62 protein-coding genes and 1 pseudogene (2 of these 63 cut by a window edge) are annotated in these 55,030 nt (G+C 61.6%); 45 read left to right on the top strand and 18 right to left on the bottom strand.

The features are described 5' to 3' along the window. The 7 genes from RFER_RS02195 to RFER_RS02165 all read left to right on the top strand — a co-directional run. Positions 1-790, top strand: partial view of a tartrate dehydrogenase gene (locus RFER_RS02195; protein ID WP_011462765.1) — the 3' portion only. Its footprint begins 278 nt before the window's first position; only the last 790 of its 1,068 coding nucleotides appear in the window; its start codon lies beyond the left edge, outside the window; the stop codon is at positions 788-790. A 355-nt stretch (positions 791-1,145) separates the two neighbouring features. Continuing rightward, positions 1,146-2,060 (top strand): ABC transporter permease, encoded by a 915-nt coding sequence (locus RFER_RS02190; RefSeq protein WP_084795418.1) that lies wholly within the window; start codon positions 1,146-1,148, stop codon positions 2,058-2,060. Between the two features lie 92 nt (positions 2,061-2,152). Beyond that, positions 2,153-3,100: a sugar-binding protein gene (locus RFER_RS02185; RefSeq protein ID WP_041790041.1), complete on the top strand. Its 948-nt coding sequence runs from the start codon at positions 2,153-2,155 to the stop codon at positions 3,098-3,100. 50 nt (positions 3,101-3,150) lie between these two features. Then, positions 3,151-4,656, top strand: coding sequence for a sugar ABC transporter ATP-binding protein (locus RFER_RS02180; protein ID WP_011462762.1), 1,506 nt, complete (start codon positions 3,151-3,153; stop codon positions 4,654-4,656). 30 nt (positions 4,657-4,686) lie between these two features. Beyond that, positions 4,687-5,346, top strand: coding sequence for an aspartate/glutamate racemase family protein (locus RFER_RS02175; RefSeq protein ID WP_011462761.1), 660 nt, complete (start codon positions 4,687-4,689; stop codon positions 5,344-5,346). A 60-nt stretch (positions 5,347-5,406) separates the two neighbouring features. Then, positions 5,407-6,297, top strand: a complete 891-nt coding sequence (locus RFER_RS02170; RefSeq protein ID WP_011462760.1) for an NAD-dependent epimerase/dehydratase family protein — start codon at positions 5,407-5,409, stop codon at positions 6,295-6,297. Positions 6,298-6,409: 112 nt separating this feature from the next. Continuing rightward, on the top strand, positions 6,410-7,627 hold the full coding sequence (locus RFER_RS02165; RefSeq protein ID WP_244095784.1) for an MFS transporter: 1,218 nt from the start codon (positions 6,410-6,412) through the stop codon (positions 7,625-7,627). 119 nt (positions 7,628-7,746) lie between these two features. Here the strand turns inward: RFER_RS02165 and RFER_RS02160 are convergent, their stop codons facing one another. Next, positions 7,747-8,511: an SDR family NAD(P)-dependent oxidoreductase gene (locus RFER_RS02160; protein ID WP_011462758.1), complete on the bottom strand. Its 765-nt coding sequence runs from the start codon at positions 8,509-8,511 to the stop codon at positions 7,747-7,749. A 151-nt stretch (positions 8,512-8,662) separates the two neighbouring features. Here RFER_RS02160 and RFER_RS02155 point away from each other — a divergent pair, with 151 nt between their 5' ends. From RFER_RS02155 to RFER_RS24815, 4 genes and pseudogenes are all read left to right on the top strand, one after another. Continuing rightward, positions 8,663-8,917, top strand: a complete 255-nt coding sequence (locus RFER_RS02155) for a GntR family transcriptional regulator (protein WP_041790039.1) — start codon at positions 8,663-8,665, stop codon at positions 8,915-8,917. Further along, positions 8,910-9,128, top strand: a complete 219-nt coding sequence (locus RFER_RS23870) for a hypothetical protein (RefSeq protein WP_166485635.1) — start codon at positions 8,910-8,912, stop codon at positions 9,126-9,128. The genes RFER_RS02155 and RFER_RS23870 overlap by 8 nt, the downstream gene beginning before the upstream one ends. Before the next feature lie 30 nt (positions 9,129-9,158). Continuing rightward, positions 9,159-9,683: pseudogene (locus tag RFER_RS24820) on the top strand (NAD(P)-dependent oxidoreductase); the annotation flags it as partial. Further along, positions 9,657-10,091, top strand: coding sequence for an NAD-binding protein (locus RFER_RS24815; RefSeq protein ID WP_279587715.1), 435 nt, complete (start codon positions 9,657-9,659; stop codon positions 10,089-10,091). The pseudogene RFER_RS24820 and the gene RFER_RS24815, both read left to right, overlap by 27 nt. Positions 10,092-10,119: 28 nt before the next feature. Here RFER_RS24815 and RFER_RS02145 read toward each other — a convergent pair whose 3' ends face one another. From RFER_RS02145 to RFER_RS25060, 3 genes are all read right to left on the bottom strand, one after another. Continuing rightward, entirely contained in the window at positions 10,120-10,455 is a 336-nt protein-coding gene (locus RFER_RS02145; protein WP_011462756.1) for a J domain-containing protein, read from the bottom strand. Between the two features lie 111 nt (positions 10,456-10,566). Further along, the gene (locus RFER_RS02140; protein ID WP_166485634.1) at positions 10,567-11,577 is read right to left on the bottom strand and encodes an AarF/UbiB family protein; all 1,011 of its coding nucleotides are present in this window, start codon (positions 11,575-11,577) and stop codon (positions 10,567-10,569) included. After that, a complete protein-coding gene (locus tag RFER_RS25060) occupies positions 11,493-11,672 on the bottom strand; it encodes an AarF/UbiB family protein (protein ID WP_425057096.1) in 180 nt (59 codons plus the stop codon). Before RFER_RS25060 ends, RFER_RS02140 begins: the two co-directional genes overlap by 85 nt. Between RFER_RS25060 and RFER_RS24420 the strand changes: the two genes are divergently transcribed. Then, entirely contained in the window at positions 11,595-11,840 is a 246-nt protein-coding gene (locus tag RFER_RS24420; RefSeq protein WP_244095783.1) for a hypothetical protein, read from the top strand. The genes RFER_RS25060 and RFER_RS24420 overlap by 78 nt on opposite strands. 15 nt (positions 11,841-11,855) lie before the next feature. On the opposite strand, the gene RFER_RS24810 is transcribed toward RFER_RS24420, so the two are convergent. Further along, complete coding sequence (locus RFER_RS24810) at positions 11,856-11,978, bottom strand: hypothetical protein (RefSeq protein ID WP_279587694.1); 123 nt, start codon at positions 11,976-11,978, stop codon at positions 11,856-11,858. A 267-nt stretch (positions 11,979-12,245) separates the two neighbouring features. Next, entirely contained in the window at positions 12,246-12,704 is a 459-nt protein-coding gene (locus RFER_RS02130) for a hypothetical protein (RefSeq protein ID WP_011462753.1), read from the bottom strand. 190 nt (positions 12,705-12,894) lie between these two features. Between RFER_RS02130 and RFER_RS02125 the strand changes: the two genes are divergently transcribed. Beyond that, positions 12,895-13,377, top strand: coding sequence for a hypothetical protein (locus tag RFER_RS02125; RefSeq protein WP_011462752.1), 483 nt, complete (start codon positions 12,895-12,897; stop codon positions 13,375-13,377). A 111-nt stretch (positions 13,378-13,488) separates the two neighbouring features. Here the strand turns inward: RFER_RS02125 and RFER_RS02120 are convergent, their stop codons facing one another. The 3 genes from RFER_RS02120 to RFER_RS02110 form a co-directional block, all read right to left on the bottom strand. Beyond that, positions 13,489-13,953 (bottom strand): DUF4148 domain-containing protein, encoded by a 465-nt coding sequence (locus tag RFER_RS02120; RefSeq protein WP_011462751.1) that lies wholly within the window; start codon positions 13,951-13,953, stop codon positions 13,489-13,491. Between the two features lie 163 nt (positions 13,954-14,116). Beyond that, positions 14,117-15,511, bottom strand: coding sequence for a heavy metal sensor histidine kinase (locus RFER_RS02115; protein WP_041790033.1), 1,395 nt, complete (start codon positions 15,509-15,511; stop codon positions 14,117-14,119). Next, on the bottom strand, positions 15,502-16,185 hold the full coding sequence (locus RFER_RS02110; RefSeq protein ID WP_011462749.1) for a heavy metal response regulator transcription factor: 684 nt from the start codon (positions 16,183-16,185) through the stop codon (positions 15,502-15,504). The genes RFER_RS02115 and RFER_RS02110 overlap by 10 nt, the downstream gene beginning before the upstream one ends. Positions 16,186-16,408: 223 nt before the next feature. Here RFER_RS02110 and RFER_RS02105 point away from each other — a divergent pair, with 223 nt between their 5' ends. The 5 genes from RFER_RS02105 to RFER_RS02085 all read left to right on the top strand — a co-directional run bounded on the left by RFER_RS02105 (position 16,409) and on the right by RFER_RS02085 (position 20,587). Next, complete coding sequence (locus RFER_RS02105) at positions 16,409-16,612, top strand: hypothetical protein (protein ID WP_041790031.1); 204 nt, start codon at positions 16,409-16,411, stop codon at positions 16,610-16,612. A gap of 76 nt (positions 16,613-16,688) precedes the next feature. After that, complete coding sequence (locus RFER_RS02100) at positions 16,689-17,114, top strand: hypothetical protein (protein ID WP_041791273.1); 426 nt, start codon at positions 16,689-16,691, stop codon at positions 17,112-17,114. A gap of 57 nt (positions 17,115-17,171) precedes the next feature. Next, entirely contained in the window at positions 17,172-17,453 is a 282-nt protein-coding gene (locus tag RFER_RS23275) for a DUF2933 domain-containing protein (RefSeq protein ID WP_011462747.1), read from the top strand. After that, positions 17,450-18,094 (top strand): methyltransferase family protein, encoded by a 645-nt coding sequence (locus RFER_RS02090; RefSeq protein ID WP_011462746.1) that lies wholly within the window; start codon positions 17,450-17,452, stop codon positions 18,092-18,094. Before RFER_RS23275 ends, RFER_RS02090 begins: the two co-directional genes overlap by 4 nt. 42 nt (positions 18,095-18,136) lie before the next feature. Beyond that, the gene (locus RFER_RS02085) at positions 18,137-20,587 is read left to right on the top strand and encodes a heavy metal translocating P-type ATPase (protein WP_011462745.1); all 2,451 of its coding nucleotides are present in this window, start codon (positions 18,137-18,139) and stop codon (positions 20,585-20,587) included. 107 nt (positions 20,588-20,694) lie between these two features. On the opposite strand, the gene RFER_RS02080 is transcribed toward RFER_RS02085, so the two are convergent. After that, the gene (locus RFER_RS02080; protein ID WP_011462744.1) at positions 20,695-20,976 is read right to left on the bottom strand and encodes a CopK family periplasmic copper-binding protein; all 282 of its coding nucleotides are present in this window, start codon (positions 20,974-20,976) and stop codon (positions 20,695-20,697) included. A gap of 431 nt (positions 20,977-21,407) precedes the next feature. Here RFER_RS02080 and RFER_RS02075 point away from each other — a divergent pair, with 431 nt between their 5' ends. Genes RFER_RS02075 through RFER_RS02050 form a run of 6 tightly spaced genes read left to right on the top strand, consistent with a single transcriptional unit; the run spans position 21,408 to position 28,889 of the window. Then, positions 21,408-21,758, top strand: coding sequence for a copper-binding protein (locus RFER_RS02075; RefSeq protein WP_011462743.1), 351 nt, complete (start codon positions 21,408-21,410; stop codon positions 21,756-21,758). Positions 21,759-21,786: 28 nt separating this feature from the next. Continuing rightward, on the top strand, positions 21,787-22,206 hold the full coding sequence (locus RFER_RS02070) for a disulfide bond formation protein B (RefSeq protein WP_011462742.1): 420 nt from the start codon (positions 21,787-21,789) through the stop codon (positions 22,204-22,206). Further along, positions 22,203-22,859 carry a DsbA family protein gene (locus tag RFER_RS02065; protein WP_011462741.1) on the top strand — a complete coding sequence of 219 codons (657 nt, stop codon included), beginning with the start codon at positions 22,203-22,205 and terminating at the stop codon, positions 22,857-22,859. Before RFER_RS02070 ends, RFER_RS02065 begins: the two co-directional genes overlap by 4 nt. A gap of 4 nt (positions 22,860-22,863) precedes the next feature. Further along, positions 22,864-24,135, top strand: coding sequence for a TolC family protein (locus RFER_RS02060; RefSeq protein ID WP_011462740.1), 1,272 nt, complete (start codon positions 22,864-22,866; stop codon positions 24,133-24,135). Beyond that, a complete protein-coding gene (locus RFER_RS02055; RefSeq protein ID WP_011462739.1) occupies positions 24,132-25,745 on the top strand; it encodes an efflux RND transporter periplasmic adaptor subunit in 1,614 nt (537 codons plus the stop codon). The genes RFER_RS02060 and RFER_RS02055 overlap by 4 nt, the downstream gene beginning before the upstream one ends. A 12-nt stretch (positions 25,746-25,757) precedes the next feature. Beyond that, complete coding sequence (locus RFER_RS02050) at positions 25,758-28,889, top strand: efflux RND transporter permease subunit (protein WP_011462738.1); 3,132 nt, start codon at positions 25,758-25,760, stop codon at positions 28,887-28,889. Positions 28,890-29,134: 245 nt separating this feature from the next. On the opposite strand, the gene RFER_RS02045 is transcribed toward RFER_RS02050, so the two are convergent. After that, complete coding sequence (locus RFER_RS02045; RefSeq protein WP_011462737.1) at positions 29,135-30,076, bottom strand: DMT family transporter; 942 nt, start codon at positions 30,074-30,076, stop codon at positions 29,135-29,137. 103 nt (positions 30,077-30,179) lie between these two features. On the opposite strand from RFER_RS02045, the gene RFER_RS02040 reads away from it, so the two are divergent. Further along, positions 30,180-31,001, top strand: coding sequence for an AraC family transcriptional regulator (locus RFER_RS02040; protein WP_011462736.1), 822 nt, complete (start codon positions 30,180-30,182; stop codon positions 30,999-31,001). Positions 31,002-31,066: 65 nt separating this feature from the next. Here the strand turns inward: RFER_RS02040 and RFER_RS02035 are convergent, their stop codons facing one another. Next, positions 31,067-31,390 (bottom strand): hypothetical protein, encoded by a 324-nt coding sequence (locus RFER_RS02035; protein WP_011462735.1) that lies wholly within the window; start codon positions 31,388-31,390, stop codon positions 31,067-31,069. A gap of 246 nt (positions 31,391-31,636) precedes the next feature. Here RFER_RS02035 and RFER_RS02030 point away from each other — a divergent pair, with 246 nt between their 5' ends. The 7 genes from RFER_RS02030 (at position 31,637) to RFER_RS02000 (ending at position 39,564) form a co-directional block, all read left to right on the top strand. Continuing rightward, positions 31,637-33,598, top strand: coding sequence for a RecQ family ATP-dependent DNA helicase (locus tag RFER_RS02030; RefSeq protein WP_011462734.1), 1,962 nt, complete (start codon positions 31,637-31,639; stop codon positions 33,596-33,598). A gap of 53 nt (positions 33,599-33,651) precedes the next feature. Continuing rightward, positions 33,652-34,794 carry a homoserine O-succinyltransferase MetX gene (gene metX, locus RFER_RS02025; protein WP_011462733.1) on the top strand — a complete coding sequence of 381 codons (1,143 nt, stop codon included), beginning with the start codon at positions 33,652-33,654 and terminating at the stop codon, positions 34,792-34,794. Next, positions 34,791-35,372, top strand: coding sequence for a methionine biosynthesis protein MetW (gene metW / locus RFER_RS02020; RefSeq protein ID WP_011462732.1), 582 nt, complete (start codon positions 34,791-34,793; stop codon positions 35,370-35,372). Before metX ends, metW begins: the two co-directional genes overlap by 4 nt. A gap of 80 nt (positions 35,373-35,452) precedes the next feature. Continuing rightward, the gene (locus RFER_RS02015) at positions 35,453-36,574 is read left to right on the top strand and encodes an alkene reductase (protein WP_011462731.1); all 1,122 of its coding nucleotides are present in this window, start codon (positions 35,453-35,455) and stop codon (positions 36,572-36,574) included. Between the two features lie 139 nt (positions 36,575-36,713). Then, the gene (locus RFER_RS02010) at positions 36,714-38,189 is read left to right on the top strand and encodes a M20 family metallopeptidase (protein WP_041791266.1); all 1,476 of its coding nucleotides are present in this window, start codon (positions 36,714-36,716) and stop codon (positions 38,187-38,189) included. After that, positions 38,189-39,028, top strand: coding sequence for an alpha/beta hydrolase (locus RFER_RS02005; RefSeq protein ID WP_011462729.1), 840 nt, complete (start codon positions 38,189-38,191; stop codon positions 39,026-39,028). The genes RFER_RS02010 and RFER_RS02005 overlap by 1 nt, the downstream gene beginning before the upstream one ends. 113 nt (positions 39,029-39,141) lie before the next feature. Further along, positions 39,142-39,564: a universal stress protein gene (locus RFER_RS02000; RefSeq protein ID WP_011462728.1), complete on the top strand. Its 423-nt coding sequence runs from the start codon at positions 39,142-39,144 to the stop codon at positions 39,562-39,564. 64 nt (positions 39,565-39,628) lie between these two features. Here RFER_RS02000 and RFER_RS01995 read toward each other — a convergent pair whose 3' ends face one another. Further along, complete coding sequence (locus RFER_RS01995; protein ID WP_011462727.1) at positions 39,629-40,246, bottom strand: TetR/AcrR family transcriptional regulator; 618 nt, start codon at positions 40,244-40,246, stop codon at positions 39,629-39,631. Positions 40,247-40,268: 22 nt separating this feature from the next. Beyond that, positions 40,269-41,177, bottom strand: coding sequence for a LysR family transcriptional regulator ArgP (locus RFER_RS01990; protein WP_011462726.1), 909 nt, complete (start codon positions 41,175-41,177; stop codon positions 40,269-40,271). A gap of 139 nt (positions 41,178-41,316) precedes the next feature. Here RFER_RS01990 and amrB point away from each other — a divergent pair, with 139 nt between their 5' ends. The 4 genes from amrB to RFER_RS01970 are packed head-to-tail and all read left to right on the top strand — an operon-like array spanning position 41,317 to position 44,506. Continuing rightward, complete coding sequence (gene amrB, locus RFER_RS01985; protein ID WP_011462725.1) at positions 41,317-42,141, top strand: AmmeMemoRadiSam system protein B; 825 nt, start codon at positions 41,317-41,319, stop codon at positions 42,139-42,141. After that, positions 42,122-42,763, top strand: coding sequence for an AmmeMemoRadiSam system protein A (gene amrA / locus RFER_RS01980; protein WP_011462724.1), 642 nt, complete (start codon positions 42,122-42,124; stop codon positions 42,761-42,763). Before amrB ends, amrA begins: the two co-directional genes overlap by 20 nt. After that, the gene (gene amrS / locus RFER_RS01975; RefSeq protein WP_011462723.1) at positions 42,763-43,839 is read left to right on the top strand and encodes an AmmeMemoRadiSam system radical SAM enzyme; all 1,077 of its coding nucleotides are present in this window, start codon (positions 42,763-42,765) and stop codon (positions 43,837-43,839) included. Before amrA ends, amrS begins: the two co-directional genes overlap by 1 nt. Positions 43,840-43,858: 19 nt before the next feature. Next, a complete protein-coding gene (locus tag RFER_RS01970) occupies positions 43,859-44,506 on the top strand; it encodes a dienelactone hydrolase family protein (protein ID WP_011462722.1) in 648 nt (215 codons plus the stop codon). Positions 44,507-44,538: 32 nt separating this feature from the next. On the opposite strand, the gene RFER_RS01965 is transcribed toward RFER_RS01970, so the two are convergent. Together RFER_RS01965 and RFER_RS01960 are read right to left on the bottom strand one after the other, a co-directional pair. Further along, positions 44,539-45,162 (bottom strand): phosphoribosyltransferase, encoded by a 624-nt coding sequence (locus RFER_RS01965; RefSeq protein ID WP_011462721.1) that lies wholly within the window; start codon positions 45,160-45,162, stop codon positions 44,539-44,541. Positions 45,163-45,180: 18 nt separating this feature from the next. Then, positions 45,181-45,591 carry a c-type cytochrome gene (locus RFER_RS01960; protein ID WP_011462720.1) on the bottom strand — a complete coding sequence of 137 codons (411 nt, stop codon included), beginning with the start codon at positions 45,589-45,591 and terminating at the stop codon, positions 45,181-45,183. A gap of 164 nt (positions 45,592-45,755) precedes the next feature. Here RFER_RS01960 and RFER_RS01955 point away from each other — a divergent pair, with 164 nt between their 5' ends. After that, positions 45,756-46,742, top strand: coding sequence for a ribose-phosphate diphosphokinase (locus RFER_RS01955; RefSeq protein ID WP_011462719.1), 987 nt, complete (start codon positions 45,756-45,758; stop codon positions 46,740-46,742). On the opposite strand, the gene RFER_RS01950 is transcribed toward RFER_RS01955, so the two are convergent. Beyond that, positions 46,711-47,748, bottom strand: a complete 1,038-nt coding sequence (locus tag RFER_RS01950; RefSeq protein ID WP_011462718.1) for a hypothetical protein — start codon at positions 47,746-47,748, stop codon at positions 46,711-46,713. The two genes, RFER_RS01955 and RFER_RS01950, sit on opposite strands and share 32 nt — an antisense overlap. 164 nt (positions 47,749-47,912) lie before the next feature. Here RFER_RS01950 and RFER_RS01945 point away from each other — a divergent pair, with 164 nt between their 5' ends. From RFER_RS01945 to RFER_RS01910, 8 genes are read left to right on the top strand one after another with little or no spacing between them, the layout of a single operon-like run. After that, positions 47,913-48,566 (top strand): BON domain-containing protein, encoded by a 654-nt coding sequence (locus RFER_RS01945; protein ID WP_011462717.1) that lies wholly within the window; start codon positions 47,913-47,915, stop codon positions 48,564-48,566. Positions 48,567-48,573: 7 nt separating this feature from the next. Continuing rightward, on the top strand, positions 48,574-49,026 hold the full coding sequence (locus RFER_RS01940) for a CBS domain-containing protein (protein ID WP_011462716.1): 453 nt from the start codon (positions 48,574-48,576) through the stop codon (positions 49,024-49,026). Between the two features lie 41 nt (positions 49,027-49,067). Beyond that, positions 49,068-50,855, top strand: a complete 1,788-nt coding sequence (gene acsA, locus RFER_RS01935) for an acetate--CoA ligase (protein WP_041791256.1) — start codon at positions 49,068-49,070, stop codon at positions 50,853-50,855. Further along, a complete protein-coding gene (gene pdhA, locus RFER_RS01930) occupies positions 50,852-51,856 on the top strand; it encodes a pyruvate dehydrogenase (acetyl-transferring) E1 component subunit alpha (RefSeq protein ID WP_011462714.1) in 1,005 nt (334 codons plus the stop codon). The genes acsA and pdhA overlap by 4 nt, the downstream gene beginning before the upstream one ends. Beyond that, on the top strand, positions 51,856-52,845 hold the full coding sequence (locus RFER_RS01925; protein ID WP_011462713.1) for an alpha-ketoacid dehydrogenase subunit beta: 990 nt from the start codon (positions 51,856-51,858) through the stop codon (positions 52,843-52,845). Before pdhA ends, RFER_RS01925 begins: the two co-directional genes overlap by 1 nt. Further along, positions 52,842-54,095 (top strand): dihydrolipoamide acetyltransferase family protein, encoded by a 1,254-nt coding sequence (locus RFER_RS01920; RefSeq protein ID WP_011462712.1) that lies wholly within the window; start codon positions 52,842-52,844, stop codon positions 54,093-54,095. The genes RFER_RS01925 and RFER_RS01920 overlap by 4 nt, the downstream gene beginning before the upstream one ends. Then, positions 54,092-54,343: an acyl carrier protein gene (locus tag RFER_RS01915; RefSeq protein WP_011462711.1), complete on the top strand. Its 252-nt coding sequence runs from the start codon at positions 54,092-54,094 to the stop codon at positions 54,341-54,343. Before RFER_RS01920 ends, RFER_RS01915 begins: the two co-directional genes overlap by 4 nt. A 10-nt stretch (positions 54,344-54,353) precedes the next feature. Beyond that, a complete protein-coding gene (locus tag RFER_RS01910) occupies positions 54,354-54,734 on the top strand; it encodes a VOC family protein (RefSeq protein ID WP_011462710.1) in 381 nt (126 codons plus the stop codon). Here RFER_RS01910 and RFER_RS01905 read toward each other — a convergent pair whose 3' ends face one another. After that, positions 54,735-55,030, bottom strand: partial view of a nitroreductase family protein gene (locus RFER_RS01905; RefSeq protein WP_011462709.1) — the final stretch only. It continues 364 nt past the right edge of the window; the window shows 296 of its 660 coding nt (coding positions 365-660); the start codon falls outside the window, past its right edge; it ends in the stop codon at positions 54,735-54,737.

Genomic DNA, 55,030 nt, shown 5'->3' with positions numbered 1-55,030 from the left:
AATTTGCCAGGGATTTGACCAGTACGCCAACGTGCGCCCAACCCGCATCTTGCCCGGCATCGACGCGCCGCTCAAGCGCTGCACGCCTGAAGACCTGAACTGGGTCATCGTGCGCGAGAACTCCGAGGGCGAATATGCTGGCGTCGGCGGCCGCGTCCACCAGGGACACCCGCTTGAAGTGGCCACCGACTTGTCGGTGATGACCCGCGCCGGTGTCGAGCGCATCATGCGCTACGCCTTCAAGCTGGCTCAGTCCCGTCCGCGCAAGCTGCTGACGGTGGTGACCAAGTCCAACGCCCAACGCCATGCGATGGTGATGTGGGACGAGATCGCGGCGCAAATTTCGAAAGAGTTCCCTGATGTGAAATGGGATAAAGAGCTGGTGGACGCCGCCACAGCGCGCATGGTCAACCGCCCGGCGACGCTTGACACCCTGGTTGCGACCAATTTGCATGCCGACATCCTGAGCGACTTGGCAGCTGCGCTGGCGGGTAGCTTGGGCATCGCACCGACCGGCAACATCGACCCCGAGCGCCGCTATCCCAGCATGTTTGAACCGATCCATGGCTCGGCCTTCGACATCATGGGCAAAGGCCTGGCGAATCCTGTAGGCACGTTCTGGAGCTGCGTGATGCTGCTGGAGCATCTGGGTGAGGAGGCTGCAGCGGCACAGCTGATGGCTGTCATTGAACAAGTGACCGCTGACCCTGCACTGCACACGCGCGACCTGGGCGGCAGTGCCACGACGGCCGAAGTGACGCAGGCCGTCTGTGCCCGCATCGCGGCCTGAGCGTCGCTCCAGTTCGCAGCGGCCATGCGTACTCAATGGAACAATTTCCGGGTAAACACCTATGTTTGGTTTACACCGCATTTGTATGATGACAATATTACTTTAAGAACAGATCTGGCACTCAATAAATTGAGTCGATCAAGAAATGCGATCAAAAACTGTTGTTGAACTCAGGGCAGAAGTCCTTTGACTTTTCGAGTGTGCGTTGCCGTTCACGAGAACGCTACATTGCGAAAAATCTAATGCCTTGCACAAACCATTAGGAGACAAAGTGGACGTTGGATTAACTCAGCCGAACCGAAGGACGGCGCCCTCGCTGGGGCGAACCTTGCTCGACTTATTCCGGGCCAAGGAGATGAGCGTACTTCTTGCTGTCATTTTGGTGGGTGGCGGCATCGCCATGGTGACGCCCTACTTCCTGACAACGGACAATCTGATGGGCGTCTTCCGTTCGTTCTCGCTGACGGCCATCATGTCCATCGGAATGGTCATGGTGATTATCACCGGCGGCATTGACCTCTCCGTCGGCTCCGTGATGGGATTGTCCGGGCTCGTCACCGCCCTGGCCTTTCAGAATGGGTTTTCAACCGTGGTTAGTGTGTCGTGCGGGCTGGGCGTCGGTTTCCTTTTTGGCTTGACGAACGGTTTGCTTGTGACCGCAGGGCGGCTACCCCCGTTCATCGCGACGCTAGGCACGTTGAGCATTGGTCGGGGGCTGATGTACATCGTGACCAAGGGCGTTCCGGCAACCCCCGAGACGCCCGAGGCCTTTAGCGTGATCGGCCAGGGGTATATCGGCAGCGTGCCAGCGCCAGTGATCATCATGCTGGTGCTCGCGCTGATCTTTTCGGTGATCATGACATTCACCACCTTTGGCCGCCATGTTTATGCGACCGGCGGCAACGAGCAGGCTGCGTGGCTGAGCGGCGTCAACACCTCGCGCATCAAGCTCACGGTTTACACGCTGTCAGGCACGATCTCCGCACTGGCCGGCATTGTGGCCTTCTCACGCTATCTATCGGCCGAGCCCGCGTCCGGGTTTGGCGTGGAACTCGACGTTATCGCCGCAGCAGCTATCGGCGGCGCGAGCCTGGCGGGTGGTGTGGGCAGCGTGATGGGCGCCATCCTCGGTGCAGCGCTCACTGGAATCATCGCCAACGGCGTGGTCCTTATGAACATTAATACCTATGCACAGCAGGCCATCACGGGTGCCGTCATCCTGATTGCCGTAAGTATCGACGTGTGGCGTAACGCCAGAAAGGAGCGGTAATTCGGCAAAACGAACCGAAACCTCGCCCAAGCGAACGTGAATTCATGCTTCAAAAAGCATTTATCTTTAACTTGCATACGAAAAGAGACATCATGAAAAAGCTACCACCACTGTTCCAGTTTGCGCTGTTGGCAATACCCCTGACCCTGGCCGTTCAAATGAACGCCACTGCGAAGGACGTCAAAGATCTGAGGATCGCGGTCATCCCGAAGGTTGCTGTGCCATTCTTCGACGACTGCAACAATGGCGCCAAGGCCGCTGCCGATAAGCTCGGCGTGCAGTATCAATGGGTTGTGCCACAGAATACGCAGGGTTCAACTCAAGTTCGCATCCTCGAAGACCTGATCTCCAAGAAGGTGGATGGCATCGCCATCTCGGTCAACGAACCGAAGTCGGTCGAGGCTGCGATCAAGAAGGCTGTCGCCAGCGGCATCAAGGTCGTGACGTTCGACTCGGATTCGGCCAACAGCGGTCGTTCGATGTACATCGGCACCATCAATTCGGCCGCAGGCGAGACGATGGGCGAGTCGATGGCCAAGGCCATCGATGGCGAAGGTGAGGTGGCCATTCTCACCGGTCAGCTTGGCGCTGCGAACCTCAACGAGCGTATCACCGGCATCAAGAAGTCGCTGTCCAAGTACCCGAAGATCAAGGTCGTGGCGACCGAGGGCACGGAGGATGATTTGGCCAAGGCGGTTTCAACGACCGAATCCCTCTTCCGCGGACATCCAGCACTCAAGGGCATCTTCGGTGTGAGCCAGGTCGGCGGACCCGCAGTGTCCAAGGTCATGGCTACCAAAGAGTTTGGCAGCAAGAAAGGTGCTGTGAAAGTCTTTGCATTCGACGACCTGCCTGACACGGTCAAGGGTGTGAAGGAAGGCTACATCCAGGGGATCATGGTTCAGCGCCCCGTCACGATGGGCAAGCTTGCTGTCGAGCACCTGGTCGATCAGATCACCGGCAAAGAGCCAGCACCGAAGGACGTCGATACGGGGGTGAACGTGGTCACCAGCCAAAACCTCGGCTCCTATACCAAGTAACACAATTTGAACCGGGCCTGTGATCGGGCCCGCCTCTTACGGAGCCGCGTGTGGTGCCTTATCTGCAAGTCAAGAACATCTCAAAAACCTTCGCTGGTGTGAAGGCATTGAATCGGGTAAGCCTGCACGTTGCCAGCGGCGAGGTGCTCGCCATTGCGGGGGAAAACGGCGCCGGAAAGAGCACTCTCATGAAAATCATGACGGGTGTCTACCAGCCCGACCCGGGAGGAGAGATATGGATTAACGGCGTCCTAGTGCCGCACTTGACGGGCACGGCCCACGCGCGGCAACTCGGCGTGTGCATCATTTACCAGGAACTTTCGGTCGTCGACAACCTGACCATCGCCGAGAACATCTTCCTCAGCAAGGAGATATCGAACCGGCTGGGGTTCCTCGACAGGCGAGCCATGCATGCCGCCACGCGGCAGCTGCTGGATTCGCTCGACATGCAACTCGACGCCGGCACGCGCGTCGGTGATCTCAGCATCGGTCAAAAGCAGATGGTCGAAATCGCCAAAGCGATTTCGAATCAGTCGAAGATTGTCATCATGGACGAGCCGACGGCGTCCCTCAGCCATCACGAGGCTATGGTGCTGAAAGAGATCATCCGCAAGCTCAGGTCCGAAGGCATCGGCATTATCTACATCACACACCGGCTCGAGGAGATCTTCGATCTCGCCGACCGTGTCACGGTCCTGCGCGACGGCGCCTGCGTCGCCACCTTGCCGGTCGAGCAGCTTGACCGCGCGCGGCTGGTCAAAATGATGGTAGACCGTGAACAAAGTGATCTCTATGGCGACTATCAGTGCCATGCGACGCAAAAGGTCGCGCTGGAGGCCAAGGGCCTGACGCTCAAACACAGGACGGCGCACACAGTATCTGTGCGTGACTGCAGTTTTCGGGTTCATGAAGGTGAAATCCTCGGCTTCTTCGGCTTGGTCGGTGCGGGACGGACCGAACTCATGGAGATGGTCTTCGGACTGCGGCCGTACCATGGCACCATCGAGCTTGGCGGCCAGCCGGTCGCCATCCACAGCCCGCGAGCGGCCATCGACCACGGACTCGGCTTCGTCACCGAGGACCGCAAGTCCGGTGGGCTGGTGCTGGGAATGAACATCCGTGAGAATTTCAGCCTGACGCACCTGGACACCTACTCTACGCTGAGCTTCATCAGCCGCCTGGCAGAGACCTTCGGATGCCAGAAATTCGTATTGCGCCTAGGCATCAAGACGCCGTCGGTTGAGCAGACGGTTGGCAACCTCAGCGGCGGCAACCAGCAGAAAGTCGTCATTGCCAAATGGGTAGCACGCTCGCCGAAGGTGCTTATTGTGGACGAGCCCACGCGCGGCATCGATATTGCGGCAAAAGCCGATGTGCACCGGCTCCTGCAGGAGCTGGCGTCACGCGGTATGGCCGTCATCGTGGTGTCGTCAGACTTGCCGGAAGTCCTCGCGATCAGCGACCGCGTGATCGTCTTGCGCGAGGGCGCCATCACTGCCAAGCTGTCGCGGCAACAAGCCACCCAGCACGTGGTCATGGAAGCCGCGGCCGCTTGATTTTTTTATTTCATTTACAAGGATTTTTCAATGAGAACCGTCGTCGTCGTTCACACCGGACCCGCCACCATACAGCCGATCAAGCAGCAGTTTCAGCAGATATTGCCCGACGTGCGCGTCATCAATATCATGGATGACAGCCTACTCAACGATGTCATGGCGGCAGGCCATCTCACCGAGGCTGTTACAGGGCGCATCTTCTCCTATATGCAACTGGGGCAGCAAATGGGCGCCGTCGCGCTGCTCAATGCCTGCTCGTCGGTGGGCGAGGCGGCCAGCGCTGCCCGTGCGGCCATCTCGATCCCCATCATCAAAATCGACGATACCATGGCCGAGCGCGCCGTCGCGTCGGGGCCGAGGATTGGCGTCGTCGCGACCGTCAAGACGACGCTCGAACCGACGGTTCGCTTGATCAAGGCGAAGGCCGAGGCTGCGGGGAAATCCGTCGCGGTTACGGAGGCATTGGCCGAAGGGGGCTTCCAGGCGCTACTGGACGGTAAGTCCGAGTTGCATGACGAGATCGTCAAGCGCACGATTCAGTCCCTGGCCGGCAAAGTTGATGTCATCGTACTGGCACAGGTGTCGATGGCACGACTGGTCCCCTCACTCACCGACATGAAGGTGCCCGTCCTGTCCTCGCCGCAAAGCGGCGTCGAGGCAGTGCGTGACGCCTTGGCCAGTCGGCACTGAGACGGCTGCAGAATAAATTCAATTCACATAACAAACACACTCACCATCAAAGGAAATGCAATGAAAAAGAACATCATCGTCACCGGCGGCAGCGGCATGGCCGGCAAATGGGTTGTCAAGGACCTGCTCGACCATGGGCACCAGGTCATGAACCTGGACCGCACTGTTCTGCCCAACTCCGCGGCCCGAACCATGATTACCGATCTGACCGATGCCGGCCAGGTCTTCAACGCGCTCTGCAGTACAACGGTACGGCACGAATTCAGCGAATCCATCAAACCGGCGCCCATCGATGCGATCATTCACTTCGCGGCAATTCCGCGGATCATGACGCACCCGGACAACGAGGTTTTTCGCATCAACGTCATGAGCACCTACAACGTACTGGATGCGGCGTCGAAGTACGGGATCAAGAAAGTCATCATCGCCTCCAGCGAAACGACGTACGGCATTGTCTTCGCCGACACCTACCGCATGCCCGAGTACCTGCCGCTAGATGAAGAATACCCTGTTGATCCGATGGACAGCTACGCGATGTCCAAGGTGATCAACGAGGCCACGGCCAAGGCATTCCATGCCCGAACCGGGTCGGATATCTACTGCCTGCGCATCGGCAATGTGATCGACCCGGTGGACTACGCGAAGTTTCCCGAGTATTTCAAGGATCCGGGCTTCCGCCGCCGCATCACCTGGAGCTACATCGACGCCCGCGACCTGGCCACCGCAGCGCGCTTGGGTGTTGACAAGGACGGCCTGGGCTTCCAGGTGATGAACGTTGCGGCCGACGATGTTTCGTCCGACCTGCCGACGGCCGAACTGCTCAAGCGCTTCTATCCGACGGTACCGGTCAAGAAAACCCTCGGCGAGTTCGAGACCCTGCTGAGCAATGAAAAGATCAAGCGCTTGCTGGGCTTCAAGCAACAGTACAACTGGCGCAGTCACGTCAAATGACCGGTTGCCGCTTTCAGTGAGCGCAAGCCCGGCAGATGGGGGGAACGACGCTAGTGGGCAGTCGCATGTGCGAATACACGTCGGCCTTCGGGGCGGCCACGTAATCCAGCCCGTGCTCTCGCTTCCCCGATCAGCCCGGCTGGCAACCAATGTCCACTTTTTCCTGAACGGGCTGGCGTTTGCGACCTGGGGCGTGCATGTACCGACATTCAAGCACCTGCACGGCCTGAGCGAGGCCGAAGTGGCGCTGGCGATGCTTGCGGCCGGGGTGGGCGCACTCGTCGCCGTTCTTTGGGCCGGTGCGCTCGTCGGCCGCTTCGGCGCCCGAGCCGTCTGCGCTGTTTCCGGTCTCATGACCGCCGCAGCGGTCGGCGCACTGCTGCAGCTGCCCAGCTACTGGACGGGCGTCATGGGTCTGTTCGTGTTTGGTGTGGCGAACAGTCTGTTCGATGTCGCCATGAATGCGCATGCGGTAGAGGTCGAGGCCGCCTATGGGCGGCCGATTATGTCGAGCTGTCATGGTTTTTTCAGCTTGGGTGGACTCGGCGGCGCGGCGCTGGCGAGCTTGCTCGCGGTCGCAGGCGTCGCAGCAACCACGCACACTCTATGGGTGGCCATCGGTGCGGCCGCCTTGACCATTGCCGTCGTTCCCGCGATGCTGCCGGACCGCGCGCAGACAAGCGACGAAACGGGCTACAGTTTCATGCGCCCACGCGGTGTCATCGTCCTGCTAGGCGCCATGGCCGCCCTAGGCTTGGTCGCCGAGGGCGCTATGTACGACTGGAGTGTGCTCTACCTGCGCGAGAGCCTGGCGTCGCCGCAAGCCTTGGCGGCACTGGCCTATGCGTCGTTCTCGGTGGCGATGGCCATCGGCCGCTTCGCGGGTGACCGTGCTCGTGCGCGATTGGGTGCCTTAACCCTGCTGAGTGTCGGTGGCACGCTGGCTGCAAGCGCAATGCTGGCGGTTTTGCTAATCGGCCATCCTGTGGCGGCGCTGGCGGGTTTCGCGCTGGTGGGCCTTGGCATCTCGAACGTTGTGCCGGTGCTTTTTTCATGTGCCTCACGGGTGCCCGGTATCTCGCCCGCACACGGCATCTCCGGCGTCGCCAGTTTGGGCTATCTTGGCTTTCTGTCGGGCCCCCCCATCATCGGTGCAGTGGCGCAGGTCGCCACCTTGCCGGTGGCGCTGTGCCTTGTCGCCTTGTTTGCGGCGGCCCTCGCCGTACTTGCACGCCGCGTTTTGCCTATCATGGGTGAACTCGGAACCAGCACAGACGATAAAGCCAGTCGCTCAGTTCCGGTAGGACAGGAACCAAGACAGCACGGCTGAGGTGGCCGCGTCGGGCCGAGGCCTGTACTCGCAACCAACGTTCTCCGCGTCGCGCGCCGAGCCAAGCGAATAGCGGCCCTTGCTCGATTCAACGTTTGCGGCAGCGAGGCTTTGCTCGGTCACACCCAGCCGCCATCGACCACAAAATTCTGTGCCGTACACATGGCGCTGTCGTCTGCCGCCAGAAAAAGCGCCATCCTGGCAATGTGCTCTGCCAATACCGGCTGGTTGATGCACTGGCCACGCGCGATATCAGCGCGAGCTGCGTCATCAACCCAGAGGCGCAGCTGTTTTTCGGTCATCACCCAACCCGGTACCAGTGTGTTGACCCGGATGTTGAATGGACCGAAATCGCGCGCGAGGCTGCGCGTCAGTCCCTGCACGGCAGATTTGGATGTTGTGTAGACTGGCATGCCCCCCTGCTTGAGCATCCAGCTAAGGGAACCGAAATTCACGATGCTGCCGCCACCGGCCTTGCGCATGTCTGGTGCGACGTTGCGAGCAGCAAAGAACTGGTGCTTCAGGTTCACGGCGATGCCTGCATCCCACGTCTCCGAGGTGGTCTCCTCAATGGTGTGGCGGCGATCGTTGGCAGCGTTGTTCAGCAGTGCGTTGATGGGACCAAAGTGCTGGCGCACCTTTTCGATGGCACTCTCCAACGCAGCGATGTCTGTCAGGTCAGCATGAACAAATAGCGGGGCGTGCCGCGCTCCGGCCAGTGCGCTCGCCAGCGTCGATCCTGCCGCGGTGTCGATATCGATAAAGCCGACCTTCGCGCCTTGGGCGGTGAATTGCTCGACAAGGCAGGCACCAATGCTGGTGGCACCTCCTGTAATGAGCACGGTCCGGTCAGTCAGGCTGGGATATTGGGCAAAAACTGTCATGGGGAATTCCTTTGCTGTCGAAAGGCCATCCATAAACGCGCTGGGAATGCGGCTGGACGGGCTTATATAGTTCATCTAGTACGACGAACAGTCAAATTTTAGTTGAATTCAATAGAATGTTCGTCAATAACGGCACAAGCATGCGATTGATTTGTATGACGAATTCTTCACTTTTATGCGAGACCTCTTCAAGTCCATCGCACCCTGTCCTTGCTTCTCAGATGAAGTGGCGGATGTGCGCAAGGACGATATCCGGGACGGGCGGCTGGTGGCGGGGGACAAGTTGCCGACGGAGGTGTCGCTGATAGGGCGGCTTGGGATAAGCCGCTCGCTGACGACCCATCGACAGGTGTTGGCGTTCATCCAAACCGGGCATTCCGCACTGGCGGGTGACCCCCTTGCATGACACCTCCCAGGAAGCGACCATCGGCCATGTGGTCGCCAGAGCCTTGGCCCGGGTCGAACCTTTGTCAAAGCAGGTCCTGGACGGATTAAACTGCGCCGGCTGGGTCGGTTGTGAGTACCCGCCGCAGGTCGGCATGAAGCCGGCGGCGCATCGGCTGGACTGGGCTGGCTCAAGCCCTACCTGTGACGAGCTTGCGTTGCGACCCATGTGAAATTTTCGCCAGTCCACCCAAAATACCAGTCAAGTCAACACAAAGAAAGAAATGATGAACGATTCGACATCCAGCCTGAAGGTCGGCTTTATCGGCGTCGGCATGATGGGCTGCGGCATGGCCAAACATGTGCTGGCCAAGGGCCATCCGGTGGCCTTGCTGATCCGCAAGAAGGCGGATGAGGAGCGCTGCGCCGACCTGCTGACGCACGGCGCACAGCCGCTCAAAACCGCCGCCGAGGTCGCGGCAACAGCCGATGTCATCATCATCTGTGTCACCGGTTCGCCGCAGGTTGAAGAGGTGGTATTTGGCGACACCGGCATCCTGCAGACCCTCAAGCCCGGCTGCGTGGTGGTGGACTGCTCGACCTCGCTGCCCGACTCCACCCGGCGCGTGGCCCAGGCCATTGCGGCCAAAGGGGGCCAATTCCTGGATGCGGCCATGACCGGTACGCCCAAGCATGCCGATGAAGGCAAGCTCAACCTGCTGGTGGGGGGCGACCCGGAGGTGCTGACGAGCGTTCGCCCGGTGTTTGCCTTGTTTGCAGAGAACATCTTTTACTGCGGGGCCGTCAGCGCCGGGCATACCACCAAGCTGCTGCACCAGTTCGTGGTGCTGGGCAACGCCGCCATTTTGGCCGAGGCTTTTTCCTGCGCCAGCAAGACCGGCGTCAATCTGGAGGTGCTGTGCGATGTGATCGCCTCCGGCGGCGCCAACAGCACGGCGTTCCAGCGTTTTCGCCCTTACGTGCTGGAGGGCAACGATCAGCTGTTCCGCTTCTCGCTGGCCAACGCGCACAAAGACATGCACTACTACGCCCAGATGACCGGAGAGGCCCAAGCCGTGTCGCTCATCGGCGACACCGTCCACAATGTGTACACCATGGCGGGCAACCTGGGCTACAAGACAGCGTTCGTGCCGCATTTGCTGAGTAGCTTCAACCGGCTCAACGGATCCAGTTGAGCCGAAACAGCAAGCGTTTGCCCGAGTCTTATTTGAACGGCCGAAAGACAAAGGCCCGCGACACCGGCGGTGTGTCGTTCATGGCCTTCGGGTGTGCCGGCATCGCCTGGTCGCTGCCGCGACGCTCAATGTCTGACTCCTGCTGCGCCCCCATGCGCTGGTCATCGCGCCGACGCTTGCCCGGGTCCGACAAGACGCCATAGGCGAAGTTGATCTGCGCCTGGCGTTCGCTGGCGGCCGCGCTGCCCGGGTTTTTATCAGGGTGATTGCATTGGGCCAAGCAACGGTAAGCGGCCCTGATGACCTGGGCGCTGGCGTGTGGACTGACTTCCAATATCTCGTACAGTGTAGCTTCACATTCCATGGGCGTTCCTGAGCGATACAGGTGCGAACCTGGCTCATCGTCGCACGTGTCGGCGCGACGCATTTGCGTCTTATCAAAAACGCAGAGGCTATCGCTCAATTCAAACGAGCGTTAGCGTTGGTCAAGATCGCGACGCAAGGCACGAAGATAGATGATGACAATGCCGACAAACCCGCTGATGATCAGCGTGTTGCCCAGCGTGTCATGCCAGCCGCCCATCGGAGTCATCAACAGCATGGAGCCGCCGATCACGAGCGCCGCGAAAGCGATGGCACCCGTGAGCCGCTCGAGATTGCGGTTGAAGCGACGTCCCACGGCCTCCAAACCTGGCAGCCGGCCCAGATTGCCTTCGGCGAAGCGCCGCAGGACGCGTCGCGTGTCGCCAGGTGCCTCGGTGACCAGGCGCTCCATTTCGCGTGCCAGCTTCGTGGTCTTATCCTTTATCCGCTCCGGCGAGAAGTGCTGCGCAGTCAGGCGCGAGATCTCCTCGCGAAACGATTCCATGTGGTTGTAGCCCGGGGCGAGCAGGCCGATCATCGACTCCAGGATGGCGAACGCACGCGTCAGCAGGACAAACTCGCCGGGCTTGTGGACTCCGTTGCGGCTACCGGCACGCAGCAGTGCTTCGAACGCACTCCCGATTGAAACATCCTCCAGATTGGTCCTGCGGATTTCATAAAGCACGGCCTTGATGTCCACCAGCAGCGCCACATGATTGACTTTTTCGCTCGCCGGTGCCATTTCCAGATAAGCCTCGGTGGCGGCCCGCGCGTCGCCTTTGACGACGGCTTCGAGAAGAAGTGTCAGCGACTCGCGCATCGGCTCGTCAAGATCGCCGGTATTCCCGAAGTCGAGCAGGGAGAGCCGCCCGTCCGGCAGAACGAAGACATTGCCGGGATGGGGGTCGGCGTGAAACAGCCCCTCTTCGAAGATCGAATGCAGCATCAGCTTGACCAGGGTGTTGACTACCCGCGGCAACGCTTGCGGGTGGGACTTGGCGTAGAGATCGACCCGTTCGCCGGGCGAGTACTCCATCGTCAGCACGGTTTCTCCCGAGCACGAAGCGATGACATCCGGTATCCAGAGATCGGGGACATCTGCCAGCGCGGCGCGAATGAGCACTTCAGTAGCGTCGCCACATGCACCTGGGCGATGGTGGCAGCGGCAAGCGGCGTCTCTCCGAACGCGGAGAAAAACTTGGTCAACGGGGCGCCCAGTTCGGCCTCGACCGTCGCGCGCACCATGTCAATATCCATCGCCGGCAACTGGTCGTGCAGCAACTCCAACTCTTCAATGTAGGCCGTCGGCAGCAGGTCACGCCGCAACGCGAGCACCTGTCCGAATTTGAGAAAGACCAGCCCGAGCTCCTCGAAGGTTTCCCGTAGCTCCTTCGGCGTCGGCTAGTGTCCCCTGCCGAACAGGGCTCCCAGAAACTTGTGCCGGGCGAACACGCGCATGATTTGCATCAGCCGCGGTGCTGCTCGCAACACCTTGCATTTCTTCACGTCGATCAGTGCAGCCATGCGATCCTCCTGACAGTTCTACGCAAAATAGTAATATTCACAGTCGACTTCTTCACAGGGCAGCTGGCGGTGCCATGCAATCGATCATCGTGGGCGCGATGGCCAGTGCGGCGTGACGAAGGTGAGACATGGTGAACTCCAATTGCGAAAGTTAAGGCAACAAGAAAGAAGCGTTCCGGTGTGGCCCAAAACGGCCATCCGAAAGAAGATGCAGGCACACTGCCAAACGGATCAATCCGCGCAGCAGAGGGCCTGCTTAAGAGGGGGTCAAATAGTGAACCGCAAATAGCGGATGGAGACGGGGGGCTCCGACCAGGTCAGACTACCGAATGCCTCCGGCTGAGGGATTGGATCTAGCGCCGGCATCAGCAACCAGGTCAAAAACAGCACTGGGACGATATCCTGGGCGACAAGCGTGTCTGCGTGGTCCTTGACCAGGGTGTCTTGTTCTGCCGCGCAGAAATTCAGGCACGCCAATTTTTCGGGCAACTTGTCGTTCTCGCCAGCTTGAACGTGAGCCTTGGCAAAGTTGTCCAACGCCCGCTCGCGCTCGATAGTCGCCTTGGACATATACCCGGAACGGGTGTGGCCTAAAAACTCGTCCTTTGCAGGGTTGTGCTGCACAAGACAAGCATTCGCAACACCTATTCCCAATGACATCAGCCAGACGAACAACATCACGGCAGCGGTGTACCGTGTTCGTCGCGAGCTGAAGAAATATTTCATGGTCAACAATTTACGGCCTCATCTTGCCGCCGTCCGTGCGCTGGCGCACAGCCGGAGGATTGCATAATGAAACGGCTGAGAAGATCCATGGATCGGGCAAGATGGATTTATAGAATGACAGACCCTGTTTTCTGACACCAATCACAGGGGCGAAAAATCTCTGCCAACATCGCCAAAGACTGAACTGGAAATGTCTGCCATAAATTCGCCAGCATGGCTTGGTACGCTGAGGACTTACGTGGTTTTGGTCACGCTGCTCAATCTTGGCTGGGAAATTTTGCAGTTGCCTCTTTACACGATCTGGTCCACGGGCAGTCATCGCGATATTGTTTTCGCCTTGCTGCATTGCACGGCGGGTGATGTGCTGATTGCTGTGTGTAGTCTGGTCTTTTCCTTGCTCATGGCGGGAAGGCAGGAGTGGCCAGACAGTCGATTCAAGACAATTGCGTTGATCACTATTCAGCTTGGCCTGGGCTATACCGTTTACAGCGAATGGCACAACACGACGGTCACACAAAGTTGGGCCTACTCTGCGGCGATGCCGCGTCTATTGGGCATCGGTTTGGCGCCTGTCGCGCAGTGGCTATTTGTTCCAGGCTTTGTTTTTTGGTGGATATATCGTCGATTGCCTGTTGGACCATCGACACTAATGGATAGTCACTCGTTAAAGTAGAAAATCCCGCCACCAGGGCGGGATTTCAGGTTGGTCACAACAAGCCATCGCGGTTGACTGCATAGCTTAGCTGGCGTATTGCCGCGTGTTCAGCGTGGCACCCATCCAAATTCACACAGACGGATGCATGCTGGGGTGTGCCTCGTTGCACTTTTGACCATTGTCCGAGATCATGAAGTTACCGGTGCGAATGGCTTCAGCCAGCTCGGCTTTCACCTGTTCGCGACTGAGGGTCGCCTGTACCTGTTTGGCGGGATAACGACTCGGGTACAGCTCATTAAGCTTTCGGCTTTGCTCTCCACTAGCAAGCATATCCCCGGTGCGAATGGCTTGGGCCAGCTCGGCTTTCACTTGTTCACGCGTGAGGCTCGCCTGCACCTGTTTGGCGGGATAACGACTCGGGTACAACTCATTCAGCTTCAAGCCACGATTACCGGGGGCCAGCATGTCGCCGGTGCGAATGGCTTCGGCCAACTCGGTTTTCACTTGTGCGCGAGTGACATCGGCGAGGGCCGGGGTGCCAGCGATCAGGCCGGAGGCGAGGACCAGGGTGATGGCTGCAAATTTGGTTTTCATGATGATTCCTTTCAAAGCTTGTTAAACATCTCCGGGCAGGTCGGTCGTCATCGTGTACCGTCTTGTCCACCTTCTATCGCCACATCGCGATATGAGTGAACTATAGAAAGTGGACCCCGACAGGGAGATGACCGGCAAATTACAAACTGGTCAGCAATTCGTCTCAGGGTACGCGCGGCAGTCTGATCGTGAACGTGGTCACTTTGCCGATGGAGGCGACAGTGATCGTGCCGCCATGGGCGACGACGATTGACTTGGTGATGGCCAGGCCCAGGCCGGTGCCTTCAGTGCTGCGCTGTCGCGAGGGATCGACCCGGAAGAAGCGGTCGAAAACACGCTCCAGATGCTCTTGCGCAATGCCGTCGCCCGTGTTTTCCATGCCAATCGAGACCGCGTCCTGATCGGTATGAACACGAACGCGCACCGTGGTGTGGGCGGTCGAATGCCGCACTGCGTTGGACAGCAGGTTGCCCAGTGCGCGGCGCAACATCAACCGGTCTGCGCTCACCTCGCCATCGCCTTCGACCGAGAGCCCCAGCCCCCTTTCTTCGGCCCCCGCATCGTAATAGTCAAACAATGCCAAGACCTCTGCGGCCACATGGAGTGTTTCCCGGCTGGGCACCACCAGACCGTTGTCGGCCTTGGCCAGCAGCAGCATGTCCGAGATCATGCGGGCCATGCGCTCAAACTCCTCGGCGTTGGATTCAAGAATGCTGCGGTACTCGTCTGCGTCGCGTGCCCGTGACAAGACAACCTGGGTTTGCGTCATCAGGTTGCTCACCGGGGTGCGCAACTCGTGCGCAATGTCCGAAGAAAAATCGGAAATCCGATGGAAGGCATCCTCCAGCCGCGCCAGCATATCGTTCAAGGACTGTGCCAGTTCGGCCAGCTCAACCGGCACGGTCTCCACCTGCAATCGATGACTGAGTTGTTGGGCTGTGACCACTTGTGCCTGTTCGCGCATGGCGCGCAGTGGCGCCAGGCCGCGCCGGGCAATTAGCCAGCCCAGCAGGCCCGTCAGAAGCGCAGCGCCGGCGACAAAAAACCACAGTGTCTGCTGGAAAGAGCGCATGAATGCCTGATGATGGGCGATGTCGAGGGCGACCGCCACGACGACCCGCGAGCGTTCGCTGATGCCGGTTGGCAATTCAGCAGCGATACCGCGATAAGTCTGGTCGCCCAGTAGCCAGGTCATGGGGCGATGCGGACTCTGGGCCGCACGGGCGGCCATCATGTCGAACGGGAAATTGGCGTTTGGTGTGGCGTAAAGCAGCGCGTGATTGGGGCCGAAGACGATGAGTTCAAGCCCATGGTGTCCCACCAGCGAGTTGTCCAGCAATTGCGAAATGCGATCCAGGTCGTCCTGCGACTTGAATGTCTTGAGTGCATGGCGGGCCAACTCCATCTTGCCGCTCAGAACTTCCATGTCCTGTTGCTCGAAGTGTTTCTCCACCGAGGTGGCGATGACAAAGCCCAGCGCCAGCAAGACCGCCGACGAAGCGGTCACAAACAGCAGCGCCAGACGTCGGGTGATGGATGTTCTGCCAATCAAGCGCAAGCGGGACTCTCCAGCACGTAGCCCATGCCGCGCACGGTACGAATCAGTTTGGGTTCAAAATTGTCGTCCACCTTGGCGCGCAGGCGTCGCATGGCAACCTCGATCACATTGGTGTCGGAATCGAAATTCATGTCCCACACCTGGGACGCGATCAGTGAGCGAGGCAGCACTTCGTCCTGGCGGCGCAGCAACAACTCCAGCAGGGCAAATTCTTTGGAAGTCAGATCAATGCGTTTGCCGGCGCGGGTGACCCGGCGGCGCAGCAAGTCAAGCTCCAGGTCGGCAGCGCGCAAAAACTCCGTGGACGAACCTTTGCCGCCCCGGCGCAAGAGCGTGCGCACGCGGGCCAGTAATTCAGAAAAGGCAAATGGTTTGACCAGGTAGTCGTCCGCGCCCAGCTCCAGGCCCTTGACGCGGTCATCAACATGGTCGCGCGCGCTCAGAAACAGCACCGGCATGTCCTTGCCCGCTTTGCGGATACCGGCCAGAACCGCCCAACCGTCCATGCCAGGCAGCATCACATCGAGAATCGCCAGATCGTAGTCTTCTGTGAGCGCGTGATGCAGGCCGTCGGTGCCATCTCGCAGCAAATCCACCACAAAGCCAGCCTCGCCCAAACCTTGTTTGAGGTAGTCGCCCGTTTTTGGTTCGTCTTCGACGATGAGAATTTTCATGTCGCCATTTTGCGCTGCCTGCGCGCCAGCGCGCGTCAGATAACAGGAATGTAATCTGGCTGTCAGCTCGCTGATGGGAACGAGCTTGCACACTGCCACAAGTGAAACGCGCTGGAGAAGACCCCCCTCGTCTTTGTTGACGCCCTGTTGCGTGTGCTGCCGCACAGACATCTGCAGGATGCCAACTTAGATTGAACGCTCCATGTTTTACAGGAGAAGATTGATGAAGACCTTGCTTGCTTTGGCAGTTGGTGCACTGGCCCTGTTCACCACCGGTGTCACGTTGGCGCAGAACGGCAACATGATGAATGGTGGCACGTGGGGCACCGGGTGGATGGGTGGCTACGGTGGCATAGGGATGCCAATCCTGCTGCTTGTCGTCATTGTCGCGCTTGTGGTATGGGTCGTCAGGCGGGGCGGCAAGTGACGCCATTGCAGGACTGCCTATGTATCGAATCTCCCTCGCCATTCGCGGTGTCAATCAACCTAACCAGGAGTCTGTCATGACCCATTTCCGATTTATCCCATTGGCCGCTGTCCTCACCAGCGCCGTCTTGCTGGCGGCCTGCAACACAGCGCCGACGACGCCCATGGGCGCATCTGCCAGCAGCATGGCCACCCCCGACCACATGGCCAGGATGGACACGCAGATGAAGACCATGCAGGCCATGCACGACAGAATGATCAATGCCAAGACGCCGCAAGAACGCAGCAAGCTGATGGCCGAGCACATGAAAGCCATGCAGGACGGCATGGCCATGATGGGCGACATGTCCAGCGCTGGCATGGGCGACATGAAAGGCATGCCGGGCATGACTGGCGACATGGGTGCGCACCACAAGATGATGGCCAAACGCATGGAGATGATGCAGATGATGATGCAAATGATGATGGATCGGCAGTCTGCTGACATGCCAATGGCCAAGTAGCTTGACGGGGCAGCTTGATGTGGTGTAAATGTTCAGCAATCACCCGAAGCAATCGCCATGAACCATCTACATAAAGAACATGAGGCCCCGCACAGTTTTTGGGCTTCCCGCTACGCTATCGGATTGATCGTCTTCGGAGCCGTTGCGGGCTACTTTCTGCTGACAGAGCACTTGGCGCACACCGTTGGTGCCTTGCCATACCTGCTGCTGCTGGCCTGCCCGTTGATGCATATCTTCATGCACCATGGTCATGGCAATCATGGTGGTCATGATTCTCGCCCTGGCGACAACAACGCTGAAGCTGGGCCAGTCCAGCCCAAGCCAGGAGAGCCATCATGAACCAAGACCCGGCAGCCTACGGGCTGTGGTCGCTGGTGGTTTTTAACTCGGCGATCTTCATCATGTTTGCCTACAGCTTTTTCAAACCGGCAACGGCACGAGACTGGCGAACTTTTAGCGCATTTTCCGCCTTTATCGTGGCGCTGTTTGTGGAGATGTACGGCTTTCCGTTGACCATCTATCTGTTCTCGGGATGGCTGCAAACCCGGTATCCGGGTTTGGACCTGCTTTCCCACAACACGGGTCACCTGTGGTCAACGCTGCTGGGTGAAAAGGGCGATCCGCACTTTGGCCCTCTGCACATCGCCAGTTATGTCTTTCTTGGCTTCGGTTTTTATCTGCTGTCCAGCGCATGGAAAGTCCTTTACGAGGCGCAGCGTCAAAACGTCCTGGCCGTGACCGGCCCCTATGCGCGGATTCGCCACCCTCAATATGTCGCCTTCGTGCTCATCATGCTGGGCTTCCTGCTGCAATGGCCAACGCTGCTCACCTTGGCCATGTTCCCCATTCTGCTGCTCATGTATGCGCGGCTGGCGATAACGGAAGAGGCCCAGATGCGCAAGCAGTTCGGTGCGGAATTCGAAACTTACGCGGCGCACACGCCGCGCTTTTTGCCATCATGGCGCAGACGGTCCGCCTGACAACCGTGGCCCGGAGTCCTTATCCAGCATTCGAGGCGCAACATGAACCACCCCGTGCACCCTGCCGCTTCGCCCGAGCATCCGCTTGCAGAATCCGGACCAGGCGCGGGTGCTGCGCCGCCACTGAAGGACCCGGTCTGTGGCATGACGGTGACCGCGCAATCACCGCACCAGTTGGTGCACGATGGGCGCATGTTCTATTTCTGCAGCGCAAAGTGCCAGGGCAAGTTCGCTGCTGATCCGCTGCGCTACCTGTCACCTGCTTCCCCCATGGCCGCATCGCCATCGCCGGAGTTGTTGGCGTCGAGGTCACCTTCACCGGCCGACGCGACGATTTACACCTGCCCGATGCATCCGGAGGTGCGCCAGGACCATCCTGGCAACTGCCCCAAGTGCGGCATGACGCTGGAGCCGGAGTTGCCCACTCTTGAGGATGACGAGAACCCTGAGCTGCACGACTTTCAGCGCCGCTTCTGGTGGACCTTGCCGCTGACGGCCATCGTCTTTGTGCTCGCCATGTTGGGCCACCGCCTGCAGTGGATGGACATGGCCGTTCAGAGCTGGGTTGAACTGCTTATCGCCACGCCCATCGTCCTGTGGGCCGGTTGGCCCTTCTTCGTTCGCGGCTGGCAGTCGGTGGTGAAGCGCAGCCCGAACATGTGGACCTTGATCGGGCTGGGCACCGGCGCTGCTTTTGTCTACAGCGTGGTGGCGACGGTGGCGCCGCAGGTGTTTCCGGCCTCGTTCATCTCGATGGGACGCGTCGCCGTCTATTTTGAAGCGGCGGCCGTGATTATCTCGCTCACCTTGCTGGGTCAGGTGCTGGAGCTCAAAGCCCGTTCCCAAACGTCGGCGGCGATCAAATCCCTGCTCGGCCTGGCCCCCAAGACAGCGCGGCGCATCCGGGCCGATGGCAGCGAAGAAGACGTACCCTTAAGCCACGTGCATGTGGGCGACGTGTTGCGCATCCGTCCTGGGGAAAAAGTGCCGGTGGACGGTACGGTTACCGAAGGTAGCAGTTCCGTTGATGAATCCATGCTGACCGGTGAACCCCTTCCGGTAAGCAAGCGCGTCGGGGACAAAGTGATAGGCGCGACACTCAACACCAGTGGCGCGCTGGTGATGCGATCAGAGCGGGTCGGGTCCAGCACGGTACTCGCACAGATCGTGCAGATGGTCGCGCAAGCCCAGCGCTCCAAAGCGCCGATGCAGCGCATGGCCGACCTGGTCGCGGGCTACTTTGTCATGACTGTCGTGGCCATTGCCGCGCTGACTTTCTTTGCCTGGGGATTTTTTGGCCCCGAGCCCAGTTGGGTTTTCGGCCTGATCAACGCGGTGGCGGTGCTCATCATCGCCTGCCCCTGCGCCCTGGGCTTGGCCACGCCGATGTCCATCATGGTGGCAACCGGTCGCGGCGCGACACAGGGCGTGTTGTTTCGCGATGCCGCCGCCATAGAAAACCTGCGCAAAATCGACACGCTCATCATTGACAAGACGGGTACCCTGACCGAAGGCCACCCGGCCTTTGACCGTGCGGTGCCGGCGCCGGGCTTTGCGGCCGACGAGGTGTTGCGCCTGGCTGCCAGCCTGGACCAGGGCAGTGAGCATCCGCTGGCCGAAACGATCGTACGCGCCGCCCGCGAGCGCGGCATGACGCTGGACAAGCCGGAAGGCTTTGACTCCGTTTCCGGCATCGGCGTGCGCGGACGGGTCGCAGGCCATCAATTGGCGCTGGGCAATAGCACGCTGATGGAACAAACAGGCGTCCCGCTCGCGCCCCTGGTATCACAGGCCGAGGCCCTGCGCGCCGAGGGCGCCAGCGTGATGCATCTGGCGGTCGATGGTCAACTGGCCGGCCTGCTGGCGGTGTCTGATCCGATCAAGTCCAGCACGCCCGAGGCCTTGGCGACGCTCAAGGCCGCCGGCTTGCGTATTGTGATGGCCACCGGCGATGGTCTGACCACAGCCAGGGCCGTGGCGGCACGCCTGGGCCTTGACGAGGTGTATGGCGAGGTCAAACCGGCGGACAAGCTGATTCTGGTCGAGCGCCTGCAAAAGGAAGGACGTGTGGTGGCGATGGCCGGTGACGGCATCAACGACGCGCCCGCGCTGGCCCAAGCCAATGTCGGCATCGCCATGGGCACCGGCACGGACGTGGCGATGAACAGCGCGCAGGTCACCCTGGTCAAGGGCGATTTGCGTGGCATCGCAATTGCAAGGGCGCTGTCCAATGCGACGGTGGCCAACATGAAACAGAACCTGTTGTTCGCCCTCCTCTATAACGCGTTGGGTATTCCAATTGCTGCCGGTGTGCTGTACCCGCTGACCGGCTGGCTGCTGTCGCCACTGATCGCGGCCCTGGCCATGAGCTTCAGCTCGGTCTCGGTGATTGGCAACGCGCTGCGCTTGAAGCGCGCCAGGTTGGGCGGCCTCCTTGAACCCGGCAAGGCAAAGGCACCTGCAACGCCGTCTGACATTGAGCGCTCCACGTGAAGGGCAACAACCGGGCACTTCACCCGGTTGCCCGGCACCGCCCCGCTAGCAGTCTGACATCGTCACAGGCTGTTTGATTGTCGAAGAACCGCTAGTCAGGCAAGGCACTACTTCTTGTTTTCCAGTTTCTTTTGCATGTAGAGCCGTGCGACTTCGTTACCGGACATGGTGATTGTTTTGCCGTCCGTGGTTTCCATGGTCATGCCTTCTTTCATAAAAACGATATTGCCGTTTTTGCCCTCCATGGACATCTTGCCATCTTTGTAGTGATGCATGGTGGTTCCGTCCTTGAGTTGAACGGACTGCACGATGTCACTATCGCCAGCGGCGGCAGCCGACAGCGCGGTCGCAACAAGACTCAAGGCGATCAATGATTTGCGAATAGACATGGTAGAACTCCCAGTGAATGATTTGCGATGCACGACGGACCTTTGTCGAAGTGCCGGTGACGCAAATGCTGCATCACCGACACCAATGTAAAAACATGAGCCCGTCGGACTCATGACCGGAACATTACAAGTGCGACAGCTTTCGGGTTTGAACCAGTTATTGAAGGCAAATTTTGTGGACGCAGAATGGATGCCAGCACTAATGGAATTCCTGCCAACACCCAGATGTCACACTCATCACCGGGTTTTCATCGCGGCAAAAAAAGGCCGAATTGTTGCGTTAATCGGCGATACGCCTCCTTAAGGAGCGTCTACGCCGTCATCGGATCCATGGCAGGCGCGAAAATAACAAAAATGTAATGTTGATGACAGCTTGCTGTCGGCGCCAGTTGACGACAATGCGCTCATTCCATTCACCAAAGGATCTCTTCATGACAACCCGATTTCATTCCGTTTTGCTCCTGGCGCTTGCCACCACAGGTTTCGCCCTGCCCGCCGTCGCCCAAACAGACCACAACATGCATGGCATGCCAGTGGCGATGCCCGCCGCAAAGACCGCTGAGGCCGCCCTGGGTGAAGGCCTGGTGAAGAAAATCGACAAAACCAAAGGAACCGTCACCTTGGCGCATGGTGCGCTGCCCAACGGCATGCCGCCCATGACCATGGCCTACAAGGTCAAAGACGCGGCCTGGCTCGACAAAATGACGGTCGGGCAGAAGATTCGCTTTGCCACCGACCCGGCAGACGGCATGACCGTGTCGCGCTTTGAGCCGGCCAAGTAAGACCTTGCGTCAGCGCTGACCCTTCAGCATGAAAACCTCCCCCTGGACGCTTGTTTTTGGCGCCTGGCTGATCGCCGCCATGGCGACACTGGGCGCCTTGTTCATGAGCGAAATCATGGGCTTTGCGCCTTGCGTGCTGTGCTGGTATCAGCGCATCTTCATGTTCCCGCTGGTTTTCATTCTCGCGGCAGGGCTCTTTCCGTTCGACCCGAAAGTGCTGCGTTACGCCTTGCCGTTGGCCGCCGTCGGCTTGTTGGTGGCGGGCTTTCACCTGCTGCTGGTCGCGGGCTACATCCCGGAAAATCTGGCCCCTTGCCGGCAAGGCATTCCCTGTTCGACCGTGCAGGTGCAATGGCTGGGGTTTATCACCATCCCGTTGCTTTCTTTTTTCGCATTTCTGGTGGTTAACGCGTTGCTGATCACCACTTACCTGAAAACACCCAAATGAAACAGAAAAGTATTTTCACCCTGGCTGCGGTGCTGCTCATTGCCGCGTTCATCGTTGGCGCATTCTTTTACAAGAACCAGAAAACCGAACAGGCGGCACAACTGGCGGCGAAAAACCAGACCGCACTGGTGCGTGCTGATGCGCCCAGTTTTGGCAACGCCGACGCGCCCGTGCACATCGTCGAGTTTTTCGACCCCGCTTGCGGCACCTGCCGCGAGTTCTACCCGCTGGTGAAAAATCTGATGGCGGCCCATCCTGGCAAGATCCGGCTCACGATGCGCTATGCACCCTTTCATCCCGGCTCGGATCAGGTGGTGAAAGTGATGGAGGCGGCGCGCAAGCAAGGTCAGTTCCAGCAAACGCTGGAGGCGCTGTTTGCGTCCCAGACGGTGTGGGTGCAAAACCATACGGCGCACGTCGATTTGATCTGGTCACCGCTGGGCACCCTGGGCTTGGACATGGAGCGGGTCAAAAGCGACATGAATTCACCGGAAATTGCCCGCACGATTGCGCAAGACCTGGCCGACGCGAAAACCATGAACGTCACCATGACGCCCGAATACTTTGTCAATGGCAAGCCGCTGCCCAGCTTTGGCTTTGAGCAATTGCAGACACTCGTTGACGAAGCGCTGGTCAATACCAACACAAAGTAGACCTATGCAACACGTATTACGCGCCGGCGCTATCGCTGCGGTGCTGGTCATGGCTGTGCCTGCTGGCGTGCTCGCCGGCGAAGCGCTGCCCGGTGCCAGTCTGCAAACCCTGCTTGAACTGGCCCAAGCGAGCAATCCGGAGTACACCAGCATGCGTTTCGAGGCGCAGGCCGCGGCTGAACGTGTCAAGCCTGCGGGCGCTTTGATGGACCCGAAATTTCGCATCGAGTGGATGGACATCACGAAAATGGGTGAGCAGAACCCAACGCTGTGGCCCAGTGATGTCGGCAGCACCAAATACACACTGATGCAGGATATTCCGTGGTTTGGCAAACGTGACTTGAAACGCGACATTGCTCACTTTGACGCTGAAGGCAGCCAGGGCAAGGCGCTGGGCACCTGGCTTGAGCTGGCAGCCAGGGTCAAGACCTTGCAGGCGCAGCGCTACTACCTGCGCGGCAATAAGGAATTGACGCAAGAAATTCTTGACCTGATGGCGCGCCTGGAGCAGGTCGCCCAAAGCCGTTATGCCGGTGGTCTGGCTGCACAACAAGATGTCATCCGGGCCCAGGTGGAGCAAACCAACATGAGGAATGAGTTGGTGATGATCGAGAGCGAAAGCCTGCAGGTTGATGCGCGCTTGAATGCCTTGTTGGCGCGCCCTGCGATGGCAGCGCTGGCCGCACCCGAGAGCCTGCGCCCCCTGCCTGCACAGTCACTGCTGGACGCGGCAAAGCTGGAAGAGCGTGTGCGCAACCGCAACCCGCAGTTGTTTGTTGAGGAAGCCCGCATCCAGGCGGCCCAGAAGAGCCGGGACTTGACCTACAAGAACCGCTATCCCGATTTCACGCTCAGTATTTCGCCCACCCAGACTCAAACGAACGTCAAGGAATGGGGCTTGATGCTGGAGGTCAACATTCCGCTGCAGCAGTCCTCCCGGCGCGCCATGGAGCGTGAAGCGGAAGCCATGCTCTCGGCCGCGCGCGCGCGCAAGGAAGCCGCTGCCAACCAGGTGCTGGCTGAACTGGCGCAGAACCTGGCCGCGATCGAAGCGGCACGCCGCACGGAACTGCTGGCCAGCAGCAGCTTGCTGCCGCAGGCGGATCTGACGTTCAGTTCCGCGATGGCCAGCTACGAGAACGGCAAGCTGGACTTTGCCACCCTGCTCGACGCCCAGCGCCAGATCCGCCAGGCCAAGCAAAGCCGAATCAAAGCCCAGTTTGAAGGGCAAATGCGTTTGGCCGAAATCGAAAAACTATTGGGAGAAGATTTATGAAACAAGGCACAGGGATCGCGGTTGCCGTCATGGCCGCGGTGATTGCTGCGGGCGCTGGCTACTGGCTAGGCCACAAAGGCCCGGCGTCCCAAGCTCAGGGAACCGTGTCAGCGACGGCCGCCGCCGTTGACACCGGCGCTGGCAGCACTTCGAGAAAACTGCTGTACTACCGCAACCCCATGGGCTTGCCCGACACCTCTCCCACGCCGAAAAAAGACCCGATGGGCATGGACTACATCGCCGTCTATGCCGGTGGGGCGGACGAAGAACCAGCCGCTGCCAATCAGGTCAGGATCAGCACCGAGAAAGTGCAAAAGCTCGGCGTTCGCGTGGAAGCCGCGCAACTGCGTGCGCTCGACAAATCCGTGCGAGCGTCGGGCCGCATTGAGCCCGACGAGCGGCGTGTGTATGCCATCTCACCCAAGTTTGAGGGCTATGTGGAGCGCTTGCATGTCAACGTCACGGGCCAGGCGGTTGGCAAAGGCCAGCCGCTGTTTGAGGTCTATAGCCCGGAGCTGGTCTCGGCCCAGCGCGAATATGCAATTGCGGCGCAGGGCGTGGCCACGCTCAAGGATGCGGGCGGCCAGGCGCAGTCGGGCATGCAGCAACTGGCCGGCGCCAGCTTGCAGCGGCTGCGCAACTGGGATATTTCAGAAGCGCAGATCAAGGCGCTGACGCAGTCCGGTGCGACCACCCGCACGCTCACCTTTCGCTCGCCCGTCAGCGGTATCGTGATGGAAAAAAAGGCCGTGCAAGGCATGCGTTTCATGCCCGGCGAGGCGCTCTATCAGATCGCAGACTTGTCGACGGTGTGGGTCATTGCCGACGTGTTTGAGCAGGACATTGGTCTGGTCAAAAACGGCGCCAAGGCCACGGTAAGCATCAACGCCTACCCGGACAAGGCGTTTGCGGGCCGGGTCACTTATGTTTATCCCACCCTCAAGGCCGAGACGCGAACGGTGGCCGTGCGCGTGGAACTCGCCAACCCCGGTCTGTTGCTCAAACCCGGCATGTTTGCCCAGGTTGAATTGCCGGTAACGGCCAAAGGCCAGGTCATCACGGTGCCGGTGTCGGCTGTGATTGACAGTGGCACCCGCCAGATTGTCTTGATCCAGCAAGCGCCCGGTCGTTTTGAACCGCGTGAAGTCAAGCTGGGTGCACGCAGCGACACCCATGTGGAAGTGCGTGAGGGCGTCAAGGAAGGCGAGCAAGTGGTGGTGGCTGCCAACTTCTTGATTGATGCCGAGAGCAACCTCAAGGCCGCGCTAGGTGGCCTTGGCAGCGCTGCTCCAGCACCGGCTACAGCAGCCAGCGCCACAGCAGTGGCTGCGCCGGCCACGCAGGCGGCAGCACCCGCCAAGGCCGTGGGCCACCAGGCGACAGGCACGGTGGACGGCGTTGATTTGAAGGCGGGCACGGTCTCCTTGAGCCACGGCCCCATCGCCAGCCTCAAATGGCCCGCCATGACGATGGAGTTCAAGACCGCCAACGCCGCGCTGCTGCAAGCGCTCAAACCCGGCGCCAAAGTCACGGTCGAGTTTATTGAGCGCCAACCCGGCGAATGGGTCATCACCAGCGCCAAGCCGGCTGACCCGCACGCCGGTCAGTGACGGGAACTCACCATGCTCTCCAGAATCATTGACTGGTCAGGCCGCAACCGCTTTCTGGTGCTGCTGGCCACGCTGTTCATCGTCGTTGGCGGCATCTTTGCCGTGCTGCGCACGCCCATCGATGCGCTGCCGGACTTGTCGGACGTGCAGGTCATCGTCTACACCGAGTACCCCGGCCAGGCGCCGCAGGTGGTGGAAGACCAGGTCACCTACCCGCTCACCACGTCGATGTTGTCGGTACCCAAATCCAAGGTGGTCCGCGGTTTCTCGTTCTTCGGCGCCTCCTTCGTCTACATCATTTTTGAAGATGGAACCGACATCTACTGGGCCCGCTCGCGGGTGCTGGAGTACCTCAATTTCGCCTCCGGGCGCATGCCCAAAGGCATCACGCCGCAGATCGGGCCTGATGCTACGGGCGTGGGTTGGGTCTATCAGTACGCACTGCTGGCCAAGGACAAGACATTGGCCGAGTTGCGCAGCATTCAGGACTGGTATGTGCGCTACCAGTTGACCAAGGCGCACGGTGTGGCGGAAGTGGCCTCGGTCGGTGGCTTTGTGCAAACCTACCAGGTGACGGTGGACCCGGTGAAGCTGCGTGCCTACGGCATCCCGCTGATGAAAGTGGCGCAGGTCATTCGCGACTCGAACCGCGACGTGGGTGGGCGCGCCGTCGAGATGGCCGAGACCGAGTACATGGTGCGCGGCAAAGGCTACCTCAGGGGCAAGGGCGACATCGAGCTGCTGGTCGTCAAAAGCGACAAAGGCACGCCGGTGCTGATCCGCGACATCGCACGGGTCGAGCTGACACCGGACGAGCGGCGCGGTTTGACGGAGCTCAACGGCGAAGGTGAGGTGGTCTCGGGTATCGCCATGTCCCGCTACGGGCAGAACGCGCTGGAGGTGATCTCCAACCTGAAGGCCAAGATCGCCGAGATTGGCCCCGGCTTGCCCGCGGGTGTGACGGTGCAAACCGTCTATGACCGCTCCGAGCTGATCAACCGCGCCATCGACACGCTCAAACGCACGCTGCTGGAAGAGTCGCTGATCGTGGCTGTTGTGTGCGTCGTTTTTCTGATGCACGTGCGCAGTGCGCTGGTCGCCATCCTGATGCTGCCGGTGGGCATCTTGATGGCCTTCATCGCCATGCGATTGCTGGGCATGAGCTCCAATCTGATGAGCCTGGGCGGCATTGCGATTGCCATCGGCGCCATGATCGACGCGGCCATCGTGATGATCGAAAACGCCCACAAGCACCTGGAGCGCCTGCCTGAGGACCACACCAAGCTACAGCGCTTTGAGGCCATGCTGGAAGCGTGCAAAGAGGTGGGCCCGGCGCTGTTTTTCTCGCTGCTGATCATCACGGTGTCGTTTTTGCCCGTGTTTGCGCTGGAAGGGCAAGAAGGGCGCCTGTTCTCACCCCTGGCCTACACCAAGACCTTCTCCATGGCCAGCGCCGCTCTGCTGTCCATCACCCTGGTGCCGGTGCTGATGCTGCTGTTCATTCGTGGCAAGGTCATGCCGGAGGCCAGGAACCCGGTCAACCGCGCATTGATTTGGGCCTACCGCCCCATCATCGCGGGCGTGATGCGCTGGAAGAAATTGACGATATTTCTGGCGCTGGTGGCCCTGGCTGTCTCCTACTACCCGGCCTCCAAATTGGGCTCCGAGTTCATGCCCACGCTCAACGAGGGCAGCTTGCTCTACATGCCGGCCTCGCTGCCGGGCATGTCGATCACCAAGGCCGCCGAGCTGCTGCAAACACAAGACAAGATCATCAAGAGCTTCCCCGAAGTAACCTCGGTCTACGGCAAGGCCGGACGCGCCAACACCGCGACCGACCCGGCCCCCACCGAGATGTTCGAGACCGTGATCAACCTCAAACCCGAATCCGAGTGGCGTGCAGGTTTAACGATTGACAAGCTGATTGCCGAAATGGACAAAGCCTTGCAGTTCCCCGGTGTGGCCAACTCGTGGACCATGCCGATCAAGGCCCGCATTGACATGCTGTCCACCGGCATCCGCACGCCCATTGGCATCAAGGTCTTCGGCAAAGATCTGGATGAGATGGAAAAACTGGCGCGGCAAATTGAAGCTGTGGTGAAAACCGTTCCCGGCACCAGCAGCGCCTTTGCCGAGCGCATCACCGGGGGCTTCTACCTCAATATTGAACCCGACCGCGAGCAACTGGCGCGTTATGGCCTGAGCGTGGGCGATTTACTTGATGTGGTCGGCACGGCTCTCGGCGGCGAAATGGTCACCACCACGGTTGAGGGACGCGAGCGCTATGGCGTGACCGTGCGCTATCCGCGCGAGTTGCGCTCTGACCCGCAACAGATTGCCACACAAGTGCTGGTGCCCACCATGGAGGGCGCCATGATCCCGCTGGGCCAACTGGCCAAGGTGATCGTCGCCAAGGGGGCGCCCGGCATCCGCACCGAAAACGCGTTGCTGTCGGCCTATATCTACGTTGACATTCGCGACCGCGACATCGGCAGCTATGTGCGTGACGCGAAGAAGGCCGTTGCAGAACAAGTAAGCTTCCCCAGCGGCTATTACGTCACCTGGAGCGGCCAGTTTGAAAATATGGAGCGCGCCCTTGAGACGATGAAGATCGTCATCCCGGTCACCCTGCTGTCGATCTTCATGCTGCTGTACCTCAACTTCAGGCGCATCACCGAAACGCTGATCGTGATGCTCTCAGTGCCCTTCGCCCTGGTCGGCGGCATCTGGCTGATGTGGGCGCTGGGCTACAACCTGTCGGTGGCGGTGGCGGTCGGCTTTATTGCGCTGGCGGGCGTGGCGGCCGAGACCGGCGTCATCATGCTGATTTACCTGGACCACGCTTGGGAAGACGTGAAGGATAAATGCCGCCAGTCCAACCGCGCGCCGACGGTGACGGATCTGTACGGCGCCGTGATGGAAGGCGCCGTCGAGCGCGTGCGGCCCAAGATGATGACCGTCGTCGCCATCATGGCCGGCCTGCTGCCCATCATGTGGGGAACCGGCACCGGCTCCGAAGTGATGAGCCGCATCGCAGCGCCCATGGTCGGCGGCATGATCTCCAGCACGGTGCTGACGCTGGCGGTGATTCCGGCCATTTACGCTCTGGTAAAGCAGTGGCGCCTGACGCGCGGGATGGAATAGCCTCGTCGCACCGGCTCTTGACCAAATACCTGATGCCAAATAGGGCTCCAGCCCCCGCAGAATAAGCGCAATATGCTATAAATTAAGGAGCAAATTGCGCTTCACCTGTCTTTGGCGTGTGGCCTCTTTGCTCCCGGCTTTGCGCGCGCCCGCTGTCACGACGCTGGGCACGACCTCTTGGTCGCCTTGTCCCGCAAGGCTTGAGTGCGGATGGGCAAATGCAATTGATGGCGTGGGCCGGTTGCTCAGACATTCTTGCGCCGCAGTCCCAGACCACTCAGCATCTGCAGCACCCAGCCACCCCCACTCACCAACACGATTCCCACCAACACGGGCACGGCCCCCAGCAAAAAGCCCGGCTCGATCGGCTCATGCAACAGCCACGCGCCGAAGGCAATGCCAAACAGGGGCGTCATGAACGAGAACACACCCAGGCGCGACGCCAGGTACTTGCGCAGCAGCCAGAACCACGCCAGAAAGCTGGCGAAGGACACCACCAGCGAGTGGAACACCAGGCTGGCCCAGACTTGGGGCGTGGGTCTGAAATGGGCCTGGCCGGTGGCATACGCCGCAGCCATCAGCAGCACAAAGGCACCCAGCAACTGGTACAGCAAGGTTTGCGTGGCCGGCGCTTTGGCCAGACTGGAGCAGCGCACCACGACCGTGGTTGCACCCCAGGCCAGACCGGCCAGCAGGCCCAGAAAGTCGCCCCACAGCATCTGCGCGGGCTCTGCCACTGCGCCCCGGCTACGGCCAAGGAAGGCCAGCGCAATGCCCGCAAAAGCCAGCGCAATGCCCAGCCACTGCAGGGCACCCAAACGCTCGGTGGGCAGCTTCCAGTGCAGGCCCAGCGCCGCAAAAATGGGCGCGGTGTACAAAAACACCACCATGTGCGAGGCGCAGGTGTGGCGCAGGCCCTCGCCCAGCAACAGGAACTCCAGCCCAAACAGCAGGCCCACCACCAAACCGGGACGCCAGATGCCGTCGGCCAGTGCCATGCGCTCGCCCCGCACGGCCATCAACAATCCCACCAGCACAGCGGCCGCACCGGAGCGCAGGGCGATCTGAAAAACGGGCGCAATGTCGGCCGCCGTCGCCTTGAGCACGACCTGCTGCAAGCCCCACACCATGCAGAGCACCAGCATCAAGGCGATGGCTTGTCCGTCGAGCGCTTTGCGCGTGTCCATGGGCTTCCTTGTTTCTGGTACGAGTGAGCCCGATTATTCGGCTGACGGCTTTAATTGATATAGTGAAATACCGACAACCCATAGCGCCCACGCGACATCCACCATGCGCAGCCTGCCCAGCAAAGCCAAAAACCTGCAGATTGCGCCGTTTAGCGACACGCTGCCCGCGCCCATCGTATTTCGCAGCGCCTACGTCCCCGCAGAAGGCATGTACCCGCAACACCGCCATGCGTGGGGGGAGTTTGTTTACTCGTTCAGCGGCGTCATGGAGGTCAAGCTGGCCGACCACCACTACCTCGCACCACCGCAGTACGGCATCTGGCTGCCGCCCGATGTGGAGCATGTGGGCCTGAACCGCTATGAGGCCGTGCACTGCTCGCTGTACATCGCGCCCCAGGGCTGTGGCAACCTGCCCCGCGCCGCCTGTGCGCTGACGGTGAGCCCGCTGGTGCGCGCCCTGCTGGAGCACCTGCGCCAGCAGCCGCCCGAGCAGCCCGGCACGCTGCAGGACGAGCGCCTGCTGCGGGTGCTGGTGGACCAGCTGGCGCTGGCACCCTGTGCCGGCAGCTACCTGCCCAGTTCCGACGACGCCCTGCTGGGGGCGGTGCTGCGCATGCTGGAAGAGCAGCCCGGCGACAACCGGTCATTACCCGAACTGGCCCATGCCGTCCACACCACCGAGCGCACGTTGATGCGCCGAGCCCGGCGCGACCTGGGCATGTCGTTTGTCGAGTGGCGCCAACGCCTGCGGGTGGTGAAAGCCATGCCGCTGCTGGAGGCCGGCCAGACGGTGGAGACCATTGCTCTGGACCTGGGCTACGGCAGCGCATCGGCCTTCATCACCATGTTCAAGCGGCTGGTGGGGACGACGCCAGACGAGTTCCGCAAAGGCGCGGATGGACGCATCAACGCGGGTACAAAATAGGGCCAAAGCCCTCGTCTGCACTAGGTAATATGCTACTATATTAATAGCTTATTGCATGGGCAGCGTCACTCTTCTTCCAATCGTGGCGGCGACTGCCCCTCGGCAGGTTCTCCCGTCTCAGGGTCGATCCAGGTGGACATTCCAATCTCTTCCTCGGCCTCCTGCAGCGTTTCGCCCGGCCCCGAATCCTGCCCCTCAGAAGCGTCCCTATCGGCCTGCGCGAGCTCCATGCTCTCGAACGGCCCAAACTCCTGCTTTCCATCCAGGGCCAGCCAGTAATACCCATCCGGTCGCGCCATGATCCGCTCATCCTCACCGCCTGCGTCCGGCCCTTCTTGCGCCAATGCTGGTTCGCTGGCAGCACCCGTGACTGGCACTTTATGTTTCATCATGTTCCTCCGTTTGCCGTAATGTCCATGCGGCTCAGACTACGCGCCATGAAGAATATTTGTTTGACAAGACTCAAGCGAGCGCGCTCCAGCACCGCCTATTTCAGTTGACAACCATTTCTGCGACGCCGCTGATGTGCGCCCCGCAGGCCAGGCGGTTTGCGGCGCCGATGAATGCTATGGTTCACAGATGCGCGCACAGCCCCTGAACATCTGAATTGACCCATGCGACCGTTGACTCCTGCCATGCAGCAAACCTTAGAGAGCGTTTTTGGCTATCCGCAGTTTCGCCCCGGCCAGGAGGCGGTGATCAGCGCGGTACTGGCGGGCCGATCCGCAGCGGCGATTTTCCCCACCGGCTCGGGCAAATCGCTGTGTTACCAGTTGCCCGCGCTGCTGCTGCCGCACCTGACGCTGGTGGTGTCGCCCTTGCTGGCGCTGATGCAAGACCAGTTGGCTTATCTGACGCGCCACGGCATCGCCGCCGCCAGCATCGATTCGGCGCAAAGTCGCGAGCAGACGCAAAGTGTGATGGCGCAAGCCCGCACCGGCCAACTCAAGATTTTGATGATCTCGGTGGAGCGGCTCAAAAACGAGCGTTTTCGCAATTTCATCGCGCAAGTGCCCATCTCCTTGCTGGTGGTCGATGAAGCGCACTGCATCTCGGAGTGGGGTCATAACTTTCGCCCGGACTACCTCAAGCTGCCGCACTACCAGCGCCAGTTCGGCATCCCGCAGACCCTGTTGCTGACCGCGACCGCCACGCCGCCGGTGGTGGCTGACATGCAAACCAGGTTTGCCATTGCGGCCCATGATGTGGTGACCACCGGCTTTTACCGGCCCAACCTCCATTTGCTGGTGGAGGCCGTCAGCGGCCGGGACAAACTGCAGCGGCTGCTTGAGTGGCTGTCCATGCGCGCCAATCAGCCAACCATTGTCTATGTGACCCTGCAAAAAACCGCCGAGCAGGTAGCGCGGCACCTGAGCCAGCACGGCCTGGGCGCCCACGCTTACCACGCGGGCATGCCGCACGAGCAGCGCGAATCGATCCAGAAACAATTCATGGCCGGCCGCCTCAACTGCATCGTCGCCGCCATCGCCTTTGGCATGGGCATTGACAAAAGCGACATCCGAAACGTGGTGCATTTTGACCTGCCCAAGTCGATCGAGGGCTACAGCCAGGAGATTGGTCGCGCGGGCCGCGATGGCCTGCCCTCCGACTGCCTGGCGCTGGCCAATCGCGACAGCCTGCAGGTGCTGGAGAACTTTGTCTATGGCGACACGCCCGAAGCCGGGGGCATCCGCTGCGTACTCGATGAGATTCTGGCCGTGGCGCCGGCCAAGCCCTGGGAGCTGAGCCTCAATGCCCTGTCAGAGCAAAGCAACATTCGCCTGTTGCCGCTGAAAACCCTGCTGGTGCAGCTGGAGCTGCGCGGCATCATTGCCTCGCGTTACGCCTATTTTGCCGAGTACCGGTTCAAATACCTGATGGAGCCCGAGGCCCTGCTGGCGCACTTCAAGGGGGAACGCCAGCAATTTGTGCAGGCCATCCTGCGCTGCGCCAGACCGGCCCGCACCTGGTGCACGCTGGACTTCGAGGCGCTGTACCAGACCTGCCAGGCCGAACACAGCCGGGTGGTCACGGCACTGGACTACCTGGCGGCCCAGGGCTGGATCGAGCTTGAGGCCAAACAAATGACCGAGGTCTATGCGGTGCTGGCGCCGGGTTTTGATGCGCAAACGTTAAGCCTGGAACTGCTGGCCTATTTTCAGGCCAAGGAACGCAGCGAAATTGCACGCATCCACGCCATGCTGGCTTTTTTTGCCGGCGAGCAGTGCCTGAGCCAGCATCTCGCCGCTTATTTTGGCGACAGCGCAGCGCCGCTGCAATGCGGGCATTGCTCGGTCTGCCACGGCCAGGTGGCGCACTTGCCAGCACCCGCGCCACGGGCAGCGCTGGCCGGGCAGAACTTTCCGGCCTTGTGTGGCGACTTGATGGCTCGCCACCGGGCACTTGGCCCCAGCCCGATGAGCGCCGACAGTCTGACGCGCTTCTTGTGCGGCGTGGCCGCGCCGCTCTTGACCCAACTCAAGGCGCGCAGCCTGGCGGGTTTCGCTGCGCTGGAAAACCACCCGTATGCCGAGGTGCGGCAATGGGTGGGGCAGCAATTGGCCAACCTTGAGCCAGGCCGGCCCCCAACTGATTAAGATGTGGCATGGCCTAAAGTCATGCGACGCATACTTGGCCCTCCCCCCAACTGATGAAAATGATCGCTACCCCCCAGTCCATGCAGTTCGATACTGTCTTGCCCTTGCAAAGTGGCGCCTCTCTGCGCGGCTACGCGCTGAGTTTTGAAACCTATGGCGAGCTCAACGCCGACAAGTCCAACGCCGTGCTGATCTGCCACGCCCTGAACGCCTCGCATCATGTGGCAGGCAGCTACGCGGGCCAGGACAAATCCGAGGGCTGGTGGGACAACATGATCGGCCCCGGCAAGCCGCTTGACACGGACAAATTCTTTGTCATCGGCGTCAACAACCTGGGCTCCTGCTTTGGCTCCACCGGCCCGATGCACATCAACCCCGACACCGGGCGTGTCTATGGCGCGGATTTTCCGGTCGTCACGGTCGAAGACTGGGTCAATGCGCAGGCCCGCTTGCTCGATGCCCTGGGCATCCAGACGCTCGCCGCCGTGATGGGTGGCAGCCTGGGCGGCATGCAGGCACTGAGCTGGGCGCTGCAGTACCCCGAGCGCGTCCGGCACGCGGTGGTGATTGCCAGCGCACCCAACCTGACGGCCGAGAACATCGCCTTCAACGAAGTGGCGCGCCGGGCCATCGTGACCGACCCCGACTTCCATGGCGGGCACTTTTACGCCCATGGCACCGTGCCCAAGCGCGGTCTGCGCATTGCCCGCATGATTGGCCACATCACCTACCTGAGTGATGACGTCATGAACGAGAAGTTTGGCCGCCAGCTGATCGCGGCGGGCAAAGGCGGTGCGCAGGACGATTACCTGTTCAGCACGCTGGAGGCTGAATTCCAGATCGAGAGCTACCTGCGTTACCAGGGCGACAAGTTTGCCGAGTACTTTGACGCCAACACCTACCTGCTGATCACGCGTGCGCTGGACTATTTTGACCCGGCCCGTACCTATGGCGGCGACCTGAGCCACGCGCTGGCGCGCGCCAGCTGCAAATTCCTGCTGGTGAGCTTTACCACCGACTGGCGCTTTGCGCCCAAGCGCAGCCGCGAGATCGTCAAGGCGCTGCTGCACAACCGGCGCGACGTGAGTTATGCCGAGATCGACGCGCCGCATGGTCATGATGCCTTTTTGCTCGATGACCCCCGTTATATGGGCGTTTTGCGCTCTTATTTTGATAGTATTAAGGAGCCGGCATGAGCGACCCCCACACCATGGATGCGCTGGCGCGGCTGGTGCCGGAGGGCGCCCGCGTGCTCGATCTGGGCTGCGGTGACGGCGCCATGCTGGCGCACCTGCAGCAGACCCGCGGCTGTAGCGGCTACGGCATCGAGATCAACGATGCCAATGTGCTGGCCTGCGTCAAGCGCGGGGTCAATGTGATCCAGCTCAATCTGGATGAGGGTCTGTCGATGTTTGAAGACGCTTCGTTTGACGTGGTGCTGCAAATCGACACCTTGCAACACCTGCGCAATGCCGAGGTGATGTTGCGCGAGACGGTGCGTGTCGGGCGCGTCGGCATTGTGGCTTTCCCCAATTTTGCGCACTGGCCGAACCGCCTGAGCATTTTGAGCGGGCGTATGCCGGTGACACGCCGCTTGCCTTACCAGTGGTTTGACACGCCCAATATTCGCGTCGGCACCCATGCCGATCTGGGCATTCTGGCCGGGCGCAATGGCTTGACCGTGCTCGACAGCTTTGGGCTGCAGAACGCCAAAGTCGTGCGCCGACTGCCCAATCTGCTGGCCGGAACCTCGGTCTACAAGCTGTCGAGATAAGGGTGTGCTTTTGGGCTCCTTTGATGTCGCGCCTTTGCTCCCGGCTATTTCACTTAACCCGCCAACCATGACTGCTTTATATGCCACACCGCACTGCCACCCTGTTTGACCCGGTCCATGCCGGCGACCTGACACTTGCCAACCGCATCGTGATGGCACCGCTGACGCGCAACCGCGCGCCCGATGCCATTCCCACGCCGCTGATGGCCCAGTACTACACCCAGCGCGCCAGCGCCGGCCTGATCATTTCTGAAGCCACCGCCATCAGCCATCAGGGCCAGGGCTATGCCGACGTGCCCGGCTTGTATGGCTCGGAGCAGTTGGAGGGCTGGAAACATGTCACCCACGGCGTGCACGGCGCCGGCGGCAAGATCGTGGTGCAGCTCTGGCATGTGGGCCGGGTCTCGCACACCAGCCTGCAGCCCGAGGGCGGCCAGCCGGTGGCGCCGTCGGCCATCGCCGCCAAGACCAAAACCGTGTTGTTGCAGGACGGCGTGCCGGTCTTTGTCGACACGTCGGAGCCGCGTGCGCTGCAGGCCTATGAATTGCCTGACATCGTGCACACCTACCAGGCGGCCGCCCGCAACGCGGTGCAGACCGCCGGCTTTGACGGGGTCGAGATTCACGCCGCCAACGGCTATTTGCTGGACCAGTTTCTAAAAGCGGGCTCCAACCTGCGCCGTGACGACTACGGTGGCAGCATCGAAAACCGCGCCCGCCTGCTGCTCGAAGTGATGCAGGCCGTGACCACCGCCGTGGGCGCCGGTCGCGTCGGCATTCGCCTGTCGCCCGTGACCCCGGCCAACGATGCCTTTGACCCCGATCCGCAACCTCTGTTTGACTACGTGGTGCGCGAACTGGCCACGTTCAAACTGGCTTATGTGCACATCATTGAAGGCGCCACCGCAGGCGCCCGCGAGCTGCCCGAGCGCCCGTTCGACTACACCGGTTTGCGCCGGGCCTACCGGGCCGCCGGTGGCAAAGGCGCCTGGATGGTCAACAACGGCCTGGACAAAGAGCTGGCGCAAGCCGCCATTGCCGACGGTGCTGACCTGGTGGCCTTTGGCCGCCTCTTCATTGCCAACCCGGACCTGGTGGCGCGTCTGCGCCGCGGCGGCCCGTTCAACAAATGGGATAGCAGCACCTTCTACGGCGGCGGCGCCAAGGGCTATACCGATTACCCAACGCTCAAAGGCGCTTGAAACCACTGCCAGGCTACCGGATGCGATGTGGCCATGAAGCTGCGCCGCTGGCTGCCCCAGGCGTGCTGGGCACCTTCAGATGGCGGTGCGCCGTGGCATGATCACAGGCATTGTTGACAAACCACGCAAGGAATTTGGTATGAATGTACGCATCCCGGCCCCGGCTTTGAACACCACCCAGGCGCTGAACCAGATCAGTCGTGCCTGGGACGACGACCTCGTGGCCCAGCTCAGCGACTACATCGCCATCCCTGCCAAGTCGCCCATGTTTGATGCCGACTGGGTACAGCACGGCTTTATCGACACCGTGGTGCGCAATGCCGCGAGCTGGGTCGAGGCGCAGAAGGTGGCCGGCTTGACACTGGAAATCATCCGCCTGCCCGGGCGCACGCCGGTGCTGTTTTTTGAAGTGGCGGCGTCCACCGGCAGCGCCAATCACGCGGTGTCGAACCAGACGGTGTTGATGTACGGCCACCTGGACAAGCAGCCCGAGGTCACCGGCTGGCGCAGTGACCTCGGACCCTGGACGCCGAAATATGAAGACGGCAAACTCTATGGCCGTGGCGGTGCCGACGATGGGTACGCCATCTATGCCGCCATCACCGCCATCCAGGCACTCAAGAGCCAGCACGTGGCGCACCCGCGCATCGTGGGCCTGATCGAAACCTGCGAAGAAAGCGGCTCCTATGATTTGCCGCCCTACATCGACGCGCTGCGCGCGCGGCTGGGCGACGTGGCGCTGGTGATCTGTCTGGACTCGGGCGCGGGCAATTACGACCAGCTCTGGCTGACCAACAGCCTGCGCGGCATGGCCAGCGGCACGCTCAAGGTTGAGGTGTTGACCGAGGGTGTGCATTCGGGCGATGCCAGCGGCCTGGTGCCCTCGAGCTTTCGGATTCTGCGTCACCTGCTGGACCGGCTCGAAGACAGCGCGACCGGCCGCCTGCTGCCCGCGCCGTTTCACTGCGAGGTGCCCTTTGAGCGCTTGCGCCAAGCCCAAGCCACCGCCGCCATTTTGGGCGAGGAGCTCTACAAGCGCTTCCCCTGGGCGCACGCGGATTGCGGCGGCGCCAGCCAGACCATGCTGCCCACCACCACCGACCCGCTGCAAGCGCTGCTGAGTCGCACCTGGACCCCCACGCTCAGCGTCACGGGCGCAGAAGGTCTGCCCGAGCTGAAAAGCGCGGGCAACGTGCTGCGCCCCTTCACCGCCTTCAAGCTCAGCCTGCGCCTGCCGCCGCTGGTGGAGGCAGGCCAAGCCGTGCAACAGCTCAAGGCGCTGCTGGAAGACAACGCCCCTTACCAAGCGCGGGTGAGTTTTGTACCCGACTCCCACGCCAGCGGCTGGAACGCCCCCAGCACCGCCCCGTGGTTTGAACAGGCCTTGAACGCGGCCTCGCAAGACTACTTTGGCGCCCCCTGCGGCTACATCGGCCAGGGCGGCACCATTCCGCTCATGAGCATGCTGTCCAGCGGCTTTCCGAAGGCGCAGATGATGGTCTGCGGCGTACTCGGCCCCAAGAGCAACGCGCACGGGCCCAATGAGTTCCTGCATGTGCCCTATGCCAAGAAGTTGACCGCCGCCGTGGCGCAGGTGATCGCCCAGGTGCCGTGATGACCGACAGCACACTTTCCACTTTTGTCGCTCTGGATGGCGACAACCTGGCGGTGCAGGACTGGCCCCTGGCATCGCAGCAGGTCTTGCGCGGCGTGGTCTTGCTGGTGCATGGCCTGGGCGAACATGCCGGCCGCTATGACCGCCTGGCCGGTCGACTCAACGACTGGGGCTTTGCGGTGCGCGGCTACGACCAATATGGCCATGGCGAGTCGGGCGGGCCGCGCGGGGGCCTGCCCACCGACACCCGTTTGCTCGACGATCTGAGCGACATCGTGGACAGCACACGCGCCCGCATGGACCCGCACACGCCGCTGATCCTGCTCGGACACAGCATGGGCGGCCTGGTGGCCGCACGCTTCGTGGCCCTGGGCCTGCGTCCGGTGCAGGCGCTGGTTTTGTCTTCGCCAGCACTCGACCCCGGCCTCAATGCGATTCAGAAACTGCTGCTGGCCGTGCTGCCCAAAATCGCGCCCGATTTGCGCATCGGCAACGGACTCGATGCCTCGCTCATTTCGCACGATTCCACCGTGGTCGCGGCTTACCAGGCCGACAAGCTGGTGCACGACCGGGTATCGGCTCGCCTGGCGCGCTTCATTGCCGATGGCGGACCGGCCACGCTGGCGCAGGCGGCCAGTTGGTCCGTGCCCACGCTGTTGCTGTATGCCGGGGCCGACCGATTGGTCAACCCGGCCGGCAGTCGGGCCTTTGCCGCGGCGGCACCCAAGACGGTGCTCAGCGCCCATTGCTTCGAGGCGCTGTACCACGAAATCTTCAACGAGCTCGACGCCGCGCCGGTTTTTGCCGAACTCAAGAAATGGCTGGATGCCCGGTTTTAAGGGCGGCGATGGCGTCCTTTTGCATCCTGCGGATCGGCACGGCTTCTTGATATTCGACAGATGCCCGCCCCCGGCCCTGAGTACACTGGACCACTTACCAACGGAGCACCCTCATGAAAATTCTTCTTGCCGTCGACGGCAGTGCCTACACCAAGAAAATGCTGGCTTACCTGACCACGCATGATGAGCTATTTAGCCCGGGCAACGAGTACTTCGTGCTCACGGTTCAGCCGGGAATACCGGCGCGTGCACGCGCCGCCGTGGGCAAGCAAGTCATGGACAAGTACTATATGGACGAAGCCGAACGGGTGCTCGCACCCGTGGCCAAGTTTTTGCTGCGCCATGGCATCGATGCCAAGAGCGACTGGAAGATCGGCCACGCCGGTGAAACCATTGCCCAGTTCGCCGACAAAGGCAAGTTCGACATGATCATCATGGGTTCACATGGCCACGGCACATTGGTCAACCTGGTGATGGGCTCGGTGGCGACCGAGGTGCTGGCACATTGCACGGTACCGGTGCTGCTGGTGCGCTGAAGCGCTCACCGGGGGGTTCGAACCACTATTATTTTAGTAGCGAGACTGGCTTATTGGACGGGGGCTAGCGGGCATTTAGACCCTCAAAGCAGGTGCTGAGCACCAGGGTCACGATTTGCTCATCCTGGTAGCGGCCACCGATCCTCAGAAACTCCAGCGCCGGATCGCAGGCGCGGGCAAAGAAGGTGTACAAAACGGCAACCGCAGGCAGCGCCGGGTTGAGTGCCCCGGCGGCTTGCGCGGCCTCGATCCATGCGCGCAGGCGGTCACTCACTTCCATCCAACCCTCCATGCAGTCTTGGTTGCCAATCAGCGCGGTACGCAACGTGGAGTTCCGGCTGGGCAAGGACGGCATATCGCCCGCCAATTTGACTTCCAGCGTCCATCGCAGCACGGCACGCAGCTTGTCCAGCGGCGGCGCTTGCTCCGGCAGCGCACGGATGAAATCCCGCGCCCGGCGCATCACCCGCGCCGTCGCCGCCGCCGCCAGCTCTTCCTTGCTGGCAAAGTGTTTGTAAAGGCTGGCTTTGGCAATACCCGCCTGGAGCGCCACCTCATCGACCGTCATGGCTTCAAAGCCTTTTTCAGCCAGCAGCCGATTCGCGGTTTGAATAATGGCCTCTTCGCGGGCCTGGAGCATTTGCTGCTTGAACGAGGTTCTGACGGCGTTGTCGGGGTTCATGCTCAGAACTCATCCAGGCGCGTCACCGCAGGGCCACGGCAGCGGCCTCGGTCAAGGCTGCCGTCAGCGCATCGAGCACCACCGAGTCCAGATTCCAGCAATGCCAGTACAGGTCGACCGGCAGCACATGCCCAGGCGCCAAATTGACCAGACGACCACTGCGCAGATGCTCGCGCACCTGCAACTCCGGCAGCACGCTGACCCCCCAGCCCGCCAACACCGCGCTGACCTGGCCTTCCGAGCTGGGCACATACAACTGGCTCAGCGCCACATGTTTAAGATGAAAAACGTGCGCGATGAACTCGCCCTGCAAATCATCCTTGCGGTTGAACGCTATGAACGGCACATGGCGAAAATTGTGCGGTGACAAGCCATCCGGGCAATGAGCCGCCGCATAGGCGGTTTCTGCGACCGCCACGTAGCGCATCGCTCCCAGTGGCACCATCTTGCAGCTGCGCAAGGCTTGTTTGAGCGTCGTCACGCAACCCAGCACCCGGCCCTCGCGCAGCCACTCGATGGTGAAGTCCTGGTCATCGGTGATGATTTCGAGCCCGAGGCCGCGCCGGGCCAGCTCACTCAAGGCGGCCAAGGCCCAGGTGGCGATGCTGTCGGCGTTGATCGCGATGGAAATTCGCTCCACATCCCCACCACTGCCCGCAGCACCCGGCGCCAGGTCTTTCAGATCACGCTGCAGGTCAGCCCGCAGCAGCCGCGTCTGCAAGGCGTGCTTGAGCAGCAGGCGACCTGCCGATGTGGGTTTCAACGGACGACTGCGCACAATCAGGACCGTGCCCACCTGGACCTCAAGCGAGCGCAAGCGCTGCGACACGGCTGATTGGGTGATCGACAGGCGCACGGCAGCGCGCTCAAAGCCCCCCTCTTCCACGATGGCGGCGAGGCATTCCAAGGCATCCGGGTCAAAAGTACTCATATCAGTTAGTCTAATGCCGTATCACAAACATTTCACGACTGCGGCGATGGCGATTTCTGAAACCCTTACTTCAGACTTGACAATCCACAAGCCGCCCCGATCTGCGTAGGATTAAGCTTCTATCCAAACGGAGGTAGCCATGTCCCTTGTGCGTCCCCCTGCTGTTGCCGGCACTTTTTACCCTGGACAGGCGTCGGTCTTGTTGAACGATGTCACTACCCTGCTGACTCAGGCCCGGCCCGGCGCAAACTTGCGCGAACCCGCCCCGAAGGCGCTAATCGTGCCCCATGCCGGCTACATCTACTCGGGTGCAACCGCCGCGCGGGCCTATGCAGAGCTCGCTGGCGGGCGCGCCAGTATCCAGCGCGTTGTTTTGCTGGGCCCGGTACACCGGGTGCCCGTCAGGGGCCTGGCGTTGCCGGGCGTTGACGCCTTTGCCACGCCCCTGGGCCGCATCGAAGTCGACCAGGACGCCGTGGCCGCCATCGCGCACTTGCCGCAAGTGGTGGTCAGCCGCGCCGCCCACGCCCAGGAGCATTCGCTGGAGGTGCAATTGCCGTTCCTGCAAGCTGTACTGGATGATTTCAAACTGGTGCCGCTGGCGGTGGGCGATGCGACGCCGGCACAAGTGGCCGAGGTGATTGAGGCGCTCTGGGGGGGAGACGAGACGCTGATCGTCATCAGCTCCGACTTGTCGCACTTCTTGCCCTATGGCACGGCGCAAGCGGTCGACAGCGAAACGGTGCAAAACATGATGCAGCTCAACAGCAGCATCACGCACCACCAGGCCTGCGGCGGCACGCCGGTCAACGGCCTGCTGCAGGCGGCCCGCCAGCACCACCTGCAACCCGAGCTGCTTGGGCTGTGCAACTCGGGGGACACGGCGGGCGACAAAAGCCGAGTGGTGGGCTACGCGGCGCTGGCGTTCAGGCAGGAGTTGAGCGATGTCCAAATCTCACACTAAGCCGCACACGGCGGCGCATCCTGATTCGCATGGCGCAGCGGCCAAGGGCCACACCTTGCTGCCGATTGCCCGCGCCACCATTTCAACGGCTTTGGGGCGCCCCCTTGAAGCACCGGAACAAGCGCTCTGGCTGCAAGAGTCGGGCGCCTGTTTTGTCACCTTGACCCAGCGCGGCCAACTGCGCGGCTGCATTGGCACGCTGGAGGCGCGCCGCGCCCTGCTGGCTGACGTGAAGGCCAATGCGCTGGCAGCCGCCTTCGCCGACCCGCGTTTTTCGCCGCTGGTCGCAGCAGAACTTGAACACACCGAGATTGAAGTCTCTTTGCTGTCGGCCATGCAGGCGATGCAGTTTGAAAACGAAGCCCACGCGCTGGCCCAGTTGCAGCCCGGCATTGACGGTGTGGTGTTTGAATTTGCCCACTACCGCAGCACGTTTTTGCCACAGGTGTGGGAGCAACTGCCCAGCGTGCCCGAGTTCATGGCCCATCTGAAACACAAGGCCGGCCTGCCGCCCGGCTTCTGGGCCCCTGGTGTGCGCTTGCAGCGCTACAGCGTGAGCAAATGGAAGGAAACCGACCTTCGGCCCGCCACCGCCAAGGCCCCGAACCAGGAGAACTTGTAATGCAGGAATCCAGCTACCCCGGCCGTTACTGGCACTGGCTCGATGACGGCCGCATGCAATGCGACCTGTGTCCGCGCGACTGCCGCTTGCACGAGGGCCAGCGCGGCGCCTGCTTTGTGCGCATGCGCCAGGGTGGGCAGATGATTCTGACCACCTACGGGCGCTCATCGGGCTTTTGCATCGACCCGATCGAGAAGAAGCCGCTGAACCACTTTTACCCCGGCAGCAGCGTGCTGTCGTTTGGCACGGCCGGGTGCAACCTGGCCTGCAAGTTCTGTCAGAACTGGGACATCAGCAAGTCGCGCGACATGGACCGCCTGATGGACCAGGCCTCGCCCGAGGCCATCGCCATGGAGGCCGTCAAATACGGCTGCAAGAGTGTCGCCTTCACCTACAACGACCCGGTGATCTTTGCCGAATATGCGATGGATGTGGCCGATTCCTGCCACGCACGCGGCGTGCAGGCGGTGGCCGTGACGGCCGGCTACATGCACGATCAGCCACGGCGTGATTTTTATGCCAAGATGGACGCCGCCAATGTCGACCTGAAAGCCTTCACCGACGACTTCTATTTCAAGCTGACCGGCTCGCACCTGCAGCCGGTGCTCGACACGCTGGTCTATCTCAAGCGCGAAACCCGGGTGTGGTTCGAAATCACCACCCTCTTGATCCCCGGTCACAACGATTCGAACGAGGAAATCACGGCCATGAGCCGCTGGGTCATGCAGGAACTCGGGCCCGATGTGCCGCTGCACTTCTCGGCCTTTCATCCAGACCACAAAATGCCGGACGTGCCCGCCACCCCTGCGGCCACACTGGTACGCGCCCGCAACATCGCGCTCAAGGCGGGCTTGCACTATGTGTACACCGGCAATGTGCATCACGCCGAAGGCGACACCACCTTTTGCCCGAGCTGCCACGCGCCGCTGATCGTTCGCGACTGGTATCAGATCAACCAATACCGGCTCGACACCAACGGTCACTGCCCGGACTGCGGCGCTGCCGTCGCCGGGCGCTTTGACGCGCAAGCGGGCGACTTCGGCCGCCAGCGCATCCCGATTGCCATAGGCGCCTGAACGGCGCAGAGGTGCTTCAATGAAACCAACACACGCACAACTGGTCCATATTCCGGTGGATGATGTCCACATCGAAGGCATGCTGGAATTGCCCCCCGGGCCCCTGGGCATTGTGCTGTTTGCCCACGGCAGCGGCAGCAGCCGTCACAGCCCGCGCAACAACTACGTGGCGCGCGTGCTGCACGAAAAAGGCATTGGCACGCTGCTGATGGACTTGCTCACCGTCGCTGAAGACCTGGACTACCAGACCCGTTTCGACATTGCCTTGCTGACGCACCGTCTGCTGGTTGCAACGCGCTGGGTCAGACTGGAAGCGGCCACGCGACAGCTGCCGATTGGCTATTTTGGCGCCAGCACCGGGGCGGCGGCGGCGCTGCAGGCCGCCGCCGCTTTGGGCGACAACATCCAGGCGGTCGTGTCGCGTGGAGGGCGTCCGGACCTGGCGGGAAATCAGAGCCTGGAGCAGGTCAAATCCCCCACCTTGCTGCTGGTGGGTGGCCGCGATGAAGACGTGATTGAACTCAACCGCGAGGCCTACGCCCGCCTGCCCTGCACCAAGGAATTGAGCATCGTCCCTGGCGCAACCCATCTGTTCGAGGAAGCGGGCACGCTGGAAGAAGTGGCGCGCCAGGCCGCCGTGTGGTTCAACCAGTACCTGAAGAACTGACGACGGTGGCCCCCGAAGCCGGTCAGGCCGGTTCAGGCCTCTTTCAACAGCTCAATCACCTCGTCATCGTCCACCTGCGGGAAGTGCTGGTAGAACTGCCCCACCGCCTGGAAAAATGGCGGCGCTTCAAGACACACCACCTCGTCCGCCAGATCAGCCACTTTGGCCAGTGTGTCCGGCGGCGACACGGGGATGGCGCAAATCAGTTGGGCAGGCTTCATGGCCCGCAAACCGTGTAGCGCAGAGATCATGGTGGCACCCGTGGCCAAGCCATCGTCAATCACGATGACGATGCGCCCGGCCGGATCAATGGGAGGGCGAATCGGCGTGTACTGGGCGCGGCGCTGCCGAATGGTCTCCATCTGGGTCCGCTTCTCGCCCTCAAGGTAGTCCGAACTGCCGCCATAGAGCTGGGCGAAATCAGCCAGATAAGTCCAGCCGCTTTCATTGACTGAGCCAAGTGCCAGTTCCGGCTGGTGCGGCGCACGCAGCTTGCGCACCAGCACCACGTCCAGTTCACCGCCCAGCTTGTCGGCGACGATTTTCGCCATCGGCACCGCGCCGCGCGGGATTGCCAGGATCAGGGGATTCTTGCCCCGGTAGGACTTGAGTTTCTCGGCCAGCCGACCAGCCGCTTCATCGCGATCACGAAACATGGTTCAGGCGCGCGCAGGCTATTTCACCTGGATCCGCGCCAGGTAATCAAGCAGCGAGCCAATACGGGTGCGTGCGTGCAGGTCCGCGGGTTGCGAGTCCTCGGCGCGGTAGACATAACCCCAGACCGGCATCTCACGCGCGCCGTGGGACCCAATCGCGGCCGACGTTCTGCCGTCGATCACTTCCCACGCGTACTGGGTCGGGAACACCCCAGCATTGCGTTTGGCCATGATGGTCAGATCTGTCGGCGCCTTGGTCAGGTAGGTGCGCATCGCACCATCGCCTTTGGCAGAGGCGCCATGACAGCTGGCGCAACTGGCCATGTACTCGTTTTTTCCAAAGTCAACACTACCCTGCGCAAAACTAGTGCTGCTCACCACGGTCAGCGCCACCAAGGACCCGGCCAAAAACACCGTCGACTGTTTCATGATTTATCTCCTGAAAATTGGAAAATGTCTGAACTGTCAAGCTGGAGTTTCCTTGTCTGCCAAGATCAGGGCTTGATTATTCGCAACGCGGCGCGGCAAGCCGCCGCTATCCTGAAATTGAAGTTTTGTATTGCTGCGCTTGCCATGCGGTGTCATGAAGATGGTTGGCGCGTCATGAACTGGCCCAAGGCATGTTGCTCTACTCGCTGGACTCGGATGACACGTTTGCCCAAGGCTTGGCGGCCAGTCTGGGCGTCAAGCTTGCACCCCATGAGTACCGCCGCTTTGAAGACGGCGAGCACAAGCTCAGGCCGCTGCTGGACCCACGCGGCAGCGATACCTTCGTCGTTCACAGTCTGCATGGTGATGCGCAGAACAGCCCACACGACAAGCTGTGCCAGCTATTGATGTTCATCGCGACCTTGCGCGAGCATGGAGCGGCGCGGGTGGCGGCGGTCGTGCCCTACCTGGCCTACGCCCGCAAAGACCGGCAAACCAAACCATTCGATCCGGTCAGCTTGCGTTACGTCGCCCAGTTGTTTGAGGCCGTCGGTACGACGCAGTTGATGGTGCTGGAGGCCCACAACGTGGCGGCATTCCAGAACGCCTTTCGTTGTCCAACCATGCACCTGGAAGCACACCAGGCGTTCAACGCCATGGCTCTTGAGTTGGCGGGGGACGCCAGACTGGCGGTGGCCTCGCCCGACCCCGGCGGCGTCAAACGGGCCCAACTCTGGCGCGAATCACTGGAAACGACACTCCTGCGCCCGGTTGGCTTTGCCATGGTTGACAAGCGTCGCAGCGCCGGCGTTGTCAGCAGCGAGAACCTGGTGGCCGGTGAGGTCGATGGCATGAGGGTCTTGCTGCTGGATGACCTCATCGCCAGCGGAGAGACCATGCGGCGCGCGGCGCTTGCCTTGAGACAGTCGGGTGCGCGCGAGGTGCTGGCCTGTGTTGCTCACGGACTCTTCACCGGCTCGGCGGCGCAAGTGTTGACCGACGACAGCATTGCAAGAATAATCATCACCGACAGCGTTCCGCCATTTCGCCTGCCTCTGGCGTGCGCGGCGCGGCGCAAGCTGTCCATCGCCTCTGCGGTACCCCTGTTTGCCCAGGCCATCAAGGCGTCTGCAGGTGCATGGTCTGGTTGAAGGCGTCCAGCGCCACCAGGGCATGCGCAATATACCGCTCGGACTGCGCTGGCCACCTTTCAGGCGAGCGCGGTCGCGGATCGAGCAGATGCGCCATCGCCAGGCGTGCACGCAACATGGCACGGTACGCGGTATAAAAATGCATCAGGCTTGGCCCAGGATGATCGCCCAGCGCGTCGGCGATGCCCGCGACCAGCTGCGAACCAATCCAGGGAGCACCCGCCAAGTCGCACTCCAGGCCCAGGTAGGCCACTTCATCAAAGGGGTCAACCTGGCGCAATTGCGGGTTGAACTCCAGGCAGTCAATCACCACCGGGGGATCGAGCAGGCAGACATGATCAGGTCGTAGATCACCGTGCCCGTCCAGCACATGACGGCGCGAGGCGCGAGCCCGCAACAAGTCGGTGCACTGTGCCAGCGCCGCATCCAGGCGTTCAATGGCCAGCCGCACATCCTGGAGCACAAACTGGGGGCGCAGCAGCACCTCCCGGTTCAAGGCCTGCTCATGGCGCAAGCGCGACACATAGTCGTTCGCACTCACGGGAGCTGCCGGCGCCGCCCGGTAGAACGCGCCAAGCAAGGCAAGCAGCGCGTCAATGTCGCTTCTTGCGACACTGTGGCGCGCAATCAGTTCGGACAGCATGCGCTGCCGTGGCAGGCGCCGCATCACAACCAGCCAGTCAACGGTTTCTCCGGGAGCCGGCCATTGCGCTTCGGGCACCAGGGCGAAGGCGCCATCCTGCCATTGCAAGGCCACCACGCCGAGATAGACCCCCGGCGCCAGACGCGCGTTCAGCCGAACTTCTTCACGACAATAAAACTCGCGCGCCTGCAGGGTGCTGAAATCGAGAAACGGGAAACAAACAGGTTTTTTAAGTTTGAAGACCCGTTGCTCCAGCACGAAAACCCATGACATGTGGGTTTCGATGAGCTCGACCTGCTGACCCAAGGATCCGTAGCTTGCAGGCGATCGCAAGAACTTCAGCTTGGCCTCAATGTCGGGCATGTTAAGCCTTGAGAAAGTTAGGGCGCATGTTTCGGCAGCCAACGCGGCGAAGTCTGCTTGATTGCTCAAGTGGGTACTTGATTTTTCTCAACGTGGTGCGGCAGGCCCTGGTTATTCTGATACGAGGATTATTTGTCTCGTTGAATTACTCACCAGGAGATGCCATGAAAACAGATTCGGAATTGAAAAAGGACGTGCTGGCAGAAATGTTGTGGGACCCCCTCATTCCCGAAGCTCGCGTGGGTGTTTCGGTCACTGACGGCGTGGTGACCTTGACCGGGCACCTCGACACCTATGCCGAAAAAGTGGCGGCCAAACGGGCGGTTGAGCGTGTCAGCGGTGTCAAGGCGATTGCGGTGGAACTCGACGTCATCCCGGCCGGCATTCACCAGCGCAGCGATACTGAAATTGCCGCCGCCGTGGAACATGCGCTGAGCTGGAACACGTCAGTGCCACAAGACCGGGTCAAGGTGACAGTGGAAAAAGGCTGGGTGACCCTGAGTGGCGAGCTGGACTGGAATTTTCAACGCCGTGCGGTGGAGCGTATGACACGCCCGCTCAAAGGGGTGGTCGGCATCGTTGACAACATTCGACTCAAGGCCCTGCCCGTTCCCGCCAACTTGTCCGCCCGGATTCAGGATGCCCTGACCCGCCAAGCGCAGCGTGAAGCCAAACGGATCGAGATATCGATGGATGGCAGCGTGGCGACCCTGCGTGGACACGTCCACTCTTGGGCCGAACGCAATGCGGCCGAAGGCGCGACCTGGTCGGCGCCCGGTGTGAGCCGCGTCAACAACCAGTTGACGATCGAGGCCTAGCGCCGCCATGGCCAGCCAACTGAAGGACTTCGCGACCTCGATGGTCGCCGTCGTGGAGCCTGAGACCCCCACGCTGCTGGTGGCGCAACTCATGCGCAAACACCACATTGGCGCTTTGGTTGTGGTCGACACCCATGAAAAGACGCGTCCAATCGGCATCGTGACTGATCGCGACCTGGTGCTTGAGTTGATGGCCGAAGGCTTGGACCCGGCGGTTTTTACGGCGGGCGACATCATGTCCGTCGATCTGGTGCTGGCCACCCCCGAAATGGACGCGATGGATGCCGTGCAACTGATGAAAACGCATCGATTGCGCCGCCTGGTGATCACAGACGACAAAGGCCGCCTGGTGGGTATCGTCACGATGGAAGACGTGCTGGAGCTGCTGGCGCGTGAGCTGGCGAATCTGGCCGCCGGACTGGCCGGGGCCCGTGACCGGGAAATCAACGAGCGTGACTAGCCGGAACGGATCGCCCCGGCATGCTCAGTCAAGGCAGGCGCATGGAAAGACCCGTCGTCATTCACAAGGTTGCATCGGACTTGCGCCTGTCACCCAATTGGGTGGATTACGAGGCTGGACGGCGCGTTGACGTGTGGGCTGATGCCCGGCACGCCTTGCAGGGCCTGCCCGGCGGTGGCCTGAACCTTGGCTTCGAGGCCGTGGACCGCCAGGCCGCGGGCGCCCTGCGCGATCACGTCGCACTGCGTTTTGTCGCGCGCAACGCACCTCCACTGGACTTGCGCTACTTTGAGTTGGCCCAGCAAACGAATCGCTTTGCCAACGTCTTGCGCAGTCTGGGCGTGGGCAAGGGCGATCACCTGTTTGTGCTGGCCGGACGTATTCCCGAACTGTACGTTGCGGTGCTGGGCGCGCTGAAGAATGGCAGCGTGGTGACCCCGCTGTTTTCCGCCTTTGGCCCGGAGCCAATCGCCGCCCGCATCCAGCTTGGCGCGGGCCGGGTGCTGGTGACCACCGACGCACTCTACCAACGCAAGGTGAAGCAAATTCGGGCGCAAACGCCCACCCTTGTGCACGTGCTGCTGGTGGCCGAGGACGGTGGCATCACCAATGAGCCGGACACACTGGATCTTGGCACGCTGATGGCGTCGGCTTCTGACACCTTCAGCACCGTCGAGACGCAGCCGGACGACCCTGCCCTGTTGCATTTCACCAGTGGCACCACCGGCACACCCAAAGGCGCGCTGCATGTGCACGAGGCCGTGGTGACCCACTTTGCCACCGGTCGCTACGCGCTTGATTTACACCCGCAGGATCGCTACTGGTGCACGGCTGATCCCGGCTGGGTCACCGGCACCTCCTACGGCATCATCGCGCCCCTGCTGCAGGGCGTCACCTCGCTGATTGATCGCGAGGAATTTGATGCCGAGCGCTGGTACACGCTGCTGGAACAGGAGCGCATCAGCGTCTGGTACACCGCGCCGACCGCGATTCGCATGTTGATGAAAGCCGGCACCGAGCTGGCGCAGCGCCACAGCCATCCAGACCTGCGCTTTATCGCCAGCGTCGGTGAACCGCTGAACCCGGAGGCGGTCTGGTGGGGCCAGGAGGCGCTGGGCTTGCCGATTCACGACAACTGGTGGCAGACCGAGACCGGCGGCATCATGATCGCCAACACCCCGGCCTTCGACATCAAACCCGGCTCCATGGGCCGCCCCTTGCCCGGCATTGACGCCTGCATCGTCGAGCACCTGGAAGCCGAGGGTGAGCCGGCGCGGGTGCGCGTCATTGAGGAGGCCAATGTCGAAGGCGAACTCGCGCTGAAACGCGGCTGGCCGTCCATGTTTCGTGCCTACCTCAACAACGAGGCCCGTTACCGCAAGTGTTTCGCCGGTGAGCTGTACCTGACCGGCGATCTGGCCAAGCGCGATGCCGATGGCTATTACTGGTTCGTCGGCCGTGCCGATGACGTCATCAAGTCAGCCGGGCACCTGATCGGGCCGTTCGAGGTCGAGAGCGTGCTGATGGAGCACCCGGCGGTGGCCGAGGCCGGCGTCATCGGCAAGCCCGATCCGGTGGTCGGTGAGGTGGTCAAGGCGTTTGTCTCGCTCAAGGACGGCTACCAGGCCGGCGAGACCTTGCGCCTGGACATCTCGGCCCACGCGCGCCGACGGCTCGGTGCCGCCGTGGCACCCAAGGAGATCGTCTTTTTGCCCACGCTGCCGCGCACGCGCAGCGGCAAGATCATGCGCCGCCTGCTCAAGGCGCGTGAACTCGGGCTGCCCGAGGGCGACACCTCGACCCTGGAGGGTGGCGCATGGACAAAATGAAAGTGCCGGCCCCGCCCAGTGGCCCGGTGCCATGGGACAAGCCGTTTGCCTTGTCCTTGCTGTCTGACATGCTGCGCATCCGCCGCATGGAAGAGCGTGCGGCCGAACTGTACGGCCAGCAAAAGATACGCGGCTTTTTACATCTGTACATCGGGGAAGAAGCAGTGGCCGCCGGCGCCCTGCGTGCTTTGAGCGCTGATGACAAGGTGGTGGCCACATACCGCGAACACGGCCACGCGCTCTTACACGGCCTCAAGATGGACACCATCATGGCCGAGATGTTTGGCAGACAGGACGGTTGCTCTCGCGGGCGCGGTGGCTCCATGCACCTGTTTGACCGGGCCCATCACTTCTTTGGCGGCCAGGCCATTGTCGGCGGTGGCCTGCCTCTGGCAACCGGTTTGGCGCTGGCGGACAAATTGTTAAAACGCCGGGCACTGACGGCCTGCTTCTTTGGTGAAGGTGCGGTGGCCGAGGGTGCGTTTCACGAGGCCATGAACCTGGCCGCCCTGTGGCGGCTACCGGTGCTGTTTTGCTGCGAAAACAACCTTTATGCCATGGGCACGGCGCTGGCGCGCTCCGAGTCCCAGACCGATCTGTGCTTGAAGGCCGCGTCCTATGGCATGGAGGTCATGACGGTCGATGGCATGGATGTGGTGGCCGTGCATGAGGCGGTGCGCTTTGCCGCGCAGAAGGTGCGTGAGGCCAGCGCACCCATGTTTGTGGAGTTGCGCACTTACCGCTTTCGCGCGCACTCCATGTTCGACCCCGACTTGTACCGCGCCAAGCAGGAGATTGAGGCCTGGAAGACGCGCGGGCCGGTCCACACCTTTACCGCCCGCCTCAAATTGCAGGGGATTCTCTCGGAAGACGAATTTCTGGCGCTCGACGCTAGCGCGCAGGCCGAGGTGGAGGCGGCCGTGGCTTTTGCTGAAGGCTCCAACTGGGAGCCGGTGGAAGATTTGTTGCGCGACGTGCATACGCCTGCGGGAGCCGCGTGATGGGGCGGCGCATCAGCTACCGGGACGCGCTGAGGGAGGCGCTGCGCGCGGCGCTGCAGTCGGACCCGCGCGTTTTCCTGATGGGCGAGGACGTGGGTTGCTACGGCGGCACCTATGCCGTGTCCAAGGGCCTGCTGGAGGAGTTCGGCCCCGAGCGCATCCGTGACACGCCACTGTCGGAACTCGGCTTCGTCGGCGCCGGTATTGGCGCCGCACTGGGCGGCATGCGCCCGATCGTGGAAATCATGACGGTCAACTTCAGCCTGCTGGCGCTCGACCCCATCGTCAACAGCGCGGCCATGTTGCACCACATGTCGGGCGGACAGTTCTCGGTGCCCCTGGTGATCCGCATGGCCACCGGTGCCGGGCGTCAGGTGGCGGCCCAGCACTCGAACAGCTTTGAGTGCTGGTACGCGCATGTGCCGGGCCTGCGCGTGTTGGCGCCGGCCACGGTGGAGGATGCGCGCGGCATGCTGCAGGCCGCCCTGGCCGACCCCGACCCGGTGCTGATCTTCGAGCACGCGCAGCTCTACAACAGCGAGGGCGAACTACCCGACGATGAGTCGGCGGCGGTGGACATTGCCGGCGCCCGCGTGCGCCGCACGGGTTCGGATATCAGCCTGATCACTTATGGCGGCTGTCTGCCCAAGGCCCTGCAGGCCGCTGACGAACTCGCCAGTCTTGGGATTTCTGCCGAGGTGATCGACCTGCGGGTGCTGCGCCCGCTTGATGACGCCACCGTAATGGCTTCGGTGCGCAGGTGCCGCCGCGCAGTCGTGGTGGATGAGGGCTGGCGCTCCGGCAGCCTGGCGGCCGAGGTGATGGCACGCATCAGCGAGCAGGCTTTTTTTGACCTGGACGCGCCGCCGGCGCGCGTGTGCAGCGAGGAGGTGCCGATTCCGTATGCCCGGCACCTGGAAGAGGCGGCGCTGCCGCAGGTGCCGAAAATCGTGGCGGCGGTGCAAGCGGTGATGGGCGCCGCAGCATGATCGAATTCAAACTGCCCTCACTGGGCGCCGACATGGACGAAGGCACACTGCTGGAGTGGCATATCAAGCCGGGCGATGTGGTCAAACGCGGCCAGGTGGTGGCCGTGGTGGACACCTCCAAGGCGGCGGTGGATGTCGAAATCTGGCATGACGGTGTGGTGCACGAGTTGCGGGTGGCGGTCGGCGAGAAGGTGCCGGTGGACACGGTGCTGGCGACGCTGCTGGCACCGGGGGAGGTGGCGGCAGCACCTGCTGCGGCCAGCGCTGCGGCACCTGAACCGCGGGCGGCCGCAGCCGCCGCGCCGGTGGCCAGGCCGGCGCCTGCCACGCAGCGCGCGCTGGAGCCCGACCAGCTCCCGGCGACCACACGCCATCCTGCTTCGCCTGCCGCGCGCCGGCGTGCGAAGGAGCTTGGCATGGACCCCGACACCGTGCCCGGCACCGGTGCGCAGGGATCGGTCACGCTGGCTGACATCGAGGCGGCGGCGCACGCGGCACCGGCGCCAGGCGCAGCCCCTTCCCCGGCGCTGGCAAGCGATCGTCAGAAGGCCATGCGCAAGGCGATTGCAGCCGCCATGAGCCGCTCCAAGCGCGAGATTCCGCACTACTACCTGTCCGAGACGATCCCGATGACCCGGGCCCTGGACTGGCTGCGCCAGCGCAATGAAGGCTTGCCGATGACCGAACGCATCCTCACCGCTGCGCTCTTACTCAAGGCGGTGGCCGCGGCCCTGCAACGCACGCCGGAACTCAACGGTTTTTACCGCGATGGACAGTTTGAACCCAGCGTGGCCGTGCATGCAGGCGTGGCGATTTCGCTGCGCGGCGGCGGGCTGGTGGCGCCGGCACTGCATGACGTCGGCGCCAAGCCACTGGCGCAGTTGATGCGAGAGCTGGCGGATCTGGTCAAACGTGCACGCGCCGGTTCGCTGCGCAGCTCCGAGATGATGGACCCCACCATCACCATTACCAACCTGGGCGAGCAGAGTGTGCAATCGGTGTTCGGCGTCATCTACCCGCCGCAGGTGGCCCTGGTGGGCTTGGGCGGCATTGCCGTTCGCCCCTGGGTTGAGGGCGGCAAAGTGCACGCGCTGCCCCTGCTGTGCGCGACGCTGGCCGCCGATCACCGCGCTTCGGACGGGCACCGTGGCGCCTTGTTTCTGGCGGAGCTGCGTGAGCTGTTGCAGCAGCCGCAGACACTGGCTGACGCCACCAAGCCAAACCCAATCCAGCCGGGAGATACGACATGAGCACCGACCGAGCCGCACTGATGGCAACCGTGCTGACACTGCTGCGCGCCATCGCGCCGGAAGTGGAGCCCGGGACACTGACGCCCGAGCGCCCCTTGCGCCAGCAGGTGGATCTGGATTCGATGGACTGGCTCAACTTTCTGCTGAGCCTGCATGAACGCTTCGGGGTGAGCATCCCGGAATCAGACTACGCGGGGCTGGTTTGTCTCAATGACGTGGTGAACTACCTGCAAGCCAGACTGAAATGAAGTCCCATCCATGAAACCCACCTACTTCGATCTCACGGTCCGCGATCTCGCTCGGGCCCGGGTATTTTTTGAGAAGGTCCTGGGCTGGCGCTTCGAGCGTTTCCCTATGCCCTATGAGTACTACCGCATCCAGGCCGGTCCTGAAGGCGAGCCCGGCATCGACGGCGGGATCGGCCGCATCAAAGACACGCCGCTTAGCGGCGGGAATCCATTGACCCAGGTCACCGTGCCTGTCCCGAACCTGGATGTCGTGACGTCCCTGGTGCAGGCAAATGGCGGGCGCATCGTCGAAGCAAAGATGCCGATCCCGGGCGTTGGCTGGTATGCCACTTGTGCTGAACCCGGCGGCCTTTTCTTTGGGCTTATTCAAGCCGACGAAAACGCGAAGTAGCTACGCTGTGGCCACGGTCTTGGGGCGCCCCACCGTCTGCGACAGCAAAACCTGCTGGTCGTTATTCAGCCCCATCGCCTGCGCTAGCGCGTCGCGATCCAGCCAGGCGCGAATGACGGTGGCCAGGCCGGCTGAGGCGCAATACAGGTAGACGTTTTGCGCCATGGCACCGGCGGCGGCAAAGGCAAAGGCCTCGCGCTGCGCCGCGGGCACCAGCTTCATGCGCGCGTGGTCGGCCACCAGCACCAGGTCGAGCGGCGCCGTGTCGACAAAATCCTGGTAGCCGGTGACACGGC

The sequence above is a fragment of the Rhodoferax ferrireducens T118 genome, assembly GCF_000013605.1.
Taxonomy (GTDB): Bacteria; Pseudomonadota; Gammaproteobacteria; order Burkholderiales; family Burkholderiaceae_C; genus Rhodoferax; species Rhodoferax ferrireducens.
This window is presented reverse-complemented; position numbering and strand designations above follow the sequence as displayed.

Coding starts and splice junctions, on each gene's coding strand:
- RFER_RS01990 (WP_011462726.1), bottom strand. CDS start 41,177: ATGAGTACTTTTGACCCGGATGCCTTGGAATGCCTCGCCGCCATCGTG.
- RFER_RS02125 (WP_011462752.1), top strand. CDS start 12,895: ATGTCTGCCATAAATTCGCCAGCATGGCTTGGTACGCTGAGGACTTAC.
- RFER_RS02005 (WP_011462729.1), top strand. CDS start 38,189: ATGACCGACAGCACACTTTCCACTTTTGTCGCTCTGGATGGCGACAAC.
- RFER_RS02170 (WP_011462760.1), top strand. CDS start 5,407: ATGAAAAAGAACATCATCGTCACCGGCGGCAGCGGCATGGCCGGCAAA.
- RFER_RS02000 (WP_011462728.1), top strand. CDS start 39,142: ATGAAAATTCTTCTTGCCGTCGACGGCAGTGCCTACACCAAGAAAATG.
- RFER_RS02050 (WP_011462738.1), top strand. CDS start 25,758: ATGCTCTCCAGAATCATTGACTGGTCAGGCCGCAACCGCTTTCTGGTG.
- RFER_RS02105 (WP_041790031.1), top strand. CDS start 16,409: ATGAAGACCTTGCTTGCTTTGGCAGTTGGTGCACTGGCCCTGTTCACC.
- RFER_RS02030 (WP_011462734.1), top strand. CDS start 31,637: ATGCAGCAAACCTTAGAGAGCGTTTTTGGCTATCCGCAGTTTCGCCCC.
- RFER_RS02130 (WP_011462753.1), bottom strand. CDS start 12,704: ATGAAATATTTCTTCAGCTCGCGACGAACACGGTACACCGCTGCCGTG.
- RFER_RS01945 (WP_011462717.1), top strand. CDS start 47,913: ATGAAAACAGATTCGGAATTGAAAAAGGACGTGCTGGCAGAAATGTTG.
- RFER_RS01995 (WP_011462727.1), bottom strand. CDS start 40,246: ATGAACCCCGACAACGCCGTCAGAACCTCGTTCAAGCAGCAAATGCTC.
- amrB (WP_011462725.1), top strand. CDS start 41,317: ATGTCCCTTGTGCGTCCCCCTGCTGTTGCCGGCACTTTTTACCCTGGA.
- RFER_RS02070 (WP_011462742.1), top strand. CDS start 21,787: ATGAAAACCTCCCCCTGGACGCTTGTTTTTGGCGCCTGGCTGATCGCC.
- RFER_RS01925 (WP_011462713.1), top strand. CDS start 51,856: ATGGGGCGGCGCATCAGCTACCGGGACGCGCTGAGGGAGGCGCTGCGC.
- metX (WP_011462733.1), top strand. CDS start 33,652: ATGAAAATGATCGCTACCCCCCAGTCCATGCAGTTCGATACTGTCTTG.
- pdhA (WP_011462714.1), top strand. CDS start 50,852: ATGAAAGTGCCGGCCCCGCCCAGTGGCCCGGTGCCATGGGACAAGCCG.
- RFER_RS02015 (WP_011462731.1), top strand. CDS start 35,453: ATGCCACACCGCACTGCCACCCTGTTTGACCCGGTCCATGCCGGCGAC.
- RFER_RS24420 (WP_244095783.1), top strand. CDS start 11,595: ATGCACCTGGGCGATGGTGGCAGCGGCAAGCGGCGTCTCTCCGAACGC.
- RFER_RS02100 (WP_041791273.1), top strand. CDS start 16,689: ATGACCCATTTCCGATTTATCCCATTGGCCGCTGTCCTCACCAGCGCC.
- RFER_RS02120 (WP_011462751.1), bottom strand. CDS start 13,953: ATGAAAACCAAATTTGCAGCCATCACCCTGGTCCTCGCCTCCGGCCTG.
- RFER_RS02160 (WP_011462758.1), bottom strand. CDS start 8,511: ATGACAGTTTTTGCCCAATATCCCAGCCTGACTGACCGGACCGTGCTC.
- RFER_RS02175 (WP_011462761.1), top strand. CDS start 4,687: ATGAGAACCGTCGTCGTCGTTCACACCGGACCCGCCACCATACAGCCG.
- RFER_RS02080 (WP_011462744.1), bottom strand. CDS start 20,976: ATGTCTATTCGCAAATCATTGATCGCCTTGAGTCTTGTTGCGACCGCG.
- RFER_RS02145 (WP_011462756.1), bottom strand. CDS start 10,455: ATGGAATGTGAAGCTACACTGTACGAGATATTGGAAGTCAGTCCACAC.
- RFER_RS23275 (WP_011462747.1), top strand. CDS start 17,172: ATGAACCATCTACATAAAGAACATGAGGCCCCGCACAGTTTTTGGGCT.
- RFER_RS01950 (WP_011462718.1), bottom strand. CDS start 47,748: ATGCCCGACATTGAGGCCAAGCTGAAGTTCTTGCGATCGCCTGCAAGC.
- RFER_RS01940 (WP_011462716.1), top strand. CDS start 48,574: ATGGCCAGCCAACTGAAGGACTTCGCGACCTCGATGGTCGCCGTCGTG.
- RFER_RS02065 (WP_011462741.1), top strand. CDS start 22,203: ATGAAACAGAAAAGTATTTTCACCCTGGCTGCGGTGCTGCTCATTGCC.
- RFER_RS24810 (WP_279587694.1), bottom strand. CDS start 11,978: ATGGCTGCACTGATCGACGTGAAGAAATGCAAGGTGTTGCGAGCAGCA.
- RFER_RS02060 (WP_011462740.1), top strand. CDS start 22,864: ATGCAACACGTATTACGCGCCGGCGCTATCGCTGCGGTGCTGGTCATG.
- RFER_RS01970 (WP_011462722.1), top strand. CDS start 43,859: ATGAAACCAACACACGCACAACTGGTCCATATTCCGGTGGATGATGTC.
- RFER_RS02055 (WP_011462739.1), top strand. CDS start 24,132: ATGAAACAAGGCACAGGGATCGCGGTTGCCGTCATGGCCGCGGTGATT.
- RFER_RS01965 (WP_011462721.1), bottom strand. CDS start 45,162: ATGTTTCGTGATCGCGATGAAGCGGCTGGTCGGCTGGCCGAGAAACTC.
- RFER_RS01915 (WP_011462711.1), top strand. CDS start 54,092: ATGAGCACCGACCGAGCCGCACTGATGGCAACCGTGCTGACACTGCTG.
- RFER_RS02035 (WP_011462735.1), bottom strand. CDS start 31,390: ATGAAACATAAAGTGCCAGTCACGGGTGCTGCCAGCGAACCAGCATTG.
- RFER_RS01960 (WP_011462720.1), bottom strand. CDS start 45,591: ATGAAACAGTCGACGGTGTTTTTGGCCGGGTCCTTGGTGGCGCTGACC.
- amrS (WP_011462723.1), top strand. CDS start 42,763: ATGCAGGAATCCAGCTACCCCGGCCGTTACTGGCACTGGCTCGATGAC.
- RFER_RS02010 (WP_041791266.1), top strand. CDS start 36,714: ATGAATGTACGCATCCCGGCCCCGGCTTTGAACACCACCCAGGCGCTG.
- RFER_RS02185 (WP_041790041.1), top strand. CDS start 2,153: ATGAAAAAGCTACCACCACTGTTCCAGTTTGCGCTGTTGGCAATACCC.
- RFER_RS02085 (WP_011462745.1), top strand. CDS start 18,137: ATGAACCACCCCGTGCACCCTGCCGCTTCGCCCGAGCATCCGCTTGCA.
- metW (WP_011462732.1), top strand. CDS start 34,791: ATGAGCGACCCCCACACCATGGATGCGCTGGCGCGGCTGGTGCCGGAG.
- RFER_RS02045 (WP_011462737.1), bottom strand. CDS start 30,076: ATGGACACGCGCAAAGCGCTCGACGGACAAGCCATCGCCTTGATGCTG.
- amrA (WP_011462724.1), top strand. CDS start 42,122: ATGTCCAAATCTCACACTAAGCCGCACACGGCGGCGCATCCTGATTCG.
- RFER_RS02090 (WP_011462746.1), top strand. CDS start 17,450: ATGAACCAAGACCCGGCAGCCTACGGGCTGTGGTCGCTGGTGGTTTTT.
- RFER_RS01910 (WP_011462710.1), top strand. CDS start 54,354: ATGAAACCCACCTACTTCGATCTCACGGTCCGCGATCTCGCTCGGGCC.
- RFER_RS02075 (WP_011462743.1), top strand. CDS start 21,408: ATGACAACCCGATTTCATTCCGTTTTGCTCCTGGCGCTTGCCACCACA.
- RFER_RS02110 (WP_011462749.1), bottom strand. CDS start 16,185: ATGAAAATTCTCATCGTCGAAGACGAACCAAAAACGGGCGACTACCTC.
- RFER_RS02190 (WP_084795418.1), top strand. CDS start 1,146: ATGAGCGTACTTCTTGCTGTCATTTTGGTGGGTGGCGGCATCGCCATG.
- acsA (WP_041791256.1), top strand. CDS start 49,068: ATGGAAAGACCCGTCGTCATTCACAAGGTTGCATCGGACTTGCGCCTG.
- RFER_RS02040 (WP_011462736.1), top strand. CDS start 30,180: ATGCGCAGCCTGCCCAGCAAAGCCAAAAACCTGCAGATTGCGCCGTTT.
- RFER_RS01920 (WP_011462712.1), top strand. CDS start 52,842: ATGATCGAATTCAAACTGCCCTCACTGGGCGCCGACATGGACGAAGGC.